Raw genomic sequence first — 54,571 nt, 5'->3', positions numbered from 1 at the left:
TACCGGGTGTTCAGGGTGTTCGCGTTGAGCCGGAACACAGGCCCTCTCCGCCGCCATCGGTCGATCCGGTCGACGGCCAGGGTGACGTCCGCGTCGCAGCCAGCGGTGGAGGCGAGCAGCAGATTGCTGATGCCGCCCTGGTTGGCGGTGAGATCGAGACCTTCGTTGAGCCTGGCGCGGCCAAGCTGAAAGCAGAGGCGGTGCCGGGATTCCAAGGGCAGGCGCAGGTCGTACTTGGCCTCCGCCCGCTCGACCGGTTCCGCCTGTGTGTCGAAAAAGAAATCCTTCTGCCGGAAGCAGTAGCGCAGCGCGGTCTCGCCATGGGTCAGCGGCTTGCGGTTGAGATGGCTCTCACCCAGCCCGAAGCCGCTTTCCAGCACATCGCCTTCGAAATCGCGGCCGGTATAGATGGGCGTGCAGAAGGAAACCCGATCCTCGCCCACGCGGGTGTACGGCAGCCGCCAGTCGTTGAGGGCCTTGTGGTTCAGGCGCATCCGGTTCTGGCGGCCGTGAAAACGGGAAACCTTCACGGCGGCCCGGTCGATCTCCGGGATCATCTCCGTGGTGCTGGTGAGCTGCAGCAACTCCCAGGCCCTCTGCTTGTTGGTCAGGTGACGACAGGAACCGAGCGAGGAACGTCCGAGGACGAAGGTTTCGTCGAGAAATGCCAGCACGATCCGGCGCACGGCGTTGGCATGCCCGAAGTCGAGCATCGCGCCGCCTTCGATCCATTCGAGCAGAAACTGGAGCCAGAAACAGCGCGTGCCCGCCGGGTGGTGAAACACCAGGGCGTCGCGCAGCCCCTCGGTCTGGTTGAGACACAGCACGCGAAACACGCCGAGGCTGAACACCAGCCCGGGCAGCTTGGCGTTGCTGAGTCTGGAACGGGCATTGAGACGAAGAGCCGAGCGGAAGGTCTCCTGCAGTTCCCCCTGCCAACCGAGCGCGTCAAAGTCGCGTTCGATGGCCGGAATGGTGCCCTTGCGTCGATAGATTTCGACCGCCTCCCGCACGCGGCGGCGCTGGCAGTCCGGCGAACAGGTGCCGTCCACTTCGAGGCCGACGAGCCTCGCCAGCAGCGGCAAGAAGCGTTCGTCGCAATGATCGACGTCGAAGATGATCGGGAAGTCGTCGATGGCCTGCTTGAGCTCGTCGAGCGTTCCGGCGGGAAGGCTCAGAAAGGTGCGCAGGTCACCGGCCTCGTCGTTGTGCTCGTAAAGCGGCGGCAGCAGGCCGAGCAGATTGTCCTTGAACCAATCCGACATCAACCGGCCCTCCGCAGATCGAGGTTGACGCTGCCGAGAACCGGGATTTCGCCATGGCGCAGCTCGATATCCTGCTGCGGCGCGTAGAGGTGCATATGGCTGACCCCGCGCACGCCGTCGATCAGGGCCACCAGGTCGGAGAAGTGAATGGTCTGACCGAAGGAGACCTCGTCGAAGGAAAAGAAATCGGAGAGCGCGGCTTCGATGCGGCTGCGCACGTTTTCCAGCGGTTCACCGGGCCAGATGTAGACCTCGGCGTCGATGGAAACGGGGCGGTAGATCGGGTCAAACAGGTTGATCTCGACCGTGATGACCTTGCGGCGTTCGAGAAACTCCGCGAGGTCCCGCTTGAGCAGCGCCGAGGGCATTCCGCCGCCGTTGGGGGCGATGGCCAGTTGGACGTTGTAATAGCGAATGTTCTGGCAGGCATTGGTGTCGAGCACCTTGGCCTTGGCGACGCCGGGGTAACCTTCGGCGAGGGCCTGGTAATCCTCCAGAGTGACGGCCTTCCAGAGACTGCGCAACTCCGCCGGTGCCTGTCTGCGAGCGTGTTCGAGGGCTTCCCGCGAAGCGCCGCCGGTGGCGGGCACCGGGTTGGTGACGGTCAGGGAGACCTGGCCTCCGTCGAGGTAGATCGGGCTCAGCAGTTGGGTGATCCGGTTCGGACCGAGATTTCCCTGATCCCCGATGGTCTGCAGATAGCTGACGGCGATGGCGCTTCCCTGAGCGGGTACAGCGCCGCTTTGCCCGTCGCCGAAAATCAGGGTGGAGATGTCGAGGGCGTCCAGGTCGGCCATGAAATGGCGGCTGTCGGCCAGGCTGTCCTGGAAATGATCGACCTCGCTCCAGGCGTCGTCCCCCACCGTAACGGTGATGGTGCCCTGGGCGATGACGTCGCCGGTCAGGCGGATGCGCTGGAATGGCAGCCCCGTGGAAGTGAAGGTCTCGGTGCGGCGCACGCCTTGACGGGCCGGGATGTCCACCGAGAGCACGCCTCGCGGGATCAGACCGTCCTCGACCGTCTCGAAATCCGCCTCGCCGTCATTCAGCAAGGCGCGGCAGGCCGTCCCCGCCGGAATGGTCAGATCCTTGCCAAGCGGGGCGGAGAGCCGGAAACGCAGCGTGGTGGTGGAGGCCACCGGCGAGTCCAGCCGGTAGCCGATGAGCTTGCAGAGGTTGATGACGTTCTGGCGCTGGCGGGCCGTGGGCAGAAAGGCCTCCGCCGCCTGGGCATCCAGGTAGTAGGCCAGCATGTCGCCCACTCCGCAGAACAGATCGAGCAGGACGACGCCGAGATCGGAGTGATTAAAATCGGTCCAGCGGTCGGTGAGCTGCGGGATCTTCGCCAGCAGCTCCTGACGGATCGATTCGTAATCCTTGTTGATGTATCCGATGCTTGCGCGGCCCATGGTCTCTCCGGTTTTCGGCGGTTATGCGAGAGCGCCTGATGCTCTCGCCACGCCGGTTACTTACCGGAAGGGGCCTGGATGTGTCGGAGGCGGGATGCCTCAGAGCGGGCCGCGCAGTTGCCAGACGGGATTGGGCTGCCCGGAGGTGTTGTTGAGGTAGTGGGATTCCTTCTTGCCCTCGAAATAGAACAGGCCGATGCGACCCGGCTCCGACGTGGTGATCCGGTGAACGGTGCCAGCGGCGTTGTCTTCCGCCTGGCTCTGGGTGTTGAAGCCCAGACCGCTCGCAGCCAGATAGAGGGCATGCTCGGCCTGGGGCGCTTCCGTTTCAGGCGCTCCCTCGAAGACCAGATAATGGCCGTGATTGTCACCCGGATCGCTGACGATCCATTTGCCGTTGCGGTCCTGAAAGGCTCCCTCGATGTAGGCGATCTCGTATTCTCCGGCTGGCCAGATGAAGGAATCGTCCGGATCGGGACTCATTTCGGCCGCGTCGAACCAGAGCAGATTGAACAGTGAGCGCACGTCCGGCGACAGGCGCACGCTGCGCACCGGCGGCGGTTCCGGCTCTGGTTCCGGCTGGGGATAGCTGGGCGCGGGATTGTTCGGGTCTTCTCTGTAGAAGGGATAGACCAGGTTGCCGTCCACCTGGCTCTGGATCACCCGGTAGGCGATATGCACCAGCAGCAGGTTGCCGTCGATGTTCAGCGGCCGGTCGTCGAAGCGCACCTCCGTGATGATCACCCGCTTTTCCCAGCGCTTGATGGCGTCGATCACGTAATGGCGCAGCAGACCCTTGAGCACCTCGTCGTTCTGTTCGAACACCAGATCCTTCAGCCTGGAGCCGAACTCCGGATTCATGAACCGTTCGCCGATCCGGGTGCCGAGGATCTGCAGGATGCTTTCGCGGATATGTTCGTGCTCCCGCGAGGTGGCGGCCGAGATCTGGGTGCCGCCGGATACCGACTGAAACCGGAACGGGTAGCGCAATCCCTTGCCGAGAAAGTCATAGCTCATCAGGTACGCTCCTCGCAGTCGATGCCGCACTGTCCCGAGCAGCCGCTTTCCGAAGTGTCGTCGTCGATAGCTTCTCCCTGGAAACGGATCACCAGATCCAGGCCGCTCTTGAGCCCCAGGTGAATGGTTCCGTCCGCCTCGATCAGCCCGCCGTGGCCGGACTTGCCGCACTGGAATCCCTTGGCTCCCCCGGAAAGCAGACGAACGGTGATGGTCTCGCCGATGCCCTCGATGCGGCCGATGCCGATGATGTCGATTGGTCCGGCCGGGTTGATCAGGGTGATGAACCGCTCCCGGTGATCGACGTCGAGACGGATGCCCTCGGGCAGATCCACCGCGAAGCGTTCCGCGCCCATGGCGGTCGGATCGATCCCGGCGGGCAGTCCGCTGATACCGGCTGCCTCCCGGGTCGCGCTCAGATAGGACTCGACCAGGGTGTAAAGGCGTCCCGGGGCGACCTCGACGGCCGTGCCGGGTCCGGGGGTGACGACCTGCTGCTCCCCGGCGTCGATGACGCAGATTCGCTGGTCGTCAGTGGTCCGCAGGATCATGCCGTCGGGCAAGGTGAAGAGCCGGTTGCCGTCCGGCAGATCCCGGGGTTCGGTGCCCACAGGCAGTTCGACGAAGGGATAGAAATCGGGCTCCGGCTCGATCTGTACCTGGTCCAGGTACTCCTGGGTCCTGGCCTGCTGGGCCTCCAGATAGGCCTGGGCCTGGCCGCGCATCGCCTCCGAAGCGGCGTGACCGGCTTCCAGCAGCGTGCGGATGCCGGAAAGCTCTTCACGGATGCCGGACAGGTGATCGCAGAGCGCCCGTAAAACATACTGCTGTTCGCCGGAATCGGTCTGCTCGATAGTGGCCTGCAATTCGGAGGGTTCTTCGGAAATCATGGACAACCTCCATTACATGCCGACATTGGCGGGTTGGGATTGATAGCTCATGGCGTTGACCGGCGTCACTGTTCCAGTCGCGCCGTCGATTTCGAACACGGTCCAGACCGTACCCGGGGCGTTGGGAACGGTGAAGGTCTGCTCACGGCCATCGCTCAGGAACACTTTCACCGTGGCTCCGGACTGCGCCAGGCCGGTGCTCGGATTGGTGTTGCGGTTGGTGTAGTCGTGGACCGCGTAGCGGTAGACGCCGGGGATGAGCCGATGGATGGTGATGGTCTCCGGCCCGTAGGAGCTGGTGTCGTCCACGTCCAATTCCGCCGCCTCGTTTTCGATGGTGTGGGAATAGAACACATGGAAGCGACCGCCCGATGGCGTCGGTCCGGTGAGATGGGAATCGAGATCCCGGGGGTTGAGCCCCCACTGCAACACGATGCGGGCGACCTGGCCGTCGAGTTCGGGCGAGAGAACGATCTGGATGTCGCCGGAGGTGTTGGTGTCGGCGTTCACCCAGCCATGCCAGGCGATGTATCCCGGCGCGGTGACCTCCACGTAATAGAACCCCTCGGGCACGGTCAGCTCGAACCCGCCATAGGCGTTGGCGAAGGTCTGGAACGCCGCCGGGCCGGTTTCCGAGCGGCGGAATTCGATCAGCGCGTTGCCGACGCCGCTGGTGTTGAGGGCGTTGACCACCATGCCGCTGAGGAAGACCGATGCTCCGCTGGCAAAGTCCGGGTGGTCGGCGAACCAGGACGGATCGCGGACCTCCACCAGAACATGGCGGAGGCTGTCCCGGACCGAGGATCGCCAGACCATGAGCACGGCGTTGCCGATGGTCCAGCCGCAGCGAATGACGCCGTCCGGCCCGATCTCCGCGACCTCCGGATTGCTGGAGGCAAAGACCGGGGCGTCCACGTCGCCGCGCAGGGAGAGCGGAACCCGTTGCTCGAACTCGCCAGCGGAGAGGCGGATGGAGCGAGGCTGTACCTCCCAGTGGCAAAAGGTTGGCGGGGCATCCGTCATGAAGGGACCTCCACCGGTGCGGAGACGCCGCCGCCATAGACCTCGACCTGAACGTGCCGCAGGCTGAGCCGCTCGGGCGAATCCCAGACCAGAATCATGGCCGCTCCGGGAACGAAGCCGCATTCGACATTGCCGTCTTCATCGACACTGGCCACGTCGGGATTGGACGATTCGAACACCGGTGTTTCGGGTAGGCCACGGATCGAGAGCGGAATGCGCTGGACGAATGGGGATCGCGAGACGCGGATCAGCTTCGGGAAGACATCCCAGTAGTGCGGTTCCTGCGGCTGTTCGAGAGTGTTCATGGCGGCCTCCTCAGTTGTCGATGGTGTCGGGACTGCCGGTGACGATGATGGCTCCGCAGGCGGTGATGTCGCCGATGCGGGCGTTGGGCAATCCTTCGGTGATGGTATCGAAGCTGCCGGTCACGATGGGCGTCACGCCATGCCCCGGGATGGGACAGACGTGCAGATCCCCCATGCGGGCCACCGGCATGCCGTTGTCCAGCGTCCGGCTCGCTCCGGTGATGATGACGCCGCCGTGACTGCTGATGTCGCCGAGTCGCGCCTGGGAGCTCATGGGTTTACCTTCAGCAGCAGATGGATCAGAAAGCCGACGAGTCCGCCGATGGTGCTGCCGATGGTCAGCACCAGGCCGACGATCTTCCACATGGTCTCGGTCCCCATCTTGGAGCCGACCCGGGCGTGCAGCCGGTCGATCTCCTCGGCGTGCCGGTGCAGATCGGAATAGATCGAGCGGACCAGTACCTCGACGTTTTCCTTGTCCGATTTCTTCTCGATTTCACGCTCGATCTTCTCGAGTCGGTCCTGGATTTCCCGGCGGTGGTTTTCGAGGATGCTGCGGAATTCCTCCCGCCAATGATCGAAGGTCCGGGCCAGCAATTCCTCGCTGGCCGAGAGTCCGGAGGGCGTTGTTGTTCTTTCTCCCATGCGATGCTTCCTTCAGGTGTTGATCAAGACGGTGTTCGTCGAGCGAATGATGATGTTTCCGGCCACCCCATCCATGAACACGAGGCTGCCGGACTTATCGGTGGCGCTGATGCTCTCCTGGCCGGGCGCGGCGTTCATGCGCACCACCTGACCGGCCTTGTCTGTGAGCCGTATCTGTTCGGCGGCGGCGGTGGAATCGACCAGGATTTCCTGAGTGCCGTTGAGTCCCCAGATGTGAACCTTCTCCCGGCCCTTAGTGGTATCGATGAGGATCTTCTGCCAGCGGGAGCGGCCCTTGTCGCACGAGAGGATGTGGACCTTCTCCTTGTCCTGCCAGGCTTCGAGGATCACCTGCTGGCGACAGAGGTCGGTGAGCTGGATGCGGGCGCGGGAGCCGACGATCTGCGAGGCGATGTCGAGCTGGTCGCCTTTCTCGGCGTCCTTCGTGCCGCGCCGCAGGGCGTTGCCGCTCTGCATTTCCGGCTTCACCTTCCCTTCCATGGTGAGGATCTGTCCGGCGCGGTCGATGATCCGCAGCAGCTCGTCGCCGTCGCGGTCATCGGCCAGGATGGTGTGGCCGGTTTCGGTCTTGAGCAGGACCTTCAGGCGCGGGCAGTAATACGGCGGATGGCCGTGGTACTTCTTGTGTTCGAGATCGTCGTGCCGGTTGGCCTGATGCTCAACCTTGTCCTCACAGTCATGACAGAAGGCATTCGCGCAGGTGCGCTTCGATTCCTCGGGCTGCTCACCGGGATTGCTCTTGGCCAGCCAGACGCCGATCCAGATCGGATACTGAACGACGCCGCCCTCGAACTCGGCCCAGACCGAAGCTCCTTCCTCGGGGATCAGGAACATGCCGGTGTCATCGTTGCCGCCGTAGGGAAAACAGGGCGCGGCCCATTCGGACCAGTTCTCCCGCCCGCTGCCGAGTACGGCGGGGATTTCCAGGCGGATACGGCCGAGGCGTTCGGGGTCGTTGTTGTCGCGCACGAAGGCCCGGTACTTGCCGTACCAGCGGTTGCGGTAGCGCTCTTCGGATTGACGGTCGCGGGTTTCAAGCATGCTCTGCCTCCCGCTTTCGACTGGCGTTCCAGGCCAGCCAGCCGCCCAGGCGAACCGCCCAATACATGATCTGGCGTTTCCATAGAGGCACGCCCAGGGCCGCCATCAGTTCGAGAAAGACGCGGTCGGCCGCAAGCCGCGAGACCTTGCCGGTGTGGTAGAGGTAGTCGTGAACGACAGCAGCCGGGGAATATCTCCCCCAGGGCGGCACCACGCGCCAGAACAGGCGCGGCACCGAGGCGAAGTCGGTCTCGAACCCGGCTGGCACTTCGATGATGCGGCCAGCGCCGGTACGGACACGGAACGGCTGGGTCAGCCTGGCGGTCATTCCATTGGGAAGGATCTCCACCCGAAGCGGCCCCGAGAGACCCAGCGCGGTGCCCGAAAACAGGGTCTTGTTTTCGGCGCTCATGACCGCCACCTCGCCTTGCCCGACTGGCGCACGTCGAGATGGACCCAGGAGGCATAGACGCCGATGCCGCCCTCGCAAAAGAGCGGAATCTCCTCGGCGATGACCGCCAGTTCCTCGGGTGAAACGCCTGCGGGACAGCTCACGTCGGCCGCCATGCCCAACGTGTGGAAACTCTGCTCCGCGCCGCCCACCGCCTTGTTGTGCCTGTTGCAGCGGAAGCCGCTGGTGATGGACAGCGGTTTGCCGATGCGGTCGCGCAGCGTCTGCAGGGCGTCGACCAGGTCGGGATGGACCGCAGCCGAATGGCCGCAGCAGTTCGTGCCCTTGCAGGCGAATTCCGAACGGTTGAAATTCTTGCTGAGATCACCCATTGCCGCCTCCTTGTGTGACCGCGCCGGAATCCGCGTCGATGGTCACCATGGCTGGCGGCTCGTTTTGCGGCGTGGGCGGGGCCTCCTTGTCGTTGGGTTTGCCCTGGGACTCGGCGGACTTGTCGCCCGCGCCCTTGCCGAGGGCGTTCTTCTTGAGTTTGAGTTCGCAGAGATAGCCTGCGCTGCTGATGCTGTGGCGCACCGAGTGGCAGTAGTAGATGCCGGAAAACTTCTGGCCCACGCCCTTGATCTCGACGTTTTTCTTGGCGCGTAGCTGGGGAATGCCAATGGTGGCGGCGTCCGCCTCGACCTGGCGCAGCTCGGCCTCGCGGAACTTGCCTTCGGCGCTGTCCTGGGCGGGCTCCTGGCGCGGCTCTTCGTGAAAGCCTTCGGAACGGTCGAAGCAGGGCACGATCTGCCCCGTCTCCTGTTCCTTGAAGCTGCCTTCGCCGGTGTTGCCGTCGACCAGATAGGTCTGCTTGCCCAGGGCCGTCCGCTCGGGCGTGGTGGCGTTGTTGGCCTTGTGCTCGACTACGTCCTTCTTGCGCGGGTCGACGCCGACCGTCTTGGTCTCGACACCCGCGCCCTTGGCTCCCTGGGATTGGGTGCTGGGGCGGAACGAGCGCAGCAGGCCCTTGGTGTCGGTGAAATATTCGAGGGTCAGCAGCGGCGTTTGGTCGAGTTCGCGGGGATGGAAATGGAGTTCGTCGTCCTGGATGTAGAAGACATAGCCGCTGACGCCGTCGCCATCGCGGTCGCGGGCCTTTTCCGCCAGCTCCTTGAGGAACTGGGCGTCCGAGATGTTGCTCTGGGTGACGCGGAGATGGGTCCCCTTGGTGGCCGTGACCACCGGCGTGAGGCCGTTGGCGGCGGCGACTTGTTCGGCGATTTCCGAATAGAGGATGCCGGGAGCAGGTTTTTGCCAGACCTTCTGGTTTTCCTTGCCCGCGAGTTTGAAGCCCTTGTCGTAGGCCTTGATGCGGATGGTCGGATCGCCGTTTTCCGGGAAGTCGTAATCGATGTCCTTGATGACCGCTTTCTTGCGCGGAGAGAGGTTCCCCACGTAGCCGAAGCGGGCCACGATCTCGTTGCCTTCCTGGAACAGCGGATCGTCGACGAACTGCAGGTTGCGGTCGGTCACCGACAGTTCGAGGACATCCAACTCCTCCTCGTTGTCGGTGAAAACGAACGAGGTGATCTCCTGGGTGATGTCCTTCGAGAGGTCTTGCCCCTCGATCTGAATCAGAAATGTCGGCTTGAAGGTATCCAGATCCATGCGTCTCTCCGGTAGTTCGCAGTTCCCTGCTTACTTACCGGAAGGCATGGCGAGGTGTCGGACGCTTCAGTCGAGCAGGCGCATCTGGACGTGTTCGCGGGAGGGAATGCGCAGCGCCAGACCCGGCTCGAGCGCCAACGGGAAAAAGAGGTCGTTGTAGTCGCAGATGATCCACCAGAGCCGGGCGTCACCCAGATAGCGGTGCGCGAGCAGATCCAGGCGGTCGCCCTCGACCACGGTGTGCAGGCGGTCGTCGTGTCTGGGGGTGGTGTCGATGCGCTGGCGCATGCCGAGGGAGGTGCCGTCGCTGTCCCGGTAGAGAACGCAGCGGGCGTATCGGGAATCGCGGCCGATCATGAGCGCACCTCCGACCAGTTGATGGAACGGTCCACATATTCCTCGAGGACGATGTCCACCTCGGCCCGTTGCGGCAGCAGATTGTCCCGGTCGAACAGGCCGAAGAAACGCGCCTTCACCTGCCGGACGATGCAGGTCACGCCCGGGTAGAGATCGCCGAAAATCAGTAGCACACGATGCGGCGCGTTCTTGAGCATGGTTCCGGCGTGTTCCGGATATTGCAGCGAGCGGAGCCAGTCGACCTTCTGCTTCACCGGCCCCTTGAACAGCTCGACCTTGAAGGCGATCCGGCGCGGTTCCCCGGCGACGTACTGGTAGCGCGGATGGCTCATGCCGGGGATTTTGATCGTCGCGTAGTCGGTCGACTTCTCGTCGCTGATGGAGTTGGGGTTGTACTGGAATTCGAGCCGCTCCCCCGTGTCGGCGTCCACCAGATATCCCTTGATGGGCTGTTGATCCCAGGCCATTCCTTACACCTAGGCGATCTCGATGATCGGCTTGCCCAGTTGTCCGGCCCGGTCGAGTTCCAGCCGCATGCCGCTGGAAATGCCGTTGCCGGTGAACGCCCACACCTCGTCGCAACATTCCATGTAGGCCAGGCCGCAGGCGATGCCAGTCTCCCGCTGCTCGGGAACGCTGTCATCGGTGAAGGTTGGATACAACAGGTGCGGCGCGAACGGCGCGTGACCGTTTCTCATGACCCGTCGGCAAAGCGCCTCGGCGACCTTCACGTTTCGGGCTATGTCACCCGCGAACGGGCTGCAGACAAAGATGCGTTTCATCGGTCCTCTCACAGGGTTTCGTAGTTTCTGATCTTCCGCTCCCGAAGATCCTTGTAGACGGCCTCGGCCACCTTCCGGCCATCGATGTTGGTGGTCACGCTCAGTTCCACCGGGCGGTCGGCCAGGCCATCGAGGCGCGAGAGCAGCGATTCCAGAAGCTCGCGCAGACCCGGACCGGCGTCCTCTGCCCGCAGGGGTGTCGCGGGAGCGGTGCGGGCCGGAGCGATCAAGCGTTCGGAAGGCACCGTCTCGGTCAGTCCGGATTGCAGGGGCTTCGCTATCGGAGTCGGCGCGGCCGTCTTGGGCCGCTCGATCCCGGCCGGAGCGGGAGAGGCACTTCCGATTTCCGGTGCCGGTTCCACCGCAAACGGCTGGATGTAGCTCTTACTTACCGGCTCGACGGCCGCCGCGACGGTCTGCACGGTGCCGCTCATCGGTTGTGGGGGTGGCGCGGCCGTGGCCATGACTGGCTGGAGCATCAGCATGGCGCTCAGGGCCTTGGGCACCAGGCGTTCGTCCAGACGCGGCACGAGACTGAGCACGCTTTCGATGATGCGTTGCCCAATCGATTCGGCGGGCGGCGCAGCTCCGAGCGGTTGTTTCTGCTCGGCCACCTGCGGGACCGGGGTCTGGACTCCCAGCATGGCGCGAGCGGAGGAGAGCAAACCATTGGCGATCCCGGCGCTGCGATCCTTGATCGCCTGAATGCCCGCGCTCGCGCCACTGGAAAGCCTCTGCCAGAGAGATTGACCCTCGGTACCGGCACTGGCAAAGATTCGGCCCACAGCCCCGGGGACGGCAGACAGCGTGGCAACGATCCGGTCGCGAACAGTGACGGCTCCCGTGGCCAGCGCGTCCCAGGCATTGACCTGGGGCGGCGTGATCGCCAGCTCAGGCGTGCCGCCAAACAGGGATTGTTTGAGACCTTCGAAGATGGCACCGGCCTTGGCCGCGACGGTTTGTGCGCCGGAGGTCAGACCGTCCCAGAGTTTTCCGGCCATCCGGAAAGGAGCCGAGGCGGCGTCCATGAGGTTTCCGCCCGCCGTTTTGACCTGCTGCCACGCTCCCGCAGCGGCCGAGAGAATCCCGCGAGCGGCGAAGCCGAACACTTTCGCGGGCAGCGACTGGGTAAGGCTCATGCCGTCGGCGAGGGTCTTGAGCAGCGCGGAACCGGAGGCGGTCAGGCTGGCGAGTGGTCCCTCGCGGGCATCGGAGAACGGCAGCAGATTGCGCAGCTTGCCCAAGGCGTTCTTGAGCATGGTGAAGGGATAGGTCACCGCCGACCAGATCCCTTCGCCAAGGGTGATCAGTAGCTTCTTGCCCGCCTCAAAGAAGGTGGTGTCCCCGGCGAAGAAGGAGCGCACGGTGGCAAACAGATCCCGCAGGGTGCTGATGATCGGCAGATTGAGAATCGCCTGGCCGATCTGTCCGGCGGCGTCGGCCACCAGGCGTCCGATGGAGGTGAAGATCCCGGAAATGAAATTCCAGACACCGACCACCACATCCCGCGCCCACCGGAACGGGGTGGCGAGAAAATCGTAGACCGCGCCGCCGATGACCTTGAGACCGTCCAGCAGGGAAATGTCACCGGTCAGCACCTGCCAGACCGCATAGACAATCTTCCCGGTGGCCATGAAGGCCTCGCCGATCATGCGCACGGGCAACAGGAACTTGTAGATGAACTTGGCCGCTCCGACTAGAGACCCGACGATGATCTTGCCGACCCAGACCACGCTGCGCACCACCACCGCCAAGGCTCGGACGATGAGCGACAGGTTCCAGGCCACGATCTTCAGCGCGAATGCCAACCCCTGCAGAAGCACACCGGCGACGGTGCCGATAACCGTGCCGAAGGTGCGCCAGGACGACCCATCGGTGGCGCTGGCGGCCACGCCGAAGATCTCCACCACCGAAAAGACCGCGCTGGCCAGCGCCGCATAGGCGCTCATCAGGGTGCGGACGGTCGGTTCGAGGATGGCGCGGATGCGGCCAAAGGCATGGGAAAAAGCGCCCCACAATCCGGCCAAGGCTTCGCGAACGCGATAATAGGCTTTGAAGACGGTGACCACGAAGCCCAGCAGTCCGGCGGATTCGAGCTTATGGGCCAGTTCGGCCGACATCTGCCCGACGCCGCCGCTGAGCGAGCCCACCAGCTCCCTGATCCCCCGGAAGACCAGCGAGACCTTGTTCCAGGCCCCGGTGATGACATCCTGGATGCCGCCGAAATTGGTTTCCCAGGCGCGTTTTAGCAAATACACCGAGAGGATCACGCCAGCGATAATCGCGGTGACGGGCAGAAAATAGGTCGCGACCGCCGAACCCACTCCGGCGAGCGCGGCGCTGATGGCCACGAATCCGGCCTTGATGGCGGGCAGCATGAGTCCCACCATGCCTACGGCGGCGGTGACGGCTCCGGCTACGACCAGAATGGTGCCGAGGGCCATGGACAGTCCCAGGACAACCCGGGTCACGCCCGGCATCGATTTGGCCATGCGTTGCAGGAACAGAATGAAGCGGGAGACGCCGTTGATCACCGGCGTCACCACCGGTAGCAGAGTGCGTCCCAGGATTTCGCTGAGGTTGGCCACCTGCTGGCGCAGGAGCAGGAACCGGGCTCCGATGTCCTGGTTCATGGCGTCGGCCATCTGTTCGGTGACCGCCGTGCCGGTCTTCATGGCTCGGCCCACCGACTGGATATTGCCTTCGAGGCTCTCCGTGCCCGCCGACATCTGCAGCAGGAACTTGACCGCCTCGTCGGAGCCGAAGGCCTTCTTCAGCTTCACCTGGGCGGCTGCGTTGGAGAGATCGGGGAACTGGCGCTTGATCTCCTGCAGGATGGGAACCACGCCCTTGAGACGGCCACTGGTGTCGGTGAAGGACAGGCCAAGCTCGTCACCGGCCTCGGCCGCCTTCATGATGAACGCCTTGTACAGCGTGCCCGCCTCGGAGCCGGGCATGGTGGTCTGGAGCTGGCCGAGCACGGCGAGCTGCTCGTTCAGGGGAATGTTGCTCGCGGCCGCCACCGCGCCGATGTTCTTGATGGCGTCGGCCATCTGGGTGCCGTTGGTCTTGAACGAGGCCACTGTCTGCGCCATGGCTCCGGAAAAGGCGGTCGCCCATTCCATGTCGTTCATGTCGGCCATGATGGGCTTGAAGATCCCGTAGGCCGTGGTGAAGGTGCCAACCATCTCCTGGGTGGTGGCCTTGGTCGCCTTGGCGGTCATGGCGGCCATGGAGGTGAAGACGCCCACCGCCTCGTCGCTGAGGTTGGACAGGGCCGATTTCACATCGTAGGTGGCGGTGATGAAGGCGGCCTTGTCGGCACCGGACCATTGGTTAGTGAAGGATTCGGCGGCGTCCTCGATGGCCCGGAGATCCTGCACGCCGAGGGACGCCAGCTCTCCCAGGGCCTTCTGGGTCGCGGCGGTGGAGGCGACCAGGGCGGCGGGCACCGCCATCAGGGCCAGTCCCGCCCCCAGCATCATGGTGCCTTGCTGGATGCGGTCCAGGTTGCGGGTCATCCGCTCACTGGCATCCGCCACGGTGGAATCGAGGTCCATCATGGAGCCACGGATGCGCTGCGCGTTCTGCGAGAACGCATCCTTCATCGATACCACTATGCCCAGTCCGAGATCGCCGTTCATCTATCGCCGTTCCGTTTGCTCACGTTCAAAATCAAGCTGCCGCTCGAGGGCCTCGACGAACTGACGCCGGACCCTGAGCGGCAGCGAGCGGGTTTCCGACCAGCCCCAGTGCAGTCCGCCGTAAGCGAGAAAAAATGCGTCGCTTACAAGCGAACTCCGGGGAACAAAAAAGCCGGTTCTGCCTCCAGACGGGTACGGATTTTGGTGCTGCAGCCATCGCATTCGGTCTCGACCGAGGTGTCGATTCCCGCGTCGACCCGCGACATCTCCTGCCGCAGCGCGTTGCGGTCGCGCATCGACATTTCCGCCAGGCTCTTCTTGGAGGGAGCTTTGCCGTCGATGTCGAGGAGGCGGATGAGCATGGCCGAGGTGATGTTGGGCTCGCGCAGGCTGGCCAAACGCTTTTCCTTGTGGCCGTCGAGATATCCGAAGCGCACGGTTTTTTTCGAGCCGGGCAGCTTGAAGGTGAACTCGCGCTCCTCGCCGTAGGGGGTAACCTTGAGATCCTCGAGATTGACGGTCACGAAATTGGTCATGCGGCAGGCGCTGTTCGGGCAGCTCAGCTCCAGTTCAACCTCGTCACCGAGGGAAATCTGGCGCAGGCGGACCAGGGCGAACAACCGGTCACCCGAGAGCAGATTCATCACCTCGGAAAGATCGGGGTCGGTCTTCTCGCCCAGCCGGACAAAACAGTTGCGGAGCACCTGGTTGATCGCGTCTCCGGAGCGGATCAGGCGCTGGTTGGTGAGCAGTTCTTCCTCGGCCCCGGTCATTTCCCGAAGCTCGAGTTCAGTGCCGCTTGGCAGTTCAAAGCTGTACATGGTCGATCCTCCGGTTTAGGTCCAGTATTGGAAGCAGATGGTGAGCTTCTCGATGGTGTTCTCGGTGTTGCCGCCTTCGAGCTCGTCGTATTCGAGCGCCTTCACCCAGGCCCCGTGCAGGGTCCAGCGGCGGGTCTCGTTGCCGGTGCGGTCGTAGCGGACAACGTCGATGTCGCGCATGTAGTCGGCCGGAAGGCCGCCGGTGACGGCGTTCACGTCCACCTGTTTCTTGATCCATTCGCGTGCCGCCTCGTCGGAGCCGTCCTGCAGGGTGCCTTTCTCGAGGGTGATGTCCTCGAACTTGACCCGCCCCGCCACCTTCTGGTCGAACATCGATCCAGCCGGGGCAAAGGCCACTTCCTCGAATTCTGTTTTTGGCTCCTGTCCCTTGTGGAACAGGGCCACGTCGAAGCCGTTTACCTCGATGGCGAATTGCCAGTTCTGGTAAAGGCTTTTGGGCATGTTTCCGCTTCTCATAGCCGTGTTCTCCCGTTAGATGATTTCTTTGAAGTCCGCGCCGGTGCTGGTCAGGATGAAGTTCAGCTCGATGAACTCCGCCGTCTTGGTCGGCTTGACGAACACGCGGGCCACCATTTCGTTGCGGTCGATGACCGCCGGGGTATTGGTCTCCTCGTCGCACTGAAAGGCGAAGTCGTAGAGGCCACCCTTGTCCTTGATGTCCTGCAGGAAGGGGTTGATCAGGCGGCCGAGGGCACGCCAGGTCTGGGGATGGTTCGGCTCGAACACCACGAAGCGGGAGGATTCCGAGATGGCTTCCTCCATGAACATCATCAGACGGCGCACGTTGATGCGGTCCACGGCCGAGGGCTGGCTTTGCAGCGTCTTCTGGCCCCAGATGTTGATGCCGGTGTCGGGGAACACGGCGATGGCGTTGACCCCTTCCGGATAGAGCACATCGCGCTCGCCACGGCTGGTTTTGTAGGCCAGGGAGAGCGTGTTGAAGATGCGGCCACGGTCGATACCGGCGGGCGCGTTCCAGACGTTGGTCTTCTGGTCGCTGCGGGCGATGCATCCCGCCACCGCGCCGCAGGGCGGCACCAGCTTCTTGCGCGAGTTGACCGGATCGCTGATCTCCAGCCAGGGGTAGTAGAGCGCCGCGTAGGAGGAGTTGAAGGCCGCGTGGCTGTACATCCCTTGTCCCTTGCGGAAGTCGACCGCTTCGAGCGGCTCCAGGTGCATGGGCGTGTCGGCGATGAACAGCAGATCCTTGCGCCCCTCGGCATAGGCGATTCCGGCGTTGATCACCGGCACTGTGGTGACGCCGGGGACCATCAGCAGGTTCAGGGCGTCGATCTCGTCAAAGCCATAGATGCCTGTATGCTGCGAGGGATCGCCGATGAAATCGGCATCGGCCAGGTCGGTCAGCCCGTTGTCACCGCCGGTGAGTGTGAACACGCCCAATGCCGGACGGTCGCCGGGCGCTCCCGTTGCGGAGGCCAGATCCTGGACCAGGATGAAATCCGAACGGTCGTTGATCGCCAGCTCCACATGGTTGGGCAGCGTCTCGTCCATGCTCAGATCCTTGAACACCTCGACCACATCGCCTTTATGCCGGACCACCAGGTTGAAATGGTTGGCCGGGTCGAGCGAGCCATCCTCAATGGAGACGGAGAGCCGGTCCCCCCAGACGCCTTCGTTCACGGCCTCGATCCGCAGGGCGTCGGCGGGCGTCGCCTCCCGGTTCTGCAGCACGATGGAAGATTTGAGCGCCGTCAGGGTGTCCCGGTCGGTGGGATCGGTGAGATGGGCGATGCGGGTGACATAGAGGACCGAGCCGCCGTTGTCGAAAAACGCCCGGGCGGCGTAGGCCAGATAGCTCTCGTTGATATAGGAGCCGAAACGGTTGATGAACTGCTCCCAGCTCGTCACCAGCACGGGCTTGTTGATCGGACCTTTCTCGGCCACCCCGACCATGGCGGCCGACGAGGTTGAGATCTGCTTTACATAGAAACTGAAGTCCGTTTCCCGGGTGTAAATCCCGGGCGATAGATAGGTCGGCATGGTTATTTCCTCCGCTTGCTGGTGGTCTTGGCCTCATCGGTTCCGGCGTCATCGGTCGCCGTGGGCTTTTCCGGCTCCGGTTCCGCGCCGCCGGTCAGGTCGGTGATGCGCACCAGGCCGCGTTTTCCGGCTGTCTTGATCTCGGCGGAGAGGTCCTTGCGGGCGATGCTCTTGCGTTCTCGCGGCCCGAGGTGGAGGGTTCCCTGGCCGGAGAGGTTGAACGTCAGGGGTTGAAACTGCAGGTTTCTGATCTCGATCACGGTTGTTCTCCTTTACGGTTGAATGGTTCGTTGCTCTGTCACGTCGCCGTGAAACTGGAAGGTCCGGTCCCGGATCAGCCGACCGTCGCGCAGGTCGCCGTCGTACACCGGGCAGGATTCGATGCGGATGCGTCCGGAGCTTTGCCGGAGGTTGGAGAGGTTCACCCGGGCCAGGCCGCCCAGAGGAACCAGTTCGGTAAGGTTCAGGCTGCCCTGGTCGGCGATGGCGACCTCCGGGTAAAGCTGGAGGAACCGCGACACCGATTCGTGAAAACCAAGCAGTTCGGCCTCCCGGTCCACGGTCACCACCAGGTCGAAATCGAGGTGATAGAGCCGGGGAAACCGGCACTCCTCGAAACTCAGCTCCGCGACATTCTTCTCGAACAGGCGGCTCTGGCTGCGGCGGAAACGGTCTTCCGCCAGCTTCGGCCCCTGGAGGATGACGCTGGGGGTGCGCTGGACCTCGAACAGGTCATCCGGGAACACCAGCACGGTGTCCGGGTGGATGGCCTGCTTGGCCAGGCGGATCAGGGTTTCTGTGACGGTCTGTATCGTGCTCAAGGGACGCCTCCGTTTTCTGCCTGGTTACTTACCGGAAGCGCTGGCGATGTGTCGGAGGCTCAAAGCGCGGAGCGGATCGCCTCGCGATAGTTCTGGAGGATCTGCTCGCGGTACTTATCCATCACCGGATGCAGAAAGGGTCTGGCGGGGATGATGATGGTCGCGCCGTTCGGATGTTTGATGGTGGCCCCGTACTCCATGACGGCACCGATGTTCACCATGTCTTCCCCGTCCTTGTTGACGGTGCCGCGCAGCAGGCCGACGAACGCCTTGTCGGTCATGATCTTCTGGGTGATGGCGTTGACGAGAAAGCCGGTGTCGATGAGCGCCTTGCTGGAGCCTTTGCGCAGGGTGGTGCTCTCGGCGAGTTTCACGAAGGCCTGTCCGCCCGGGGCCTGGGAGCGAATCCCCCGCTGGATCTCGCGCACCAGAAAAAGGGCGTTGCGGATCGTGGCCTGACGCAGGGCCGTGGCCAGGCGTGGCCCCATGCCGGTGGTCAGCTTGGCGCGTGCCTTGTCCCAGTCACCGGTCCGCCTAACGCCCATTGAGCTTCACCAGTTGCAGGTTCTTGTGAGTGACGGTGCCGAAGAAGTGTTCTTCTTCCACACTCTGTATGCGATAGGTTTCCCTGTCTGAAGCCAGGCGGTCTTCACCCCGGACATCGGCATCCGGAAGGACACAGGCGAGCGCGTCGATCTTGCCGCTCAGCTCCTCCGGCGGGGTTTCGTTCAGTTCGAGGGGGATGACGGAGATTTCCGTGTATTCGGCATCGTCGGTGCCGTAGAGCCGTTCGCCGGGAACCACGCGCAGGACGCGTGCAGTCTGGCCCGAGGAGAGGATCAGCCGGGCGACGTCGGCCACGGCTTCGGCGCGTTCCCGGTCATTCAACAACATCGAGGTCTATCCCTTGTTCGTAGATGACCGGCGTAAGGCCGCTCGGAGTCAGGATGTAGGCTTCCTGATCGAGCTGGGTGGCCGGACGTAGCTCGGTGAGACGTTGTCGGTAGTCGGCGAGCAGATCGGCCTCGAGCTTGGCCCAGTGGCCGGGCTGGCCGGTTTTATCCACCCGCTTGTCGCCGCTGGAAAAGGAGAAGGCGTTGGCGGTGGCCGAACGCATGACCTGGCAGGCGTGGATCTGCGCCATGATCACCAGGAGCTCGCGGACCTCGCCGGTGGGATCGGGGGTGATCTCTCCGGCCGTGATCGTCAGCGATTGGTCGAGGTCACGGCCGACCCGAAAAACGGCCTTCCGGACGCATCTCTCCAGAGTCTGGTCTTCGAAGAGAGATGCGCCCGGATCGGACAAGTCGAGCCGCAGGTCGGCGATCAGGTCACTCAGCAACACCTTGCAGACCCTCCAAACGGCTCTTGAGCGCGTCGATCACCGTGCGGCGTTTTTCGGTTTCCATGTAGCCCTTGAGGGTCTCCGGATTGGCCTCCTCGTTGACCTTGGAAATCGCGTCGGTGGCGGAGAGCTTGCTCAGGTCCACCGGTTCCGCGTCCTGGTCTGGCTCTGGAGGGGCGAGCGGTTCCTGCTTCGGTTTGTCGGCCATGGCCAGGCGGCCGTTCTTGAGCGCCGCCTGGATCTGCTTGGTGAGGCGTTCCACCTCGACCACCTGGCCGGGCTTGAGTTTCAGCCCGGCGTCGGGGATCACCAGAACGCCGGGACGGATGTTCTTGATTCGATTCATCTCACGTCACCTCCCGGATTACGGAACCAGTTTGACCTTGGCCATGATGTCAGGGCGGGTAATGCCCTGGCCGATTTCGGACCACACCAGCCAGCCGGTCTTGAAGCGGGTCTTCTGATCGATGGACTCCGTCTTCAGGTTTTCGCGCACCGGCATCTTTCCGACCTCTTCATCCGGGACGATGATGATCTCGTCCAGCGGCATGGAGGCGGTCAACAGGATGCCGCCGGTGCCGTAGTTCTTGATGACACCCTTCTGGCGCAGCTCGAGCTTGGTCTGGGGATCGAGGTTCCAGCCGCGCATGTCGTTGAATCGGCGGCCGCGCATGACGATGTACTTCACCGACAGCTCCAGATCCTCGATGATCGAGATGGCCTCGTTCAGCGCATCCTCGGTGAGCAGGTCGCCGGTAACCTCGATGGTGTTGGTCGCCGGGATGGCCGAGGAGAGCACCGAGATGGTGCGGCGGTCCATCTCCTTGCGGATGGCGTCGGCGGCGCTGGTCTGGATGTCCATCAGCGTGCCGATGTTGCCGTTCTTGAGGACGGAAACGTCCACCATCGGGTTGGAGTGGATGCGGTTGGTGGGGAACTCGACCTCGTCCTTGCCCACCTCCTGCTCCTGGGCGTCGCCGTCCTTGCTGATCCAGTGGGCCTTGACGGTCGGTTTCTTCTGATAGACCGGACGTTCGCCCTTGGGCAGCGTGTGCTTGGTGAGCAGGAGCGAGGAGATCTCCTTACGCTTGATCTCCTGTTCGATGGGCGCGGCGATGGCGGCGGCAAGTGCCCGCATGCCTTCGGGCGACTCGAGAGCCTCGCTCATGAGCCGCGCCATGGTTTCCATGTACTCCTGGGAATGGATCTTCAACTGATTGGTTTTCATGTGCGTTGGCTCCTTGGGTTAGACGAGCAGGCGGAATTTGAGGACGCCGCTCTGTACGGAAATGGCGTGGGCGACGACGTGCTCTCCGGCCGCGACGCCGTTGGTCAGGCGACCGCCTGCTGAAACTTTCAGGTCGTCTCCGGCGACGACGGTTCCTTCGAAGGCGTCGGTCTCGTAGACGCCGCCGTCACAGTAGATGCCGGGCATTTCGCCACCGGCGTAGTCCTTGATCAGGATGCCGAAGGAGCGCTTCGTGGGATCGGTGTTAACGGCGAACAGGTCGTCGCCGACCACGCGGACCACCTGGCCGAGCTGGCCGTCGCCCTGGATGTGGCCGTCGCCATAGGCGAGACTGCGGTGACACGGATTGATGAATGACATGGTGTTTCCTCCTTATGCGTTGATTTGCGAGTGTTCGGGAGAGTCCTCGCCGACACGGTTGCGGTAAGCGGCCATGAACCCGTCGCGCAGACGGTCTTCGAGCGACACCTTGCGGTCGTCCACATCGTGGGGCCGGACACCGGCGTCGCTGCGTAGCGGGGTTTCCGTCGATGCCTTGGCGGCGGGCTTGCCGCCCTGGTCGCTGTCGGCGGGTTTCTCTTCCTTGTCCGCTTTGGCCGACTTGGGCAGGCGCTCGTAAGCGGCCTCGGTGGCGGCGAAGGCTTCGTCGGACAGTTCGGCCAGGCGTTTCAGCTCGGCTTCCCGGTTCTCATCGGAAGCGAAGGAGAGCCCTTGCTTCTCCAGCCGGGTGAGCAGCTTCTTGGCCCGGGAGCGGCAGGCGGCCGCCTTTTGTTCGGCTTCCAGTTCCTGGACGCGTTTCTGCAGCTCGGCGACCTGGGCCTTGAGCTGCCGGTTTTCCTTTTCCAGGTCGGTAACGCGAGCGGGATCGCCTTCCTGCTGGGCCGGTTTCTTCTTGGCCGCTTCGACGGCCGGTTCATCGGTAGGTTTGGTTTTGTCTTCCATCGTGGAATCTCCTTCGGGTTGGGATTGGTCGGGCTGGCTCTGAAGGGACGCCACCTGCAGAATCCTGGCGTTCTCGTCCGCGCCTTTGCGGTCGAGCAGTCCCAGTCCGGTGAAAGTGACGCCGTGCAGAATCTCGAAAACGGGTTGGCCGCCCACATCACGGCCCTTGAATTTACGCAGGTGGGTGCAGTAGTCGGCCTTGTTCTGGAAGCGCTTGTGGCAAACCGAGCATTCGCCCTCCTGGTAATCGCACTCCATGGAGACCTGGGAGATGATCCCGCGCTTCATCAGCTTGTAGGCCAGCCGGGCGGCCGGGGTGTCGTGGACGTACAGCTCGCCGACGCATTCCACGCGGCCGCCGTTGTCGTCCTCCAGGTAGTCGGCGGCGACGATGCCACCGACGATGTCGTTGAACTCCTGCGAATGCTGCAGATCGACCTTCTTGTTTACGGCCGTCATGTGCCGACCGGACAACTCCTCGGCGGTGAAGTGGTCGCCGTTCTTGTTGGTCCCGGTGCGGCAGAGCACGAAGCTGAACTGGGGGTCGCCCGCCGAGCCGACATCCATGGCCTCGGTCGCGAGACGTTCGCCTTCGCCCAGCCGGATGTCCACGGGGATGCTGGTGTGGAAGTTCGCTGCGGCGGCCATCGGAACGGGTTTCTCCTCCCGCTCGGCGCTGGCCTTGGCTCCGGGAGCGCAGACGAACAGACGCTCCTTGGCGTTGGAAGCCTCGCCGTGCTTGGAGGTTATGGCGTAGTGATGATCCTTGGATTTCATCCGGCTCTGCTTGCCGAAGGAGCCGATGATCCGCTTCATCTGCTGCTCGTTGGGATAGGCGTGATCGCGGTAGGAGATCAGCCAGTGCGGGATGTGCTTGGCGTTGCCGAGAAAGGTCTGGAAGAACTCGCTGGCGTTGGCCTTGGTGACGGTCTTGTGGTCGGTCTCGTAATACTTGACCTTGGTGTCGGCCTTGATTTCGAGCCCTTCCCAATAGGTCATGAGCCCTTCCACGAAGTGGTAGGCCCGCTCGTAGTTGGTAGTCGAAAACTCGGTGGCGTAGGGCGGATCGAAGTAGGCCAGATCCGCCTTGGCTTTCGGCAGCAGGTCGTTGATGTCCTGCCGGTGGGCCTTGTTCTCCTTGTCGTTGTCGAAGACCAGGGCGTTGATGCGCTGCAGGTTCTTGCGCAGACGATCCTTGAATTCGTCTGGGGTGTCCTGGCGGCGGCCATAGTCGGTGGAGGACGAGAAGTGTCCGAAACCGCCCTTGCCGCTCATGCAGGTCTTGCCGAGGCCGAACAGAGCGATGTCTTTCTTGAAGCCGGAGAGCTTGTCGCAGTTGGCGCGGATAGTGTCGATCAGCGCATGGACACCCTTGGCGAAGAAGATGCCCTTGAAGTTGTCCTGAACGAAGCTGCCCGCCTTGGCGTTGTCGGCCAGGAGTGCCTCGATCTCGTCCTCGCTCAGGCGAACCGAGTTGTTCTCGATGATCGCCTTGGCGGCATGGTGGCAGTAGCGGAGCCGGTCGTTGGCGATGACCTGGAGGCCCTTGGTCTTGTACATGTAGGCCACGACCGCAGACCCCGAAAAGGCGTCGAGCACGGTGCCAACGCCTTCCGGGGTATGCTTCCAGATCCAGTCGACGAGCTTCTGCTTACTGCCGATGTAGTTGGTGATGTACTTGGGGCGTTTCTCGGGAGGGAGCTCTTCAGGAGCGGACTGTTCGGCGGCCTCAGACCCGAGCGCATCGGGATCGAGAGTCAGCGCCGCATCGGCCTCCAGTAGAAACGCCAGCCTTTCCAGGTCTGTGGCGAACAGTTCCATCAACGTCTCCGGTCAGTTTGCTGTGCTCTCCGCGACCTGCGGGGAGCGTTCAGCGGTTACTTACCGGAAGCGTCGGCGATGTGTCGGAGGGTGACGGCGAATTTCAGCGGGCGGGGTTCAGCCGGGCCAGAACGGCCTTGCCGCAGGCGTCGATGGAGGGGTATTCGTCGGTCTCGGTGATCTCGGAAAAGACCCCGTCGTAGGGAGAGCGGGACAGCCGGTGGTATTCGAGAAAATCCGCCGGAAGCGAGGTGGCCCCGACCTCGACCAGACGGTTGACCACCCAGGCAGCCTCATCCTTGCGGTCGGCAAGCCCGTTCGGTCCCCGGTCGAGGTAGTACATCTCCACATCCAGACCGGGACCCGGTCCCTGAACCCAGACGCCCACGGGCACGTATTCCGGCACGGTGGCTTGCCGGTCGGCCATTATTGAGTCGATCATATAGCGCAGTTTCATGACCAGTCCTCCGCGATCCGGAGATGCTCGGTCAGAAGCTGGGCGTCGAGCCGGTGGAATCTTTCGGCGTTTTTCTGGCGGTAGGCGATCCAGCATTGCCAGTCCGCCGCGAGTTCGGGCTCCGAGACCGGCTCGATCATTTCGACATGGTGAATGCGGCCCAGGTCGTCGGTCATATCGACAATCAGCCAGCCTTCGACCTCCGTGTCGTCATGTTCGTCCGTCAGGGTATCTTCGACCCGGACATCCACCACCTTGATGGTGTGGGCGTGCTGGAAGCCCTCGTCGTAACCGAGCGCCTTCCACAACAGCCAGAAATCGGTGCGCAGATGGTTGCCAGCAGCGTCGAAATGGGGTGCGATCCGGGTGACGGTGAAGCTGTCCACCAGGGTATCCAGAAAGAGATCCCCGGATTCTCTGACCGTCATGCGGCTGCCCCGACTGTTGAACCAGTGCAGCGATTCCTGCAGCCGCCGTTTCTCCTGTTCGATAAAGTCCTTCATGGTCATTGTTTGCGTTTGCTCCAGCTTTGCGAGGTATGGACGATGTCCTCCACCTTGCGCCCGTCGGGCAGTTTCTTGATGCCACGCCGGGTGAAACTCTGGATGATCTCCCGGCGTTCGTTGTCGCTTCTGGCCACGATGAACTCGATGTTGTCCAGCAGCGTCACCGAGTATTTGAAGATGGTTTCGTTGCCATGGCGTTGCGAGAACCGCTTCCAATCATCGATGCTGGCTCCCCGGTTGCGCTGCACGTAGTCGTCGATCACCTTGCCGTAGGCGTCATGGTCATAGCTGATGGCGTCCATGCGCCGCAGCATCTGTTTCTTGAAGTAGAGGGCCGGTGAGGCGTCGCTGGCCGGTTGCTTCTTGATTCGGGTGAAGAAATAGCTCGCACCACCGGTCTGCATGTCGGCCACCGGGGACATTCCGCCCGGAGCCACGCCCATGCGCATCTTCTCGACCGTGCTGACCATGGCTCCGTTGTTTTCCATGATCGAGTCGATAAAGCCGGACATGCTCTCGCCGTTGGTCAGATCGTGGACCAGCGAGTAGCCCTTCATCTGTTTTTCCAGGTCCTCCTCGGTGATGTCGAACCGGAACTGGTGCCGGTATCCGCCCTTGGCGTCGCGGTCCAGAAAGCCCGCCTGGTATTCGCCCAGCGGGTTGTACCCGGAAAGCTGGGTGATGTCCTGGACACCCAGTTCCTTTTGCCAATAGCCGCGCAGAGCCTGAACCCGCTCGGTGGTGGTGGCGTTGCGGTCGTCGAGGGATTTCTGCAGCCGTTTGAAGTCGGCGCTCTTGTCGGTCTTGCGGATGTAGGCGAGCTTTTCGAGATACATCTGCTCGGCGTTTTCCGCCGTGGCCACCCGGGTATCGATGCCGAGCTGTTCGAGCTTTTCCAGCATCGCCTCGACCCGTCCGGGGGTGGCGTCGCCTTCCAGGATCATTTCCAGCTCGCCGCGCTGGGCATAGAGGTTGGTGTCCGACCAGGGGCGATAGCGGACCCGGGTGCCGTCCTCGAAGGTGACGGTGTACTGGTGTCCGTCCTGCATGCGGGAGTTGTGATTGAACAGCGCCCGATTGTCGATGTCGTCGGCCTCTACAGTGATGGTGCCGGAACCGATCCTGCGCTTGGTGTGGGTCACCTTGCCGCGCTCCACCTTGAACGGCGGTTTCTCCTTGGGTTTCTGCGCGTCGAGCTTGGGCAGATACTGTTCGAAAACGCCATTGGTGGCCCGGTCCCAATCGACGGACTCCTCAATCTCCTTCACCCATTTCAGATAGTGGTCCGCCATCTCCTTGACCTTGGGGTCGGCGCTCTTCTGCAGAGTCTCCAGTTTCTTGCGCAGGCGCAGGGCCTTGTCGATCTTGGTCCGGTTGTACTTGCCGTCGCCCACGTGGAAGTTGACGTTTTTGACGGCGTCCAGAATCGTCGGATAGAAGCTGTCTTCGACCAGCGGTTGTCCCTTTTCCCCGGCCGCCGTCTGCACATACCTGCGCAGCACCTCGTCGATGCGGCGGTCGGTGTCCGGCCGGATCTTCATCTTGACCACGGTACGCTTCTTCCCCTTGAAGCTCTCGGTGAAGATCAGCGCGTTTTGGTCCTCCACGTCGCCGCTGTCGAAGGGCAGCGTCTTGCCCTGCCAGCCGAGTTTGCGGGCCTCCTCGACCAGGGTCTCTTCGGCGGCGGAGAGCAGCTTTTTCTTGCCGGTGGCGGTACTCAGCTTGTCGAAGCGGAAACCCCGATCCCCCAGCACATCGGCGTAATAGCCCTCGAAGTCCCGCCGGAGATTGTGTTTTCGCTCCAGGGCCAGGTCGTAGAAATGCCGCAGCCCGGCCGGGTCCTTGGCGAACCGTCCCTCGGCGTAGGGCCGCAACAGATCGAGGTAATCCTCGTCGGCGATCTTTTCGACTTCCTGGATGTAGCGAAGGGTCGCGTTCGGATCGACCCGTACCTTCCCTTCCTTGGCCGCCCGGAAGACCTTGTTGTAAAACGGCTCTTCCTCGCCGCAGACGCCGTTGGGGTGATAGTCGAGCGAGAGCTTGTCCTGGCCCAGAAACTTGAAGGCCTGGCCTTTGTCGATTCCGTAGACGCGACCGTCCCGGGCACGGATGAACTGCTTGGAATGTCCGTCGTGATTGGCGATCAGCCAGTCGACCACATGCTCGCGCTGGATCTGCTCCAGTTCGATGGTGGTCAGATCCTGGGGCAGGATGTTGCGAAAATCGAAGTCTTCCCGCAGATCGGTGCGCCATTTCTGGATGGAGCCGGTGCGGCCATTCAATTGGATGGTGTGCACCTCGATGGAATGGGGGTCGATCAGGCGGCCGATCTTGTAGGCGGCTTCCTCTCCGAAGGCGATGAACTCATCGTCCTTGCGGCCAATGGGCTTGAACAGCCATTTGTCGCCGTTCTCATCGGTCCAGAATTCCTTTTCGTGTGCGCCGCCGACAGCGGCCTTGCCGGATTTCTTGAATTTCGAAGACAGACCCTTCTGCTGCCACGCGGTATCGACGGTGGCGAACTCCGCGCCTTTCTTGCCGATCTTGGGCTCGGGCGGCTTGACCGGGATCGGCTGCGGAGCCGGTTTCGGTGGCTCTTTCTTCGGCGTGGCGGGCTTGGCCGGAGCGGTTTTCTTTTTGCCGCCATGCTTTTCGGCCCAGGCTGCGTGCTTGGTGTCGATGCTGGCCTGAACCGCTTTGATTTTCGCGGGATCGGTCTCGGTGAAGAGCGTGGTCAGCTCGTCTTTGTTGGCCCACTGCCAATACTGGACCTTGGTCTCCTTGGCGAGCGTCTTGAGCTCCGCCGATTTCAGTTTGCCGACCTGATCCTGGAAGAGCTGTTTTTTGAGGGCGATTTCCTTGCTGTGGGCCGCGAGCAGCTCCTGGGGCAGATCTGTGCCGCCGGAAACCGCCTGTTCCGCCTTGGCAATCGCGTCGAGGAAATCCTTGTAGCTGCTCGGCGTGTCGGGAACGACGACGGCCTTGGCGGCGTCTTCGAGGGCCGTTTTCTGTTTCAGAATCAGCTTCAGCTTGGCCTCGTCGACCGCCTTTTTCTTGACCGACTCGGCCATGTCGGCACCGGCCTTCTTCTGCAGCGCCTCGACGAGCTGCTGCTTGTTCTTGAGGATGCCAATGCCGTGCTTCTGTTTGGCCGCCGCGAGTTCCTTGCCCATCAGGCCGCTGTGGTCCACGCCGGGTTCCAGCTTGTCCAACAGCTCAATGGTCTCCTGTTTGGTCATGTTGAGGGAGATGCCGTTCTCCTTCGCCATCTCCTTGAGCTGCTGGGCGGTCATGCCCTCCAGCCCCTCGGCGGGAGGGATCTTCGCCATCTGGGCGGCGAGCAGCTTGGCCTGTTTGAGTTCCGCCTGTTTCAGTCCGAGCAGCTCGACCAGTTCTTCCTTGGTCCGCAGCAGGCCGATCTTGTGTTCCTTGAGCTTGGCGCTGAGCGCCGCTCCGGCCAGGTCACCGTGATCGATCCCGGGTTCGGCCAGGTCGAGCAGCTTGATGAAATCGGCCTTGGTCCGGGCAATGGCCACGCCGTTCTGCTTCGCCAGGGTCTGGAGCTGTTTAACCGTCAGCGAGCCGAGGTCGGCGATGTCGCCGTTTTCAAAGGCGCTCTTGAGCTTGGCGTTCTCCTTGGCCTGGGCGTCGGCCATGCCTTCCAGCACATGGGGCGGGAGAATGCAGGCGTCCCCCTGCGATGCCTGGGCTGCGGCCTTGGCGACCATCTCGCTGCCGCAGACGGTCATCGGCCACGCCACGATATTGGTGCAGCGGCAGTGCGGATGCGCGGGTTGCTGGGGGAACTTGTCGATGGGAAAGGTCTTGCCGTCCAGGCCGCCGCAGACCGGGCACATGCGCTCGTCCTCCATGGCCAGCCATTCCAGTTTCTGGATGCCGACACGCTCGTGGAACTTGAGCCTGCCCATGTTGTGGGCGCGGAGGACCTCAGTGCGGGCGATCATCTCCATGCGGTACTGCGCCTTGCTGAACACCCGGCTTCCGGCCTGGCGAAAGGAGTCCTTGTCGATGATCACCTTGCCCATGTCCCGGACGATGTCGTCGGCTCCCTTGCCCGTGGCGACGCCGTTCAGGATGGTGCGCTTGATGCCGTCTGCGAGTTCGCGGTGGACGTCACCGGCGAGTGTGAGGTTGTACTGCGCCATGAAGTCGAGGGCGTTGGTGTCGACGATGGTGAACACCTTGGTGGCCAACTTGTCGATGCCCTCGGGCTTCAGGTCAGCGTAGAACGGCAGCGCCGCGTCGGCGAGCTCTCCAATTCCCTGTTGGATGCCGAGTTTGAAGGAGTCCTTGGTCGTCTTGCGAAAGACCAGGGTCTGCTCCCGTTTGAGCCGCTTCATGGTGTCGTCGAGTTCGAGCTGGAGCTTTTCCAGCCCCTTGAGAGCGGCGAGCTTGTTGTCCGGCAGGGAGCCGAGAGAGCGGTACTGGAGGATGGCGCGGGCGACCTCGTCTTCGGCCTGTTTCAGCGCCTGGGTGAGCTGGGCCGTGACCTGGTCGTTGTAGCGGTTGCGGGCCGTCAGACTCTTCAGTGTGGCCGCCTGGATGCGTTGCTTGAGGTCCGACGGCATCAGCGGGGCTCCCGGCGGTCGATGAAACGACAGGCCGGGGCGTCGAAGGTGCGCTCGCTGTTGTGGACCCGGCAGTGGTTGGTGTCAGCAATGAAGTGGCTGCACTCGTCGCATACGGCAGCAATGCCGGTGGACTCCAGGTCGCCCGACCAGACCAATGCCGCCTCCGCCGTGGGTTCATTATCCTCGGCCGGAATCCCGAGCATCTTCCGGGCGCGAGGCACGCTGAGAATGCCGGAGACGACCATATCCACCACCGGCTTCACCTGTTTCTCGTCCATCAGGTCGATCTGTTTGCGTTCGGTCTCGCGGTTGGCGGCCTCGATGTCCGGGTCCAGGTCCATCTTGAGCTGGAGGCTGGAGCGGCTGATGAGTTTGCGGTCGTAGAGTTCGATGAGGAGCTTCTTGAAATCGACCGCGTCGCTGGGGTCGAGGTCGTTGAAGATAAACTGGATGCTCTTGTCGCCGTGGCCGTTCAGTTCCATCCAGTCGTCGAACACCCAGTCGAGGAGCTTTCGAGCGGCCTGTTTGATCTCGCGGATCATGACCATCATCTTCTGCATGCTCACCGAGGCGGTGGCGAAGTTCGGACCGTCGCCGGTCACCAGCGAGCGTGACAGCCCCAAGGCCACCACGATGTCTTCCTTCACCTCCTTGACCTTGTCCTCGACGTTGAGGACCTGGCCGTCGGTGCCGTGGGTTTCGACGTTGACGTAGAACGGGACCACCAGGCCGCTTTTCATGTCCATCTTGTTGACCATGTCGCGGACCTGTTCGAGCATCCGCTGGTCCGGCATCACCATCTTCTGGCCGAACGCGCCACCCACCTTGAGCAGGCGGAACGGCGTGGCCCAGCGCTTGGCGATGGCCTGTTCGGCCCGGCGGTAGTCGCGCAGCAGTTCGATGGCTTGAAAGGCGGGAAGCACGAGGGAGTTGCCTCGGGGCGAGAAGGCCGGTGCGTCCCATTTGAGGTGGACCACCTGCTCGACGGGCAGCGGAATGGATTCGCCGCCGCCGGGTGTGTCCTCGGGAAATTGCCGGGCCTCGATCAGCTCGCCCTGGGCGTATTTGACCTTGACCGAAACCGGGTTGACGCAGACCAGCTCCTCGATGTCCTGGCCGGACTTGGTGAAGCGTTTGAAGCCGATGGCGTCGCCTTTCACCAGGAGCTGAAGAACCATGTCTTTGATGAACTGCGAGACGTTCAGCCGCCAGGCGGCCTCCAGGGCCTGCTCCTTGAGGGTCTCGTCATCGCTGGTGATTTTGATCTCGTCGCCCACGGCGAAGGTGCGCCAGGAGTTGACGCAGTTCTTCACCAGCGGCTCCTCGACGTAGTATTCCCAGGCCTTACGGGCGCGTTCTTCCCAGGTGGCCGGAATCGCTTCGGCGGCGTTCACCTTGGCGAAGGCGGCCGAGTCGAGCGCGGCCGCTGCTGCCATCGGCGCGATGACAAAGCCGGTGGTGTCCAGGCTTTCGGGTTGTTCGTCCTGATGGGCGGTGCTTTCCACGTGATCCTCTCGGTAGTTTCGGCCATGACAGCCGCACATCCGGCCCGTGTGGGCCGAATCCGGCTCGATGCCGGTTACTTACCGGAGCGGGGTGGAAAGCGTCGGAGGATGCGATCAGATGAAGACCGGATTGGTGAGCACCGGCTTGAGCGAGACCACCTCTTCACCGACCGGGTCGAGGTTGCCTTCCTCCCGGATCAGCATGGCGCAGCGCACCGCGTCGATGATGTGGTCGTTGCCCTTGGAATAGATGATCTTGCCGTCCCGCAGGGTGTAGGTGTGGGTGGTGAACTGGTCTTCCACCTCCAGGTCGTCCGAGGGGAAAATGACCTGCTTACGCTGCAGGGCTCCGTTGATGAGGCTGGTCATCAGCTCCTTGGTCCGTTTCTTGATTTCCTTGCCGTCTCGCACCGCCAGCCGGGTCATGCCGCCGAAGTCGTATCCCTTGAGCCTGCCTTCCAGCTCCAGCCCTTTGTACTTGTCCAGCGTGAGCAATTCCTGAACCACCGCCAGACCGTTCCCGCCGTTGTCCACGCCGATGCCAGCCGGGGTGTAGTAACGCTCCAGCAGCGCGATGATCTGGGCGATGTGCGGATAGGAAACGTGTTCAAGATGCACGCGCAGGATCATCTTCAGCAGCGTCCGCTCGCCGATCTCCATCTCCTGAAATACGACGATCTCGGTGGGGTCGTTGGTGTAGCCCAGGTCGCCGCCGACCCAGAACTGCCCGCTGCGGGGAGTGAGGTTGAGCAGCATCTCCAGCCGGTCGTGGGCCGCTTCCTCGGTGTCGCAATCGCGTAGCTCGGAATCGGTGATGACGATCTTCTGATACTCCAGCAGATCCTGCCGACAGAGGTTGAACTGCTCGACATTGAAGGCCCCGTAGGAGGGCTTGCCGTGTTCACCGGCCACCTCGTGCTGCCAGCCGGAGCTGTCGCGGCCGCCGTAGAACTCCAGCAGTTCGGCTTCGCGGTCTTCGGTCCACAGGGGATTGAGCCAGGACGGCCAGCGGAACACATGGAACTGATCCGACGAGGTGAGCCGGTAATAGGTGGTGTCGCGCAGGCCGTTGGGCGTGGAGTAGATGCGCAGGGTTCCCCCGGCCTTGAGGCACTGGCGCAGCGCCTTCCAGGCCCGTTCGGTCAGCCAGGCTCCTTCATCGACCCAGACGCGGCCGACATGCAAGGACCGGAAGGCGTCGCCATAGGCCCCGGCCGGGCGGAAATAGAGAACCGAACCGTTGGTGAACTCCAGCCTGAAGTAGGGTTTGCGGTGGATCTTGGGCTTGCCGTACTTGGTCAGGGCAATGCTGTTCATCAGATCCGGGTTGGTGTCGAGCTGGAACTCGATCTCCTCGATGATGGTATCGAGGTGCCCCTGGTGCGGAGCCGCGACGAGGCCCTGGCCGCCTCGGGTGGTGAAGGCGTAATGGAGCGCGTCGGTCGAGAGAACGATGGACTTGCCCACGTCCCGGCCGTCGAGGTGGATGATGTTCTTGGCCGGGCAGCGCAGGTCCTCCACCTGATGCGGCCAATAGTCGCGGCCTGAGCCATCCCGGTTGTAGAGGTAGGCTTGCCCCCACAACACGGGATCGCTCAGGGTCGCCGCAAGTTTGCGCTCCTTGTCGGTTACCGCCATCAGTGCATTCCCGTCCTCAAGGCGCTGCCGAGGATGGTGCCCACCAGTTCCGTCAGGATCTGCTGCACAGCCAGAGTGTTCTTCCTGTCGTGGACAGCCTCCTGAATGTCGATGATGGCCTGGTCCAACTCCGCCCAGGCCCGGTACTGCTGCTGGGCCGCTTCCAGACGGCCGAGGGCGTTCTCGATCCGTCCCGCCGCCAGTTCGGTGCCGATTTCGACCAGGGCCTCACCGGCCTGGCGAACGGCATCGCTGTTTTCCTGAAGGATCTCTTTCATTGGCCTGCCTCCCGGTTCGAGCCGTTGGCCCACTGGTCAAGGGCGTCCACGGCGGTCTGCAGGCGCAGACCGACTCCGGTCAGGCGCTCGGCGTCCGGGTGGCCGACCTCGCGCAGCGCCTTGTTGGCCTCGGTCACGTACTCGGGCGTGTGGCGGTTGACGGTGGCCACCGCCGACTGGATCTGGGCCGGAGGCCGGTAGGTGGCGCAGCCGGTCATGATCCCGGCCAGCGCCAGTGGGATGGTCCATTCGAGGGTCTTCTTCAACATGTTGATCTCCTTTGGGTTATGGGTTTGGGGCACATGCAGAAAGATCTCTGCAAACACTTGATTTCCAACGAAATAGAAGCGTCATTGGATGTGACGCGGGATGGTCCCGCATCCACGAAAACGGAACCGGAGGCAGGCCATGACCTACGACAGAAACCGCCAGCAGGCACTCAAGGCGTACCGAGAAAAGCAGGAGAATATCGCCCGGCTGATCGAGGGCATTCGCGGCAAGCTCGAAGCAGACGCGAAGCAGCCGGACATCACCTGGGCGAGCGTCGGCTCCCTCGGTCACGTCGAGGAACTGCTGCGGGAGCTGGACGAGTTCCTGTCCTGAACACACCGGGCCACCGACAAAGGAGACATCGACATGACCGAATGCACCGTGCATCAAGCCGCCGAGGCTTTCATCGGCCACCTGCGGGAATCCGGAAAGAAAGAGCGGACCCTTTACACCTACCGGAAGGACCTCGATGTAGTGGAGGTCTTCTTTGGGGCGGATCGCCAGCTCACCGAGATCCGGCTTCCCCAGGTCGGCAAGTTCTACAAGTCGGATCTGCTGCTCAAACTCCCCGACGGCAAGGAGCGGGCTGAACGCACCGTCGCCAAGACCGTCCGGGTGTTCCGCATGATGATGGTATGGGCCAGGGAATCGGGGCGCATCGAGGAGCTGCCGCTGCCCAAGAGCACACCCATGGGTCACAGCAGGGTGAAGGAGTCCAGCGATGAGCAACCGAACGGCTGACCTCGACCTGACGGGCGCGACAGAGGCGTTCTGTGCCCGCCTGTCGGCCGAAGGACGCTCCCCGGCGACCATAGCCGCATACCGCCGGGACCTTGCCCTGGTGGCCCGCGTTGCCGATGAGCTGGCCCCGGGCATCATCTGCCGGGCGATCACGGCCGGGCTCCTCGACCGGGCGTTCTCCGCCGGGGCGGTCACCGAGAGCGGGCGCGGCCCACGCTCGGCGGCCTCGCTCCATCGGATGAAGGCGGCGGTGCGGGCCTTTTTCGCCTGGGCCTCCGAGGCTGGCGTGGTCGATGACAATCCGGCCCGGTCCATCCGCATGCATCGGCTGCCGAGAAAGCTGCCGGTGTTCCTGACCACCGCCGAAAAGAAACGACTGCTCAAGGAACTCAAGGGACGGACCGACTTCTCCGCTCTGCGCGACCGCGCCATGATCGAGGTGCTGCTGGGCACCGGGATCAGGCTTGGCGAGCTGGCCGCGCTCGACATGGATGACATCGACCTCGACGCCAAACATCTGCGGGTGCGGGCCAAGGGGAATGTACCGCAGGTCAAGTTCATCAAGACCGACCTCCGCACATTGCTGCGCCGTTACCTGGCCGAGCGCCGCCGACATGGCCGTCCGGAAATGGAAGCCCTGTTCCTGTCGAACCGGGACGGCAGACTCTGCCAGCGGCAGATTGCCAACCGGCTCGCCCACTGGCTGCAAAAAGCCGGGATCGAAAAGGAACTGACGCCGCACGGGCTACGGCATACCTTCGCCACCCACCTCTACAGCGCGACCAATGACCTGCTCGTGGTGCAACGGGCCTTGGGGCACCGGGACGTGTCCACCACCCAGATCTATACCCACCTCGTGGACGGTCAGCTCGAGGAAGCCCTCGAACGCCTCTGATCCTTCCGGACCCGACGATGGGAGCGGCCTCGGCTGCTCCTGTTTTCGTTGGCCGAGACAGTGTCGAAGACAGTGAATGACAGTGCCCGCAGAAGAACACATCCGCCGATGATGAATGATCATGACGGAGGGTCTCTTCCTCCCGGGCGGAGCGGGACAAAACGGCAGGACAGCCGTTTTGCACGGCCGCAGGCCGCCCCGGAGGGGTGGAGCACAGGGATGTGCGACATGAAATATCGATTGACCGTAATTTCTCCTTCGCTGTCTGTCGGCCGCACATGGCTATAACTGCTTGGCTTGTGCGCTCCAGGCGCGGAACACACATGGCAATATCTGCTTGGCTTATGTGAGGGCCGCTGCCGAAGGAATGGCTGTTTGCGGGGCCTGGCCGGTTCTGCCTGGGGCTCGACATGCCAATATTTACTTGGGTTGTGTGAGAGAACTCCGGCGCGAACATGCCAATATCTACTTGGGTTATGCGGCTCGGCTTATGCGCACACATGCCAAGCGGATATCGAGAGCTGCAGGAAGAAATCGAGGAGTGGAAATGATGATCGGCAGCCGGAGAATGCCGATTCCGAAAGTGCAAGGAACACGTCTTATCCGCAATTCCACGTGAAGTTGTCTGCTGCAAGTCGCCGTGTGCCGGGGTCATCGGAAAAGCCCTCCATGGTGTTATCCGCAATTCTTTCCGCGTTTCTTGCGGCCGGAGGGTTTCGCGCCCGGGGCGTTGGCAGCCTCGGCCACTTTCTCGAGCAGCGCCGCCGCCCATTCCGCCGGAGAGGTCTGGGGACCTTGCGGCTCCTCACCCTCGCGGGCGATCTTGGTGGTCTTGAGATCCTTCATGTGGCAGCGGATCATGCGGTCGAGGCTCTCGGCCGCTTGGGTGTTCCCTTCGATCTGGGCGCGGACCAGCTTGACGGAGTAGACGCCCACCAGTTCGACCTGAAGGAAGTCACTGGACTTGTTGAACACGAAGTCCTGGTTGAGACGCTCGATGATCACGTCGAACATGACCTTCTCTTCCGGGGTCAGACAGCGGTCGGCAAAGATGCCGTGACGCAGGCGGTTCTGATTGCCTTCAGGCGCACCAGGGCCGCGCCGGGGCGGTTCTGTCTTGCCCTCGTTGCGGTGCCAGCGGTCCATTGTCTCTTTGTCAGGTTTGCTCAAAGTCACATCGATTTCCTGCCAATGTTTGTTCTTTTATGCCGGGATGCGGGGCGGGAGACCAATTTAGCCTCCAAACGCGCTCCCGCCGGTTCAGGGGTTACTTACCGGAAGCGGCGGCCAACTGTCGGTCCCGATCCTGTTTTGTTCACCCCATCCCTGGGGCTCACCCCTCCGGGGCTTGCGCGAAAAACTGCTCCTGGCAGTTTTTTCGTTCGGCGGCGATGATCTGGTTGACCCGGCGGGTGGTCACACCGGCGAGGTTGGAGATCTCCTGGCTGCTGATCCCCTGTATATGAAGGGCAAGCACAAGGTCACGGCGTTCCTGGTAAAACCGGCTCGGTGCTGAAACCCAGAGAATTCCGGTGTAGTGCTTCTGGATCTGCTCGAAGAGTTCCTCGGGCAGGACATCCTTGGCGTTGGCGTAACGTTTCTTTTTCTTCACGGCTCAATCCTCCACTTTCTTCATCCACGGCTGCGGCACGTCCGGGTTGTAGAACCGCAGCGTGCTGGGACGCCCGGACTTCGGCCCATGGATAATTTCGATAGAACGCTCGGTGACCTCGCCAATCTCCTGATCGCCATCGACGAAGCAGACCAGGCCGTAGTCCTCGCCGCAGGGAAACCGAAACCGGCCCTGGTTCTGATAGAGGCGTGCCTCGGACCAGCCCTTGGCCATGGCCTCCTCACGGATGGCGTCGACCTTGGCGACAGCCTGGGAAGTCACCGGCTGCTTACATTTCCAAGCTTGGTTCCCGGGATAAATCCAGTCCTTTCTGGGAGCTTCGACGGGTTTCTCCTGGGACTCGGGACGAAGCGCGGGTGGCCGGTAGTTCTTCGGGGAAAAGGACTGCAGGACCTCCTGCAAGTGTTCCTTGCCGAACTCCCGGATGGACAGTTCCTGCATGGCGTTGAATCGCTGCCGCAGCGTATTCCAGGCATCCTCGGGGAGCTTTCCGGCCTTGTGCGCGGTTTGGGCGGTGACCATGCGGGAACGTAGCCAGGCAAAGTATTCAGGCGACAGACGGCGACACAGCGTGCCGTCGATCTCCATGTCTTCAGGCCAGTCGCGGGCGTCTTCGATCTCGTGGATGTCGAGCCCGGTGGAGACATAGATGGCGGGCTGCGGTGGTTGCGGTGGTAATAATGGGGTTTCACATCCGGCCGAGGCTTCCTGCCCTCCGGCGGTGTGCTTGATCATGGTTTTCAGAAGGCTCATGGCTTCGGGCTCCAGAAATACGGGTTAATCGCTTTTCCCGTTACTTACCGGAGCTGCCCTGAAACCGTCGGTGACCACCCGCTGCGGTGGATATGTGCGGTGGTTGCGGTGGTCGTGCGGTGGAAGGTTTTCTTGTCCCACCGCAGGGGGTAGTTCTTTGTTTGTTATTTGTTTTTAGATAGTTATGAAGAAAGAGAAGAGAGAGTGCGGTGGTTGCGGTGGTATTTGGGGAATGTCTCTCACGCTGGGCCGGAATTTGCCTGGCGTGGGATGTCGGGTTGGTAGGTAGAAAAAATATTTCAACCCATAGGGGGTGAGACCTCTGGATTTACCACCGCAACCACCGCAAAAGGCATGAAAGCCTTATCTGGCAAGGGTTTGGCGTGCGGTGGCCATCCACCGCAAGAGAGAGCGGTGATCACCGCACCACCGCAAAAGAAAAGGACGCCCGAGAGCGTCCTGGATGATTTTCCAAGCCACCACGGTGGCGACTCGGAGCGTTTCAGATTGACAGTTGACCTGTTTTCGGACTATATTTGGTCATACAAAGGAGGATGGATATGAAGCTATCGAGCCAAATCAAACCGATCAGTTACCTGAAAGCCCATGCCGCAGAAATCGTGCGCAACATGTCCGGGCAAGGTGAACCCCTGGTCATCACTCAGAATGGCGAAGCCAAGGTCGTGATGCAGGACATCGAAAGCTATGAGCAGACCCAGGAGACCATGGCCCTTCTGAAGATCCTCGCGCTCGGCTCGCGTCAGATCGAGGAAGGCAAAGTCCAGCCCGCCGGTGATGTCATCCAGCGGCTTCGCGACCGGAGCAAGAGTCGCTGATGACCTTCCAGATATTTCTGACCGACGATGCGTCACGGGATTTGGAGGAGTTGTACGACTACATTGCATCCCACGACGCGCCGGGAAAAGCGGATTACGTTCTCGATCAAATAGAGAAGGCCTTTTCGAGCCTCTCCGAGAACCCGGAGCGAGGAGCCTATCCAAAAGAACTGCTGGCCATAGGGCTTCGCGAGTACCGTGAGATATTTTTCAAACCCTACCGCATCATCTATCGAGTCATGGCCGAAAATGTTTATGTCATGGTGATTGCCGACGGCCGCCGTGATATGCAGACCTTGCTGCAACGTCGTCTATTACAGGCATAACTCACCAGTTCTCCTTCATTTCCCCCTGTTCGCGCTGATCCAATACTCGAAGTTCTTAGTGTGGGCGTTGCGCTGCCGGTCGATGTCGAACCCGGCGTCCCGGATGACGTCCAGGTCGTTGCTGATGCGCCGACCGAGCTGGGCGGGCTTCTTGTATTCGAACTCGAGGTTGAATTCCCGGCCGACCCTGCGCAGAGCCGCGAGCAGCCTTCCCGCAGACACCGGTTCCATGGTGTTCTCGTTCTCGAACCTCACCTGGTAGCGTTCGATGAACCCCACCACATGGTTTGCCCGGTCGTCCTCGCCGTAGCGGGCCTTCTCGTCCAGCTCCACCGCGTTCCGATAAGCGTGGAAGAGCGACGCCAGCGCCGTGGCGATGGGGTTCGACTCCCGGGCCATCTCCTGGCTGGTGTCGTTGATGGAATGTATCTGCTCGATGAACAGCGGGCTCAGATCCTCAAGTCCGGTAGTCACCTCGTGATCCTCGGACCCGGCCAGCATCATCAGGTACATCAGGCTCAGATAGTCGTTGCAACGGCGCTTGCCATGGGTCGGCATGGTTCGGTGCAGCAGGCGCATGACCTGTTTCTGGGCTCCGTCCCGGATCATCGCCAGCACATGGCTGGTCCGCTTCATGATGGCCGAGATGATCAGATCCCGGTTCTGCTGGATGGCCGAGATGACCTCCGATTCCAGAAAGCAGTCGCTGGCCTGGTTGGCGAGGTCGAAGTTGATGACGAAGGACCTCGACAGGATCTCCGAAAGTTCCCCGCACAGCGGCTCGATGCCGGTGGTGTTCAGCAGGCATTTGGTCCGCTCGGTGATGGTCTCGCTGTCGGTGCCGCTCTTGCGTTTCTCCTTGGCGATGCCGGTGATGCTGGTCAGCATGAAGGTGGTCAGATCCTCGGTCATCTGCTTGACCTCGATGTTGTCGAGGACGATGAGTGGGTTCTGCGAGCCATCGGTGTAGTTCGCCGCGTCGGTGGCCTTCTTGTGCTGGGGCTCGCCGTAAAGCAATGTCGACGTGATCTTGCTGGCGGTAGTCTTGCCCGATCCGGCCGAGCCCTCGAAGCGGGTCATGGGCCGCGTCCCGGCGAAATCGATCAGCAGGAAGCAGGAGAGCCAGGAAAGGATGAGAAAGCGATCCCCCTGCGGACAGGTCATGTTGCCCACCAGCAGATCGACCAGGAGCCGGTCCGCCTCTTCGAGGTCGGCGTCGGGCAGGAATTTCAGCGGCTTCATCTTCCGCGAGCCGTCCAGGATGATGCCGTCCTCGTTGCCGCCGTTCTTCATGATCCGGATCTCGTCCGGGGTGATCTTGGCGATCTCGTGCTCCGGGTTGTTCAGATTGAAATAGACGGTGTAGGAGGCCACATCGGTGTGCAGCCAGGAGAAATGGTCGCGCACCTGGCCACGGATCATGGCCAGGCTGGGCAGCACCTCGAAAAATGTCCGTCCGCCGCCCGTGGTCGGCACCATACCCGTGTGCTTGTAGAGCATGGCCGCGTAATGGCGCTTGCGGCCCCGGTCCGGTGAATCCATCCAGTAGATGGCGTTGTCGAAATACATGAACGGCTCGCCCTGCAGGGTGTGAAAGAACTGGGCACCGTTGGCGTTGAACCAGTCGTAGGCAGCCTCGGCGGCCAGGGTGTAGTCGGGAGCGCCGTTCTCCAGTTCCGTGTCGATCAGCACCTCGTCGACCCGGGCGCGGCATGATCCGGGCATCGCGCCGGACATCCGCTTGGCCTTCTTCTTTTCATTACGGAACTCGACCTTGCGGTCCTTCTGGATGGCGCGGATCTGCTCTTTCAGGGTGGCCATCGAAACGCCACCGCCGATGCGCTCCTGCACCAGCTTCAGCAGGCGGGCCTGTTCCAGCGGCGACTGCTCGGAAATCTCCCTCAGGATCGGTTCGAGCAGGCGGTTGCGTTCCTCCTCATCAGCGCCCTCGGGTAGCGAGCGCACGCCGAACTCGATGGGCGTGCTGGCTTCTGCGAGCAGGCGTTCGAAATCCTCCCGGGTATGCCCGGCGGCAATGTAATCGTTGACGTCTATCTTGGCGGTGGCGAGAAGCGCCTCGGCCGCCTGAATCTCTTCGGCGGGACGTCCCGCCAGCAGCTTGGCCAGCTCCTTCGGCCCCACGCTCGCCGTCAGGCCGAAGCGTTTGGTCAGCTCCTGCCGGGCCGAGATCTGTGTCTCCGACAAGGGCAGCGTCACCAGGCGGGTGTCGATCTTGTGTTCGGCCAGGGTGCGAGCGGTTTGCAGCGCCCCCTTGAGACCGGCCTGGGAGAGTTCGTTGTCCTGACAGATGTAGACGGTTTCGACGCCGCGCAGCTTGGGGATCAGGCGCTCCCAATCGGCGGCCCGGATGCGAACGGTGACCGGCGACACGGTGGGCAGGCCCAGTTGCATCAGCGCCAGGCAATCGGTCACCCCCTCGGTGATGATCACCTTGCCGGGCCTGGCCAGCAGGCAGTCCTCGTTGAACAGCAGCGCGTTGTTGATGAAGTCGGCGACGTAGGGCCGCTGGTGCTCGTCGTGAACCGGCAGTTTCTTGTATTTCCCTTGCTCCCAGCCCACGTCCGGGGTCCACGGCGTCTTGCGGCCGATCATGAACACCACCCGGCCACGGCTCCAGTAGGGAAAGACGATGCGGCGCTCGAAAAATGGCGTCAGGCCATCCTGGCTCGTGGGCCGGAAAGCGCCGGTGGCGGCAAGCTCCCGCTTGGAGAAGCCGTCTTCGCCCCGGGTCAGTTGGGCGACCGCGCCGGACGCGTTGTCCGCGTAGCCGATCAGGAGATCGTCGATGGTCTCCTCGCTCAGGGCGTATTTGGATTTCAGCCAGTCGAGGACCTCCGGCGACTCCTTGAGCCTGGCGTGGTAAAGCCTGGCCAGCGCGGTCAGCGCGTCCTTGACCCGCAGTTCGAAGGCGCGGTCGGCCTCTGTCTGGGCCAGACGCTCCTGGCTGAGGCCATAGCGCGACAGCGGCGGCAAGCCCGCCTTCTTGGCGAGATAGTCCCGGGCCTGACGGTGGCTGTCCGGCATCGGACCGGATTGCCCGGCGGTGACCGAGCCCGTCTGAATGAACTCAACGAGCTGCAGCACATCACCGCCGACTCCGCAGCCGAAGCAGTACCAGCCCTGCTTGTCGAGCATCACGTGCAGCGACAGACGCGACTGGCTCTGATGGTTGGGGCAGTCGCACATCAAGCGCTGGCCGGTCTCTTGGGTGATCCGTCCCGGCAGGAGTGCCCGGGCCACGTCACCGATGTCCATCTCGGTGACGAGCCGGTAATACTCCCTGACGTTATCCGTTCCGCCCATACTCATTCGACCTCCGCGACACGGGCGAAATCGGCCTCCGCGTGCTGGGCGGCGTCCAGAAACAGGGGCAGAAAGGTCCGACGGTCATCCACCTGGCAACGCTTGGCGCAATTCTGGATGCCCCAATGGTCGCCCAGGACAATGGCGGTGCGCCGGGCGCGGGTCACTCCTGTGTAGAGCAGATTGCGGTGGTGCATGAAGGAATGTGCCTTGTGGACCACCACCACGGCGCAGAGGAACTCGGAACCCTGGGTTTTGTGGATGGTGAGCGCATAGGCGAGCTGCAGGTCCTGAAGGTCGGGCGACCCTTTCTCCAGCTCCACCGGCATGCCATCGAAGTCGATGACCAGGGTGCCGTTCGCGAGGACATCGACCACATAGCCGATGGCACCATTCATCACGTTCAGGTCGTAGTTGTTCCGGGTCTGGATGACCTTGTCGTGCTTGAGAAACGGGGCGCGGCGGCCTATGGCGACCGGCGGTACTTCGGTGTTCCAGAGTTTGCGCTGGATGAGCCGCTGCAGTTCCTCGTTCAGTTCTTTGGTGCCGAGCGGCCCCTTGTGGGTCGGCGTCAGCACCTGCACGTCCTTGATGATGTCGAAACCCAGGGCATCGAGCCGCTCCTGAAACAACTCCAGCAGGAACGAGCGTGCCGCCATCGGGTCGGTGAACTGATCCACCAGATACCAATCCCGGCATCCGGATACCGACGCCTCGCTGGTCTTGCGCACCTCGCCCTTAAGAACGGCGGTGCAGTTCTCCTTGAGGACGCCAGCCTGGCGCACGACCTTGTCGAGGATGACCGTGGGGATGGCGCGTGTCTGGATCAGATCGCGCAGTATGTTTCCGGGTCCCACCGGCGGAAGCTGGTTGTGGTCCCCGACCAGCAGCACCGTGGTCCGCGACAAATCGACCGCCTCGAACAGGTGCCAGGCCAGCGGCACGTCGACCATCGAAAACTCGTCGACCACCAAGACGTCGGCATCGATGGGATTCTCCTTGCTGCGCGAGAAACCCTTGCCGTCATAGCCGAGCAGACGGTGAATGGTGGTGCCGCTGCGACCGCTGACTTCCTCCAGGCGCTTGGCTGCCTTGCCGGTCGGCGCGGCGAGCACGACCTCCAGATCGCTCTCCTCGCAGATGGTGTTGATGACTGAAATGGTGTAGCTCTTGCCCGAACCGGCTCCACCCGAGATCAGGCTGATGCTGTGTTGGAGGGCCGAGCGCACTGCGTCGAGCTGCTTCTCGTTCAGCGTCGCCGCGCAGCGCCGAATCAGAGCATCGAATTTCTTGACGGACTGAAAATGAGGGTTGGGTGTTTCGGCCTGGCCGAACAGCGCGGCCAGCTCCCGCTCCATGCGGACGATCTCCGGCAGAGCGACCACGAAACGCCCGCCGTGGGAATCGCAGGAAAGCGCCTGTTCTTCGATGAGCGCGTCGAGGGCGCTCTCGATACGAACCCGGCTGTCCAGGGCATCCATGACCAGCAGTAGATTGGCCTGGTCGACCAGATCCTCGTATTCGATCCAGCAGTGGCCATTGTCCAGGGCTTCACGGACGCAGAAATTCAACCCGGCCCGGATACGAGGGGTATGGTCCTTGGGGGTTCCCAGCTTGCGGGCAATCTTGTCGACCTTCTTGAAGCCGAATCCCCGGATCTCCCGAATGAGAATGTACGGGTCTTCCTTCAGGATATCGAGGCAGTTGCCGCCGAGTCTTTCGACCAGGGTGGTGACCTGATGATGGGTCAGGCCGAATGCCGACAACCAGGCCATGACGGCGTTGACGCTGCGGTTCTTCAACCATTCGTCGCGCAGCCGCCGGGCCGCGTCCATGGGTAGCCGGGCTTTCAGCGCGATGCGTTCGGGGTCACTCAGAAGGGTTTCTTCAAAGGCGTCGCCGAAACTCTCGACGATCAATCTGGCCTTGGCCGGACCAATGCCCTTGATCTCCGGATGGTTGGCCAGATAGTGGATCAGCCCCTCCGGATCGAGTTCGAGATCGTGCTCCATCCCGTCGACCTTGAACTGACGGCCGTATTTGGGATGGGTGGACCACGACCCGAGCAGGACCACAGGCTGATTTTCACGGGCGAACAAATTGCCCGCGAACTGGACTTCCTCACCGGTCGGGGTGAGCAGTCGGCCTGCGGAGAACTTGGGTCCGGCATAGTAAACGCGCTCTATTCTTCCCCGGAGTCGCGCCGGGTTACTCTCATTTCTTTTTGGCATCTCGCGATCCTCCGGTGAAAACGTGTCAGGTACTCCTCGACAAAACGGCAGGCGGCCTGCCGGTCCGAGCAGAAGTAGACGGGGACACCGAAGTCGACGACGATGGAGGCGACCGTTCCGATCAGCGCGTGCGGGTGGGCATCGCTGCGGTAGCGGCCATCGACCAGATCGCGAAAGTTGCACTCGACAACCACGCAGGCGGATTCGTAGGCGGAGAGCTTTTCCAGTTCGCGATGGAACCGCTTTCGCCCTCGGATGACGGTGGAGACGAAATCCGTCAGGGATTTACGCTCCACCGCCACCCGTTCCTCGAGGCCGACCAGCGAGTAATCACCGGCGGGCAGCGCCTTGCGAACCGCCGAAACCTTGTCTGTATCGAAGCTGTAGGGCTCCTGTTCGCGGGTGTCGACGACAACGGTGATCCGGTCCATCATCAGAACGGGATCATGTCGTCCATCGCCGCGCCGGGAGCCCCGGCATCGTCGGCCATGACAATGCGACGGTTGAAGTAGATGTTCTCGTTTTCACCACGAGTGCGTTTGGTCACCTCCAGCTTGATGTTGAGAAGCTGCTCGAGGTGGCCCGGCAGGTCGGAGAGTTTCTGAAGCTGCAGCCCGCAGGTGTAGAGGTCCTGCTTGAGCCACTTGATGTTCTCGTTGCTGGCCATGACGTTGTTACGCCAGAGCAGACGGCCCTTGTGGGTCGGCGCGAGAATGCGCAGGGTCCACTTGAGCATGGGATTGCCCGAGGTCTGGGCGCGGGTCAGTTCGACCCGGTCGACGTTGACCTGGTACTTGCCGTCGGGAACGGCCTCGAACTCACGTTCCTCGACTTCGGCGGTTTCGAAGGCGTCGTCGAACTGCGCCAGGTCGAGGTTGCTGTTGGATTGGTTTTCGTAGTGTTCCATGGTCGGATCTCCTTACTGTTGGGGTTTCGCCGCCGCACTCGCGGTCGGCTCCGGCTTCGGCCGGGCGGCACTCGCCGCAGCTCCGGCTGCCGTGTTGTTGAAGGCTTTCATGAAGCTCGAAAAATCGAGGGGGATGACTTCGGGGAGGCGACCGGTGCGGTCACCGGCGTCGTAGTTGGGACTGGGCTTGGTGCGCATCACGCGCTGCCATACAGGCTTGCCGTCCTCGCCGGTTTTCATGTCCAGGTCGCAGAACAGGATCAGGTCCACCAGACCGGTGACCAGCTTCCGCGCCTTTTCCGGCAGCGTCGGCACGATGCGGGTGTGTTTGCCGGTCCGGGTCTCGATGTCCCGCTCCTGGGAGTGGGAAATCAGGATTAGCCCGTAGGGCAGGAAGGCGAGCTTGTTGATGACGCGCTGGAACTCGTTGTTGATCAGCGCGTAGCCCTTGCCGTAGCCCAGGTCGGATTCGTGCTCGATCTTGAATTTCTTGCAGACGTAGTCCGAGCACATCTTGTAGGCGTTATCCACCGTGTCGACGACGATGGTCTTGAACTCGTGCTTGCCCTCGGCGATCTCGGCGCAGGCCTGCAAGAGGTCGTCCCAGCAGGTGATCGGGGTCTGGAACACCTCCAGGGCGTTCAGGCCCGGCTCGGTCGCCAGGAACAGTGCGTCATCGGCCTTCGAGCACCAGGTGCTCTTGCCGATCTTGCTCGGGCCGTACACCAGGGCGGTGAGATCCGAGAGCGTGTGTTTGGGTTTGCTTTTGGTCTTGGGAAGCATGGCTTCGTCTCCTTATGGTTGGGATTTCAGAACACCGGAGCGGCGTCTTCACCGGCTCCGTCCCGCAGCTCTTCGTGCGGGGCGATCCGTTGGAAATGGTTTTCGATGACGTTGGGGTTGCCGCCCGAGCGGCAGAGCTGGAAGTAGGCGCAGGGCCTTCCGTACTGGAAGCAGTAGCTGGTGTTGCGGTAGAAGATGTCGCGCCGACGGGCGTCGAGCATGGCCTTGGAGAGTTCCCACAGCTCCGCCCGCAGTTCCTCGAACTGGTCGCGGGAGATGTAGAGCACCTCGCGATGAAACATGCCCGGCTCGAGGTACTTCTCCTGGAGCCGTTGCTGGAAGGTTTCGTCGTCCTCCGGCAGCTTGCGCTTGGCGCTGCTCTTGCCGGTTTTCGACTTGGCGATCAGCTCCGCCCGCCGGGCCTCGAATTCGGCTTCGGTCTCACCCTTGCCCTGACGCAACTTGGCCTTGACCAGGACGTTGTAGATGATGCCGCTGACCGTGATGCCGAGGGTCTGCTCCAGGTACCAGGCGTAGAGGATGATCTGGAAATCGGTCCACAGCCGCTCCAGGTAGCTGGCGTCGATCTGCGAGGCGGTTTTGTGTTCCAGTAGGAAATACTGGCCATCCTGACGGACGATGCCGTCCACCTTCCCGGCGAGAATGAAACTGCGCGAGGTCGCCCCGGTCGCCGGGTTGACGATGGGACCTTCGAAGGTTTTCTCGAGCGCGACGACCTCGAACTCTTCGGCCGGGTAGTGTTCCGCATAGGCGCTCATCATGGCCCGGGCGAGATGCCAGTCGGCCTGTTGATGGTCGTCCTGCGCCCGGTTCGGATAGGTCCGGTCGATATGGTCGAGGACCTTGGACAGATTCCGCTCGCCGTGCCAGCACTCCAGGCAGTCGTGGATGACCGAGCCGAAGGCCAGATTGGGGTCGCGCTCGAGCGGCACCAGCTCGTCGATGTAGCGCCACTTGCAGGCCATGCGGCAGTTGCGGAACAGCCGCCACATGGAATAGGTGGTGGTCATCAGCTCGCTCATACCGCCACCCCCGCTTCGGCGGCGGGCGCTGCGCGATGCTTGGAGGCACAGGCGCAACCCGACGGCTGGGTACGTTCGATCAGGACCGAGCGTTCGCCGTATTCCTTGGTGGCGAAGCCGGTGAAAATGCGGGCGAGGTCGCTGCCGACATCGGTGGAGGCGTCTATCACGCAGGTGCGTCGGGCCTTGTCCAGATTGAACCGGCTCTCCATCCGCACACGGGAACGGCCATGCAGGCTTTCGACGGCCAGCATCGCCAGCATGAAAGTGTCTTCCAGTTCCTGGGCCGGGACCGACTCGTCAAAACGGTACTTGTAGGTGTCGTGAGTCATGGTTGAACTCCTCTTTCGTTCAGGTTCAGATTTCCGAGGCCCCGGATAGCCGCACCATGCGGCACGGTGCTTACTTACCGGAGCCGGAGCCGATGCGTCGGAGATCACAGGTAGTCCTCAAGCCCGGCCTCGCGGAACGCGTCCCGCAGCTTGCTCAGCCGGTCGTAGAGGGTGGTTCTGGGGATGCCCATCTCCCGGGCGATTTCGGCCATGGTGCTGTCGTGCAGGCGCACGCACAGATTCCGGAGCTCTTCCGGCAACGAGGCGATGGCCAGGTCGAGATCCATGCGGATCTCATGGGCGAGACGCTCCCTTGTCTCGCGGGTGCCGCTTCCCAGAGAGCCTTCGCTGTCCAGGAAGTCGATCCGCTCGGTGGTGTCGCCTTCGCCGTTGTCGAGGGGTTCGTTGAGTGAGGTTTGGCAGAGCCGCCAGTCCCGGCATTGGGCGAACCGGGCCTCCAAAATGGTGGAGATGTGACGTTCGACGATCCGGGCCATGAAGGTGGTCTTCTTGGCCTTGGCGGGATTGAAATGCCGCATCCGCTGCAGCAGATCGATCATCAGTTCCTGTTCGAGGTCGTGTCTGTCGTCCTCGGTGAATCCGGCCTTGCCTACGAGTTGACGTGCTTTGTGCCGAATGAGGTTGGCGGCATACTTGTCGATGCCGTCGTAAGAATTCTGTGAAACCATCGGGGCCTCCTCGGAGCGAGGAGGAGGTCCGCGTGGGTGTCGGCACGGGCCAGATCACAGGACAAAGCTGTCGCGTGGGCGAAGGGGTCGCAGGTACGCCGCCAATTGCCGTATTCGGCTCGGCGACACCCACAACAGCCTCCGCCATGCGTCCAGCTTGTTGTCCAGTGTCTAAGGGTTCAGGTCGTTACGTGTTCAGGCTGCCCGTTCCTCGATGCGCATCAGGAACGGGAGACCGTGCTTGATTTCGAGCAGGCAGACTTTTCCGCTGCCCATCTGCGCGAGATGCTCCAGCAGCGCCACGACCTCTTGCTTGAGGATGAAGTCATCCTGGTCGCGCTCGGGCCGGGGACCGCTCTGTCCGCCCAGCTTGATCTCGCGCTCGATGACCGTATCAGGGGTGAGTTCCGGCTCGCCGTCGCGGACCGGAATGTTGGTGATGCGGCCGAAGTTGATGTCCTGCATCAACTCGATGAGTCGCCGCTTCGGTGGGGTGAGGTGTGCTTTGCTTGTCTGGTTCATGCCGAACCTCCTTCATTTCTGGACCGACCGGGAGACAGGTCCGGCATGAATTTCCCGGGTGGCGGTCGTGAACTTTTTGTGTTCACCAGACCTGTCACCCTGCTTTGGCGAATTTTCGTTGCGACCCCCAAAAACGCCCTGGCTCAAGAAGGAGGAAAGCCCGTAAGGCTCTGATTGGTGGTGGATTTACAGAGGAAAACTTTTTTAACTTTTTTTGCCCGGCCCCAGTGAAATTTCACCGAGCGGGCCTCCAAGACGCAAAAAGCCCCGATCCAGAATCCTGAATCGGGGCTATAGATTTGTCGGGCGCTAAAAAGGGTGGTCAGTAAACCTCGGCACCTTCCGGGAGGATGCGGAACTTACACCGGTAGGTCTTGGTGTCCTTGATCCATTCGATGGGATCGTCATCGAGCCGGAAGAATTCCCGCAGGTGCTTCGACAGCTCTTGCTTCTGTTTCTTCAGTTTGTCCGACGCGTATCGGCTGTGCCAGTCGATCTCGCCACGGGAGTTGGCAAACCCCTCAAGCAATTTCCATTGTTCGGTAGGATTGCCATTCTTCCTGCTCGCCATTCCCATTTGCGTATAGGTGTATCGACCGCTCTGATCTCCCGCCCATATTGTGACGGTATGGCCATCACGGAATTGAATCTTGATTTGCGCCCATGTGGTGCCCGGCGGTGTTGAAAAAAATACCGTGCCGCCAGAATCCGGCTCAGGCACCTGGCCGATAAGGGGTGCGAATATTGCGGCCTTGTCCCGACGGGTCATAAACCGTGGTACATCTCCCAAGTGCAGTTCTTCGTTCAGCGCAATGAAGGGGCTGCTTCTCTGCGCCAGCAGTGTTTCAACTGCAGGACTAAGATGAAGGCGCGTGGGCGCGATCAGGACAAAGGGCTTGGGGATCGAGAGACATAATGATCGAACGACCTCTGCCAGCGCATCCATGCTGTCCTGCATCGTCAGAACAACCGGGAAGTCCATCCCCGCCGTGGGTATGAAATCGCCCAGTCTCCATGTATGGGGCAGTCCATCGAGTTTCGACTCTCGGTGTTCTATTCCCAAGGCCGTGCAGATAGCGCCATTGATGGCTGACTGCTTGAGCCGGTAGATCAGGGTCTGCCTTGTGGTGAGTTGGACGGCTGGATATTCCTTTTCATTGCAGATGGCCCGGATGTTGGTCTTCACATGGGTGACAACACTCCGTGGGCATCCGAGGCCACATTCCGTTGGGCAATCCACGGCGGTCGCGTGATTCTTGGTCAGTTGAAGGAAGTGATCCCGAAACAACGGGTATCGGTCCCAACCGGAGAGCGCCTTATCCCAATCGAACAGCGCCGCCGACTTTCCAGGCAATCTCTCCAGATATGCCCAGAAGGGATCACTCATCCGATGTCCCTCCGGCTCCGACAATAAAGCCCCTGAGTCCGAGCCAGCGCTCGATAACCTCGGCATCACCATCCCGCTTGAATTGCGCCCGGTTGCCTGAACTCAAGGTGACCGACCTGGGCGTCTTCGAACCGTCGAATTTAATCTGGAAGCTTGCCTTCACGATCTTTCCGCCTGCGGGAAGGGATTTTTCCCGATCACGAAGGGAGGCAAACAGATCCTCGGACCGACGAATCTCGACGTCCTTATGAGCGCCGCCCCAAAAGACCTGAACTTCCTTGAGCCTGACATACTCGATGCCATCGACGTCGTCACATAGGAGCGCGTCCTCACCAATTTGCCGCAAAGGTTCCAGGTCAAATCGGCTGCGTTCGTTGAAGAACTCTTCGTCTCCGAACAGGTGAAATCCAAATTTCTTGCGGTAGAGCTCCTTCTCACCTTTGGTTTCTGCGTTCATACGGATCTCCCCGATGACGGGGTTGTATGCAAGCACGTCGAATTTTTCAGGACGAAAATACTGGCTGGTGGACTCACCGGCCTCAATGACCGCCTCACGGGCATAGGGCTTGCCATGGCGCACGAGGTACCATGTGTGACCCTCTTTGGGATAGACGAATACCTTGGAATACTTACCTCGACGTTTCTTGGAAAACCATTCGTCGAGATCGGACTCAAGGGCCGCGAGGGTTTCCTCGGATGGCAGCACGAAATCCGGCAGCGGGTTTTTCTTGGTCTTAAAATACTCGAAGGACCTGACGTTCATGAAGAACTGCTCGGCGTGTACCTTCTCGATGATTTCCCGGTCAGCCATCCAAACCTGGATCGCCAAGTCTGCAGGGGCGGCGTTCTCGCCAATTTCCACGTCGATGTCCGTTCCGGCGATCTCATCCTGAATGGAGTCAAAACCCTCGGGGGTCGAAACCTCATTCACATAAAACAGCGCCTCGGCCAGATCATCCGGGGTCGTACTGTCCGGCGTCAGCAAAAGGTGGCTGAGGGCGTTGTAGTCCAGGCCATCTTCCTGCTGGACTGGTGGCAACTCTACGCCGCGAGCTGAAAAATAAGCGGCATGAGGTTCCAGAAAGGCAATGAGATGCTTCCTGTCGATTCGCCGGAGCATCTCCGGCTTCGAAAAGCGGCGTAGGTTAAAAGTTGCCATCAATTACTCCTGTCGTTTTGTCGTTACTCTTCCATGTCTGTCTCGATCAATTCCGTTTCCATCCAACGACCTTGCCTAAAACTCGAAGGTCATCCTCCGGCCTGATCCGGATCTTTCGTACCTCCGGGTTCTCGGGCACCAATTCGATGAGCTCGTCTTTGATTTTCAGCCGCTTGACGGTTGCCTCGTTGTTGAGAAGCGCGACAACGATGTCTCCGTCCTCGGCGATGGGCTGCTGCCGCACGATGATCAAATCACCATCGTTGATACCGGCACCGACCATGCTGTCACCCACCGCACGGAGTGCGAAGTGCTTTCCGGAACGAACCACGGCTGACTCGACCAGCACCTGGCCGGTGATGTTCTCTTCGGCCAGGATGGGGCTGCCAGCGGGCACCACGCCCACAATCGGTACAGCTACCAGGGCGGCGGCCATCTCTCTGGGACGGCGGGCGACGGCAATGCCGCGAGACTTCCCGTCCTCTCTCTTCAGGTATCCCTTGCGCACCAGTTGGTTGATCCGGTCGTGGGCACTCGCCGGGCTGATTTCAAAGATCTCGCTCAGTTCCTTCACCGTTGGAGGGAAGCCCTTGGCATTGACAAAACGACATATCGCTTCGAGCGTTTTCCGCTGCAACGGCGTTATCTCATCCGTCTTCGCTTTGCCCATGGCGTCTCCATTTCTGTTGAAAGACAAAAAGGCGCAATGCGCCAGCAAACCCTAATAATATAAACCTGATGCATATCAGGTCAAGAAATAATCTCACACCTGATTTCCGACACTTCCACGAGCCCCTCGGTAGGTAAGGCATTGAAGAATGCCGGTTTGAAACCGGACGAGTAGTTAGAAACCAGATAACCGACCAGAGGCGGAGCTGAGGCGGTTGTGGGTGCCATCGAACGCGCATCCCGACCGCCGCCGTTTTCTGGCATCCACACCATCCAGCCCCCCGGTCCCACCGGAGGTGTTCGATGTTGGATGTACAGGAAATGAATGATGGGCCGGGGCTTGATGACCTTGGCGAAAACGGCAAACCCGGCCGCCTGTCGAGTGAGGCGAGGCTCCAGTCAGCCGCCTCGATTCTGGCCACGGCGGTCCTGCGCCGAAAGGCAAAAAAAGCATGTGTAGGCAATGAGTTAGAGATTTTCGAAGATTCTTCCCCCGTGCTCGGAGAAGGACTTGATTCATTGCCGGAACAGAGCATTCATTCATGACAACTCGTCCGGAAACCAAAATAAGGAGTTGAAAATGAATGAGTTACAGAACGCCGCCACCGGCGGCAAGAATCAGGACCGAACCCGAAACTCAGTCCTTCGGCAGATGGCCCTGCTGCAATCCATGTCCCTGGAACAGCTCCGGGAAAAATGGCTCGACCTCTACGGAGAAGAGCCACCCCAGTACAAGAAACAATTCCTCATCAAGCGGCTGGCCTATCGCATCCAGGAGCTTTTCTACGGCGGGCTGTCCGAACAGGCCAAGGTCCATCTCCAGCAGGCCGCCAAGGAGGACCCGGTCGCCACTGTCAATCGACGCATCCCAGAAGAGCGGAAATCGAACGAAGCGATCCTGCCCGGGACCAGACTGGTGCGGGTCTGGAACGACCGGCGCTATGAGGTGATCGTCCTTGCCGATGGCTACGAGTTCGAAGGCCGCACCTTCCGGTCGCTCAGCGCGGTGGCCAGGGAGATCACCGGGACCAGGTGGAACGGCAAGGTCTTTTTCGGACTGAAGAAGGTTTACGGCAGAAAAGCCGAGGGAGGTTCGGATGCTTGATAACAGCAATGTCGCGCCGGGCAAAAACAAGACCCTGCGCTGTGCCATCTACACCCGCAAGAGCCACGAGGAAGGTCTCGAACAGGAGTTCAACTCGTTGGATGCGCAACGGGAATCGGCGGAACACTATATCGAAGCCCAGAGGATGCGTGGCTGGACGGCTCTGCCGGATCGCTACGACGATGGTGGATTCTCGGGTGGAAACATGGAGCGCCCGGGGCTGCGTCGCCTGCTGGCGGACATCGATGCCGGGAAGATTGACGTGATCGTGGTCTACAAGGTCGACCGGCTGTCCCGCTCGCTGCTGGACTTCATGAAGATGATCGACCTCTTCAACGAGAAGGGTGTCAGCTTCGTCTCGGTCACCCAGCACTTCAGCACCACCGACCCCACCGGCCGAATGTTTCTCGGCATCCTGATCACCTTCGCCCAGTACGAGCGGGAGGTCATCGCCGAGCGCATCCGGGACAAGGTGGCGGCCGCCAAGCGCCGGGGGAAATACTGCGGCGGCGTACCCATTCTTGGATACGACGTCGACCGAGACAACAAGAAGCTGCTGGTCAACCCGGATGAAGCCAGGACGGTGCAGTACATCTTCCGCCGATTCATCCAGATCGGCTCGGCCAAGAAGCTGGGCCAGGAATTGAACGAACAGGGATACCGCACAAAAGCCTGGACCACCAAGAAAGGCAAGGTTCGCGAGGGCTCAGAATGGAATACAGGCCACATCTACCGGCTGCTGAACAACCGGGTCTATATCGGCGAGATTGCCCACAAGGATCGCAGCTACCCCGGTGAGCACGAAGGAATCATCGACCGGACGACCTGGGACAAGGTGCAGGCCATCCTGGAGGACAACAAACCGGTCAAGGTTTCCATGGCAAGAACCAAAATGGTCGCCCCGCTGAAAGGCGTCATCCGCTGCGGCCACTGCGGATGCGCGATGGGACCGACCTACGCCCGCAAGAACGGCCGCCACTACACCTATTACATCTGCCAGAAGGACAGCAAGCGGACCGTGAGCCGGTGCCCCCTCAAACGGATTCCCGCCGGGGACATCGAGCAGGCCGTGGTCGAGCAGTTGAGCGCGGTGTTCCGCACGCCGACGCTGGTGGCCAAAACCTACTTCGCGGCCCGGGACATCGAGCAGGTGGAGCGGGAGCGGCTGTTCAAGCAGAAAGCCCAACTCGAAATGGAGCTGTCGCAGGCGCGGAAGCAAGCCATCGAACTGATGAAACCCGGCAGCGATCAGTCGGGCAAGACCGAAATGCTGACGACGGTCAATCGCCAGGCGGTCGAGCTCTCGAAACAACTGACCCATGTGAGCGAGCGATGCAGAGCCTACCAGGGGAGCAGCATCACGGAACAGGATGTGTCGGAGGCCTTCCAGAATGTCGAGGGCTTCTGGGAAGACCTTTTCCCGGTGGAGCGAAACCGGCTCATCCGCCTCCTGGTGGATAAGGTCGAGATCCGCGAGACCGGAATCGATATGGAGCTGCGCACCAACGGGCTGACAACACTCATCGCCGAGCTGGCTGGTCTGGCATGCGAAGTCACCGAACGGAGGGTAAGCCGATGAAAATGAAGCCGACCATTACCGTAGCCGACAACGGCAACCTGCAGATCCACATCCCGATGCTGATCCGGCGCATGCGCGGCCGCAAGACGGTCATCGCGCCCAAGGCCCTGGATGGAGATATCCCCGGGGCGCAGGAGCCGGTACAGTCCGCCGTCCTCCAGGCTCTGGCAAGGGCCTTTTCCTGGGCCGACATCCTCGAATCCGGCCAGATCAAGTCCATCAGCGAGCTTGCCCGTACCCTCGACGTCGATGGCTCGTATGTGGCCCGCATCCTCAAGCTGACGACCCTGGCCCCCGACATCGTCGAAGCCCTGATCAACGGCGAGGAACCCAACGGGCTCTCGCTGGCCAAGCTGACCCAGACCTTCCCCGAGGACTGGGCCGAGCAGCGCCGCCAGTTCGGCTTCGCCACCGACTGACGACCGGACCGGAGACCACCCCAGAGAGCCGACCATCAGCGTCGGCTTTTCTTCTTCGGGGGCAGGAAACCGGAGTTGACCACGCTTCTTTTCATGGCCGAGGCGGGTGATTTCGAAAAAAACGTCCGGTTGCGGCATCGAGCGATGACCTAAGACAACCGCCCAAAACGGCAACCAGCCGCAAACCCATATCAATCAAGGATGTAGCTTTCCGGACGAGCTTCGGACTTGGTCCGGAGAAAACAGAGAATCAGGGGCCAAACAGAGAAAAAAAGGCGGGAGGATGGGGAGAATCGATGGTGCGAAGAGGTGCTTTGGAAAGATGTGAAACGGGCGCAAACCCTTTGGAAACAAGGGAAAAAAGAAAACCCGTCACCCCGGAGAATGACCCCAGAGAGACGGGTTTGTCTTTTGTTAATGGTGGAGGGAACGACGACCTACCGCAAAACAGTCTCAAAGCCCGCGCTCCTCGTAACTCCTTGATAATAAACGCCGAAGTCATCTCACACAACC

The 54,571-nt window shown here is 61.8% G+C and carries 59 protein-coding genes and 1 pseudogene (1 of these 60 cut by a window edge); 9 read left to right on the top strand and 51 right to left on the bottom strand.

Annotated features, from left to right (window positions below):
• The 35 genes and pseudogenes from G452_RS0107985 to G452_RS0107815 form a co-directional block, all read right to left on the bottom strand.
• Nucleotides 1-1,265 carry the 5' portion of a phage tail protein gene (locus G452_RS0107985; protein WP_022661724.1) on the bottom strand. Its footprint begins 310 nt before the window's first position, so 1,265 of the gene's 1,575 nt are visible here — the first part of the coding sequence; it begins with the start codon at nt 1,263-1,265; the stop codon falls past the left edge of the window.
• Nucleotides 1,265-2,674, bottom strand: coding sequence for a baseplate J/gp47 family protein (locus G452_RS0107980; protein ID WP_022661723.1), 1,410 nt, complete (start codon nt 2,672-2,674; stop codon nt 1,265-1,267). Before G452_RS0107980 ends, G452_RS0107985 begins: the two co-directional genes overlap by 1 nt.
• A 99-nt stretch (nt 2,675-2,773) precedes the next feature.
• Complete coding sequence (locus tag G452_RS0107975; protein ID WP_022661722.1) at nt 2,774-3,691, bottom strand: GPW/gp25 family protein; 918 nt, start codon at nt 3,689-3,691, stop codon at nt 2,774-2,776.
• Nucleotides 3,691-4,581 carry a hypothetical protein gene (locus G452_RS0107970; protein WP_022661721.1) on the bottom strand — a complete coding sequence of 297 codons (891 nt, stop codon included), beginning with the start codon at nt 4,579-4,581 and terminating at the stop codon, nt 3,691-3,693. Before G452_RS0107970 ends, G452_RS0107975 begins: the two co-directional genes overlap by 1 nt.
• Nucleotides 4,582-4,593: 12 nt before the next feature.
• On the bottom strand, nt 4,594-5,604 hold the full coding sequence (locus G452_RS0107965; protein WP_022661720.1) for a YfaP family protein: 1,011 nt from the start codon (nt 5,602-5,604) through the stop codon (nt 4,594-4,596).
• Nucleotides 5,601-5,909: a hypothetical protein gene (locus G452_RS0107960; RefSeq protein WP_022661719.1), complete on the bottom strand. Its 309-nt coding sequence runs from the start codon at nt 5,907-5,909 to the stop codon at nt 5,601-5,603. Before G452_RS0107960 ends, G452_RS0107965 begins: the two co-directional genes overlap by 4 nt.
• 10 nt (nt 5,910-5,919) lie before the next feature.
• The gene (locus G452_RS0107955; protein WP_011366988.1) at nt 5,920-6,183 is read right to left on the bottom strand and encodes a PAAR domain-containing protein; all 264 of its coding nucleotides are present in this window, start codon (nt 6,181-6,183) and stop codon (nt 5,920-5,922) included.
• A complete protein-coding gene (locus G452_RS0107950; protein ID WP_011700612.1) occupies nt 6,180-6,554 on the bottom strand; it encodes a hypothetical protein in 375 nt (124 codons plus the stop codon). The genes G452_RS0107955 and G452_RS0107950 overlap by 4 nt, the downstream gene beginning before the upstream one ends.
• Nucleotides 6,555-6,566: 12 nt before the next feature.
• The gene (locus G452_RS0107945) at nt 6,567-7,616 is read right to left on the bottom strand and encodes a phage baseplate assembly protein V (protein ID WP_022661718.1); all 1,050 of its coding nucleotides are present in this window, start codon (nt 7,614-7,616) and stop codon (nt 6,567-6,569) included.
• Nucleotides 7,609-8,028, bottom strand: a complete 420-nt coding sequence (locus G452_RS0107940) for a DUF1353 domain-containing protein (protein ID WP_022661717.1) — start codon at nt 8,026-8,028, stop codon at nt 7,609-7,611. Before G452_RS0107940 ends, G452_RS0107945 begins: the two co-directional genes overlap by 8 nt.
• The gene (locus G452_RS0107935) at nt 8,025-8,399 is read right to left on the bottom strand and encodes a YcbK family protein (RefSeq protein WP_022661716.1); all 375 of its coding nucleotides are present in this window, start codon (nt 8,397-8,399) and stop codon (nt 8,025-8,027) included. The genes G452_RS0107940 and G452_RS0107935 overlap by 4 nt, the downstream gene beginning before the upstream one ends.
• Nucleotides 8,392-9,675, bottom strand: coding sequence for a phage late control D family protein (locus tag G452_RS0107930; RefSeq protein WP_022661715.1), 1,284 nt, complete (start codon nt 9,673-9,675; stop codon nt 8,392-8,394). Before G452_RS0107930 ends, G452_RS0107935 begins: the two co-directional genes overlap by 8 nt.
• 66 nt (nt 9,676-9,741) lie before the next feature.
• Nucleotides 9,742-10,032 (bottom strand): LysM peptidoglycan-binding domain-containing protein, encoded by a 291-nt coding sequence (locus tag G452_RS0107925; protein WP_022661714.1) that lies wholly within the window; start codon nt 10,030-10,032, stop codon nt 9,742-9,744.
• Nucleotides 10,029-10,499 (bottom strand): CIS tube protein, encoded by a 471-nt coding sequence (locus tag G452_RS0107920; protein ID WP_011366981.1) that lies wholly within the window; start codon nt 10,497-10,499, stop codon nt 10,029-10,031. The genes G452_RS0107925 and G452_RS0107920 overlap by 4 nt, the downstream gene beginning before the upstream one ends.
• 9 nt (nt 10,500-10,508) lie before the next feature.
• The gene (locus G452_RS0107915; RefSeq protein ID WP_022661713.1) at nt 10,509-10,814 is read right to left on the bottom strand and encodes a DUF7768 domain-containing protein; all 306 of its coding nucleotides are present in this window, start codon (nt 10,812-10,814) and stop codon (nt 10,509-10,511) included.
• A gap of 2,444 nt (nt 10,815-13,258) precedes the next feature.
• Nucleotides 13,259-14,272, bottom strand: a pseudogene (locus G452_RS21950) (phage tail tape measure protein); the annotation flags it as partial.
• A 329-nt stretch (nt 14,273-14,601) separates the two neighbouring features.
• Nucleotides 14,602-15,279, bottom strand: a complete 678-nt coding sequence (locus tag G452_RS0107905) for a T4 family baseplate hub assembly chaperone (protein ID WP_022661711.1) — start codon at nt 15,277-15,279, stop codon at nt 14,602-14,604.
• A gap of 15 nt (nt 15,280-15,294) precedes the next feature.
• Nucleotides 15,295-15,741, bottom strand: a complete 447-nt coding sequence (locus tag G452_RS0107900) for a phage tail protein (protein WP_227501130.1) — start codon at nt 15,739-15,741, stop codon at nt 15,295-15,297.
• A 30-nt stretch (nt 15,742-15,771) separates the two neighbouring features.
• Nucleotides 15,772-17,301: a phage tail sheath C-terminal domain-containing protein gene (locus tag G452_RS0107895; protein WP_022661710.1), complete on the bottom strand. Its 1,530-nt coding sequence runs from the start codon at nt 17,299-17,301 to the stop codon at nt 15,772-15,774.
• Nucleotides 17,302-17,303: 2 nt separating this feature from the next.
• Nucleotides 17,304-17,561 carry a hypothetical protein gene (locus G452_RS0107890; protein ID WP_022661709.1) on the bottom strand — a complete coding sequence of 86 codons (258 nt, stop codon included), beginning with the start codon at nt 17,559-17,561 and terminating at the stop codon, nt 17,304-17,306.
• 12 nt (nt 17,562-17,573) lie between these two features.
• On the bottom strand, nt 17,574-18,122 hold the full coding sequence (locus G452_RS0107885; RefSeq protein WP_022661708.1) for a hypothetical protein: 549 nt from the start codon (nt 18,120-18,122) through the stop codon (nt 17,574-17,576).
• A gap of 59 nt (nt 18,123-18,181) precedes the next feature.
• Nucleotides 18,182-18,667: a phage virion morphogenesis protein gene (locus G452_RS0107880; protein WP_022661707.1), complete on the bottom strand. Its 486-nt coding sequence runs from the start codon at nt 18,665-18,667 to the stop codon at nt 18,182-18,184.
• Nucleotides 18,657-19,016 carry a hypothetical protein gene (locus tag G452_RS0107875; RefSeq protein WP_011366972.1) on the bottom strand — a complete coding sequence of 120 codons (360 nt, stop codon included), beginning with the start codon at nt 19,014-19,016 and terminating at the stop codon, nt 18,657-18,659. The genes G452_RS0107880 and G452_RS0107875 overlap by 11 nt, the downstream gene beginning before the upstream one ends.
• A complete protein-coding gene (locus G452_RS0107870; RefSeq protein ID WP_015721246.1) occupies nt 19,003-19,467 on the bottom strand; it encodes a hypothetical protein in 465 nt (154 codons plus the stop codon). Before G452_RS0107870 ends, G452_RS0107875 begins: the two co-directional genes overlap by 14 nt.
• A complete protein-coding gene (locus tag G452_RS0107865; protein ID WP_022661706.1) occupies nt 19,454-19,813 on the bottom strand; it encodes a hypothetical protein in 360 nt (119 codons plus the stop codon). Before G452_RS0107865 ends, G452_RS0107870 begins: the two co-directional genes overlap by 14 nt.
• A gap of 18 nt (nt 19,814-19,831) precedes the next feature.
• On the bottom strand, nt 19,832-20,695 hold the full coding sequence (locus G452_RS0107860) for an HK97-fold major capsid protein (protein WP_011700596.1): 864 nt from the start codon (nt 20,693-20,695) through the stop codon (nt 19,832-19,834).
• 18 nt (nt 20,696-20,713) lie between these two features.
• The gene (locus tag G452_RS0107855; protein ID WP_013219066.1) at nt 20,714-21,076 is read right to left on the bottom strand and encodes a hypothetical protein; all 363 of its coding nucleotides are present in this window, start codon (nt 21,074-21,076) and stop codon (nt 20,714-20,716) included.
• A 12-nt stretch (nt 21,077-21,088) separates the two neighbouring features.
• Nucleotides 21,089-23,479 (bottom strand): DNA adenine methylase, encoded by a 2,391-nt coding sequence (locus G452_RS0107850; RefSeq protein WP_022661705.1) that lies wholly within the window; start codon nt 23,477-23,479, stop codon nt 21,089-21,091.
• Between the two features lie 103 nt (nt 23,480-23,582).
• Nucleotides 23,583-23,936, bottom strand: a complete 354-nt coding sequence (locus G452_RS0107845; RefSeq protein ID WP_022661704.1) for a hypothetical protein — start codon at nt 23,934-23,936, stop codon at nt 23,583-23,585.
• The gene (locus G452_RS0107840) at nt 23,933-24,445 is read right to left on the bottom strand and encodes a hypothetical protein (protein ID WP_022661703.1); all 513 of its coding nucleotides are present in this window, start codon (nt 24,443-24,445) and stop codon (nt 23,933-23,935) included. Before G452_RS0107840 ends, G452_RS0107845 begins: the two co-directional genes overlap by 4 nt.
• Nucleotides 24,442-29,031, bottom strand: a complete 4,590-nt coding sequence (locus G452_RS0107835; protein ID WP_022661702.1) for a minor capsid protein — start codon at nt 29,029-29,031, stop codon at nt 24,442-24,444. The genes G452_RS0107840 and G452_RS0107835 overlap by 4 nt, the downstream gene beginning before the upstream one ends.
• Nucleotides 29,031-30,539: a phage portal protein family protein gene (locus G452_RS0107830; protein WP_027189108.1), complete on the bottom strand. Its 1,509-nt coding sequence runs from the start codon at nt 30,537-30,539 to the stop codon at nt 29,031-29,033. The genes G452_RS0107835 and G452_RS0107830 overlap by 1 nt, the downstream gene beginning before the upstream one ends.
• 114 nt (nt 30,540-30,653) lie before the next feature.
• The gene (locus G452_RS0107825; protein ID WP_022661700.1) at nt 30,654-32,177 is read right to left on the bottom strand and encodes a terminase large subunit domain-containing protein; all 1,524 of its coding nucleotides are present in this window, start codon (nt 32,175-32,177) and stop codon (nt 30,654-30,656) included.
• Nucleotides 32,177-32,455: a hypothetical protein gene (locus G452_RS0107820; protein WP_011366961.1), complete on the bottom strand. Its 279-nt coding sequence runs from the start codon at nt 32,453-32,455 to the stop codon at nt 32,177-32,179. Before G452_RS0107820 ends, G452_RS0107825 begins: the two co-directional genes overlap by 1 nt.
• Nucleotides 32,452-32,724 carry a hypothetical protein gene (locus G452_RS0107815; protein WP_011366960.1) on the bottom strand — a complete coding sequence of 91 codons (273 nt, stop codon included), beginning with the start codon at nt 32,722-32,724 and terminating at the stop codon, nt 32,452-32,454. Before G452_RS0107815 ends, G452_RS0107820 begins: the two co-directional genes overlap by 4 nt.
• Before the next feature lie 139 nt (nt 32,725-32,863).
• Between G452_RS0107815 and G452_RS0107810 the strand changes: the two genes are divergently transcribed.
• The 3 genes from G452_RS0107810 to G452_RS0107800 are packed head-to-tail and all read left to right on the top strand — an operon-like array spanning nt 32,864 to nt 34,361.
• Entirely contained in the window at nt 32,864-33,058 is a 195-nt protein-coding gene (locus G452_RS0107810; protein WP_011366959.1) for a hypothetical protein, read from the top strand.
• Nucleotides 33,059-33,091: 33 nt separating this feature from the next.
• The gene (locus G452_RS0107805; protein WP_011366958.1) at nt 33,092-33,466 is read left to right on the top strand and encodes a hypothetical protein; all 375 of its coding nucleotides are present in this window, start codon (nt 33,092-33,094) and stop codon (nt 33,464-33,466) included.
• Nucleotides 33,447-34,361 carry a tyrosine-type recombinase/integrase gene (locus G452_RS0107800; protein WP_022661699.1) on the top strand — a complete coding sequence of 305 codons (915 nt, stop codon included), beginning with the start codon at nt 33,447-33,449 and terminating at the stop codon, nt 34,359-34,361. Before G452_RS0107805 ends, G452_RS0107800 begins: the two co-directional genes overlap by 20 nt.
• Before the next feature lie 675 nt (nt 34,362-35,036).
• Here the strand turns inward: G452_RS0107800 and G452_RS0107795 are convergent.
• The 3 genes from G452_RS0107795 to G452_RS0107785 form a co-directional block, all read right to left on the bottom strand.
• On the bottom strand, nt 35,037-35,537 hold the full coding sequence (locus tag G452_RS0107795; protein WP_022661698.1) for a hypothetical protein: 501 nt from the start codon (nt 35,535-35,537) through the stop codon (nt 35,037-35,039).
• A 157-nt stretch (nt 35,538-35,694) separates the two neighbouring features.
• Complete coding sequence (locus tag G452_RS0107790) at nt 35,695-35,973, bottom strand: hypothetical protein (RefSeq protein ID WP_022661697.1); 279 nt, start codon at nt 35,971-35,973, stop codon at nt 35,695-35,697.
• Nucleotides 35,974-35,976: 3 nt separating this feature from the next.
• Nucleotides 35,977-36,747: a hypothetical protein gene (locus G452_RS0107785; RefSeq protein WP_022661696.1), complete on the bottom strand. Its 771-nt coding sequence runs from the start codon at nt 36,745-36,747 to the stop codon at nt 35,977-35,979.
• A gap of 560 nt (nt 36,748-37,307) precedes the next feature.
• Here G452_RS0107785 and G452_RS0107780 point away from each other — a divergent pair.
• Nucleotides 37,308-37,583 carry a type II toxin-antitoxin system Phd/YefM family antitoxin gene (locus tag G452_RS0107780; RefSeq protein ID WP_020886703.1) on the top strand — a complete coding sequence of 92 codons (276 nt, stop codon included), beginning with the start codon at nt 37,308-37,310 and terminating at the stop codon, nt 37,581-37,583.
• Nucleotides 37,583-37,909 (top strand): type II toxin-antitoxin system RelE/ParE family toxin, encoded by a 327-nt coding sequence (locus G452_RS0107775; protein WP_022661695.1) that lies wholly within the window; start codon nt 37,583-37,585, stop codon nt 37,907-37,909. The genes G452_RS0107780 and G452_RS0107775 overlap by 1 nt, the downstream gene beginning before the upstream one ends.
• A 15-nt stretch (nt 37,910-37,924) precedes the next feature.
• Here the strand turns inward: G452_RS0107775 and G452_RS0107770 are convergent, their stop codons facing one another.
• From G452_RS0107770 to lexA, 12 genes are all read right to left on the bottom strand, one after another.
• A complete protein-coding gene (locus G452_RS0107770) occupies nt 37,925-41,239 on the bottom strand; it encodes a CHC2 zinc finger domain-containing protein (protein ID WP_022661694.1) in 3,315 nt (1,104 codons plus the stop codon).
• A complete protein-coding gene (recD2, locus tag G452_RS0107765) occupies nt 41,236-43,464 on the bottom strand; it encodes an SF1B family DNA helicase RecD2 (RefSeq protein WP_027189107.1) in 2,229 nt (742 codons plus the stop codon). Before recD2 ends, G452_RS0107770 begins: the two co-directional genes overlap by 4 nt.
• The gene (locus tag G452_RS0107760) at nt 43,416-43,898 is read right to left on the bottom strand and encodes an ERCC4 domain-containing protein (RefSeq protein ID WP_011367843.1); all 483 of its coding nucleotides are present in this window, start codon (nt 43,896-43,898) and stop codon (nt 43,416-43,418) included. The genes recD2 and G452_RS0107760 overlap by 49 nt, the downstream gene beginning before the upstream one ends.
• Nucleotides 43,898-44,371 carry a DUF669 domain-containing protein gene (locus tag G452_RS0107755; RefSeq protein WP_011367844.1) on the bottom strand — a complete coding sequence of 158 codons (474 nt, stop codon included), beginning with the start codon at nt 44,369-44,371 and terminating at the stop codon, nt 43,898-43,900. Before G452_RS0107755 ends, G452_RS0107760 begins: the two co-directional genes overlap by 1 nt.
• Before the next feature lie 12 nt (nt 44,372-44,383).
• Complete coding sequence (locus G452_RS0107750; protein ID WP_022661692.1) at nt 44,384-45,154, bottom strand: ATP-binding protein; 771 nt, start codon at nt 45,152-45,154, stop codon at nt 44,384-44,386.
• 26 nt (nt 45,155-45,180) lie between these two features.
• Nucleotides 45,181-46,197: a PD-(D/E)XK nuclease family protein gene (locus tag G452_RS0107745; protein ID WP_022661691.1), complete on the bottom strand. Its 1,017-nt coding sequence runs from the start codon at nt 46,195-46,197 to the stop codon at nt 45,181-45,183.
• Complete coding sequence (locus G452_RS0107740) at nt 46,194-46,529, bottom strand: hypothetical protein (RefSeq protein ID WP_011367847.1); 336 nt, start codon at nt 46,527-46,529, stop codon at nt 46,194-46,196. Before G452_RS0107740 ends, G452_RS0107745 begins: the two co-directional genes overlap by 4 nt.
• A 104-nt stretch (nt 46,530-46,633) precedes the next feature.
• The gene (locus G452_RS0107735; RefSeq protein WP_022661690.1) at nt 46,634-47,218 is read right to left on the bottom strand and encodes a sigma-70 family RNA polymerase sigma factor; all 585 of its coding nucleotides are present in this window, start codon (nt 47,216-47,218) and stop codon (nt 46,634-46,636) included.
• Between the two features lie 195 nt (nt 47,219-47,413).
• Nucleotides 47,414-47,740: a hypothetical protein gene (locus G452_RS0107730; RefSeq protein ID WP_011367849.1), complete on the bottom strand. Its 327-nt coding sequence runs from the start codon at nt 47,738-47,740 to the stop codon at nt 47,414-47,416.
• Between the two features lie 322 nt (nt 47,741-48,062).
• Nucleotides 48,063-49,127 (bottom strand): hypothetical protein, encoded by a 1,065-nt coding sequence (locus tag G452_RS0107725; protein WP_022661689.1) that lies wholly within the window; start codon nt 49,125-49,127, stop codon nt 48,063-48,065.
• The gene (locus G452_RS0107720) at nt 49,120-50,286 is read right to left on the bottom strand and encodes a hypothetical protein (protein ID WP_022661688.1); all 1,167 of its coding nucleotides are present in this window, start codon (nt 50,284-50,286) and stop codon (nt 49,120-49,122) included. The genes G452_RS0107725 and G452_RS0107720 overlap by 8 nt, the downstream gene beginning before the upstream one ends.
• Nucleotides 50,287-50,332: 46 nt before the next feature.
• Entirely contained in the window at nt 50,333-50,956 is a 624-nt protein-coding gene (lexA, locus tag G452_RS0107715; protein WP_022661687.1) for a transcriptional repressor LexA, read from the bottom strand.
• Nucleotides 50,957-51,258: 302 nt separating this feature from the next.
• On the opposite strand from lexA, the gene G452_RS0107710 reads away from it, so the two are divergent.
• From G452_RS0107710 to G452_RS0107695, 4 genes are read left to right on the top strand one after another with little or no spacing between them, the layout of a single operon-like run.
• The gene (locus G452_RS0107710) at nt 51,259-51,501 is read left to right on the top strand and encodes a hypothetical protein (RefSeq protein ID WP_027189106.1); all 243 of its coding nucleotides are present in this window, start codon (nt 51,259-51,261) and stop codon (nt 51,499-51,501) included.
• A gap of 34 nt (nt 51,502-51,535) precedes the next feature.
• The gene (locus G452_RS0107705; RefSeq protein WP_013219093.1) at nt 51,536-52,060 is read left to right on the top strand and encodes a DUF2924 domain-containing protein; all 525 of its coding nucleotides are present in this window, start codon (nt 51,536-51,538) and stop codon (nt 52,058-52,060) included.
• The gene (locus tag G452_RS0107700; protein ID WP_022661686.1) at nt 52,053-53,639 is read left to right on the top strand and encodes a recombinase family protein; all 1,587 of its coding nucleotides are present in this window, start codon (nt 52,053-52,055) and stop codon (nt 53,637-53,639) included. The genes G452_RS0107705 and G452_RS0107700 overlap by 8 nt, the downstream gene beginning before the upstream one ends.
• Entirely contained in the window at nt 53,636-54,058 is a 423-nt protein-coding gene (locus tag G452_RS0107695) for a hypothetical protein (protein WP_022661685.1), read from the top strand. Before G452_RS0107700 ends, G452_RS0107695 begins: the two co-directional genes overlap by 4 nt.
• 250 nt (nt 54,059-54,308) lie before the next feature.
• Here the strand turns inward: G452_RS0107695 and G452_RS21980 are convergent.
• Nucleotides 54,309-54,571, bottom strand: a 263-nt coding sequence (locus tag G452_RS21980; RefSeq protein ID WP_211213493.1) for a hypothetical protein, incomplete at its 5' end; no start/stop codon positions are given.

The organism is Paucidesulfovibrio longus DSM 6739 (assembly GCF_000420485.1).
In the GTDB taxonomy this organism is placed as follows: Bacteria; Desulfobacterota; Desulfovibrionia; order Desulfovibrionales; family Desulfovibrionaceae; genus Paucidesulfovibrio; species Paucidesulfovibrio longus.
Note: the sequence above shows the minus strand (reverse complement) of the source record. Positions and strands in the feature narration are given on the sequence as shown.

What these genes read in the sequence shown, in the direction of transcription:
- G452_RS0107980 (WP_022661723.1), bottom strand. Translation starts at nt 2,674, where the DNA reads ATGGGCCGCGCAAGCATCGGATACATCAACAAGGATTACGAATCGATC.
- G452_RS0107975 (WP_022661722.1), bottom strand. Translation starts at nt 3,691, where the DNA reads ATGAGCTATGACTTTCTCGGCAAGGGATTGCGCTACCCGTTCCGGTTT.
- G452_RS0107970 (WP_022661721.1), bottom strand. Translation starts at nt 4,581, where the DNA reads ATGATTTCCGAAGAACCCTCCGAATTGCAGGCCACTATCGAGCAGACC.
- G452_RS0107965 (WP_022661720.1), bottom strand. Translation starts at nt 5,604, where the DNA reads ATGACGGATGCCCCGCCAACCTTTTGCCACTGGGAGGTACAGCCTCGC.
- G452_RS0107960 (WP_022661719.1), bottom strand. Translation starts at nt 5,909, where the DNA reads ATGAACACTCTCGAACAGCCGCAGGAACCGCACTACTGGGATGTCTTC.
- G452_RS0107955 (WP_011366988.1), bottom strand. Translation starts at nt 6,183, where the DNA reads ATGAGCTCCCAGGCGCGACTCGGCGACATCAGCAGTCACGGCGGCGTC.
- G452_RS0107950 (WP_011700612.1), bottom strand. Translation starts at nt 6,554, where the DNA reads ATGGGAGAAAGAACAACAACGCCCTCCGGACTCTCGGCCAGCGAGGAA.
- G452_RS0107945 (WP_022661718.1), bottom strand. Translation starts at nt 7,616, where the DNA reads ATGCTTGAAACCCGCGACCGTCAATCCGAAGAGCGCTACCGCAACCGC.
- G452_RS0107940 (WP_022661717.1), bottom strand. Translation starts at nt 8,028, where the DNA reads ATGAGCGCCGAAAACAAGACCCTGTTTTCGGGCACCGCGCTGGGTCTC.
- G452_RS0107935 (WP_022661716.1), bottom strand. Translation starts at nt 8,399, where the DNA reads ATGGGTGATCTCAGCAAGAATTTCAACCGTTCGGAATTCGCCTGCAAG.
- G452_RS0107930 (WP_022661715.1), bottom strand. Translation starts at nt 9,675, where the DNA reads ATGGATCTGGATACCTTCAAGCCGACATTTCTGATTCAGATCGAGGGG.
- G452_RS0107925 (WP_022661714.1), bottom strand. Translation starts at nt 10,032, where the DNA reads ATGATCGGCCGCGATTCCCGATACGCCCGCTGCGTTCTCTACCGGGAC.
- G452_RS0107920 (WP_011366981.1), bottom strand. Translation starts at nt 10,499, where the DNA reads ATGGCCTGGGATCAACAGCCCATCAAGGGATATCTGGTGGACGCCGAC.
- G452_RS0107915 (WP_022661713.1), bottom strand. Translation starts at nt 10,814, where the DNA reads ATGAAACGCATCTTTGTCTGCAGCCCGTTCGCGGGTGACATAGCCCGA.
- G452_RS0107905 (WP_022661711.1), bottom strand. Translation starts at nt 15,279, where the DNA reads ATGTACAGCTTTGAACTGCCAAGCGGCACTGAACTCGAGCTTCGGGAA.
- G452_RS0107900 (WP_227501130.1), bottom strand. Translation starts at nt 15,741, where the DNA reads ATGCCCAAAAGCCTTTACCAGAACTGGCAATTCGCCATCGAGGTAAAC.
- G452_RS0107895 (WP_022661710.1), bottom strand. Translation starts at nt 17,301, where the DNA reads ATGCCGACCTATCTATCGCCCGGGATTTACACCCGGGAAACGGACTTC.
- G452_RS0107880 (WP_022661707.1), bottom strand. Translation starts at nt 18,667, where the DNA reads ATGGGCGTTAGGCGGACCGGTGACTGGGACAAGGCACGCGCCAAGCTG.
- G452_RS0107875 (WP_011366972.1), bottom strand. Translation starts at nt 19,016, where the DNA reads ATGTTGTTGAATGACCGGGAACGCGCCGAAGCCGTGGCCGACGTCGCC.
- G452_RS0107865 (WP_022661706.1), bottom strand. Translation starts at nt 19,813, where the DNA reads ATGAATCGAATCAAGAACATCCGTCCCGGCGTTCTGGTGATCCCCGAC.
- G452_RS0107860 (WP_011700596.1), bottom strand. Translation starts at nt 20,695, where the DNA reads ATGAAAACCAATCAGTTGAAGATCCATTCCCAGGAGTACATGGAAACC.
- G452_RS0107855 (WP_013219066.1), bottom strand. Translation starts at nt 21,076, where the DNA reads ATGTCATTCATCAATCCGTGTCACCGCAGTCTCGCCTATGGCGACGGC.
- G452_RS0107850 (WP_022661705.1), bottom strand. Translation starts at nt 23,479, where the DNA reads ATGGAACTGTTCGCCACAGACCTGGAAAGGCTGGCGTTTCTACTGGAG.
- G452_RS0107845 (WP_022661704.1), bottom strand. Translation starts at nt 23,936, where the DNA reads ATGAAACTGCGCTATATGATCGACTCAATAATGGCCGACCGGCAAGCC.
- G452_RS0107840 (WP_022661703.1), bottom strand. Translation starts at nt 24,445, where the DNA reads ATGACCATGAAGGACTTTATCGAACAGGAGAAACGGCGGCTGCAGGAA.
- G452_RS0107835 (WP_022661702.1), bottom strand. Translation starts at nt 29,031, where the DNA reads ATGCCGTCGGACCTCAAGCAACGCATCCAGGCGGCCACACTGAAGAGT.
- G452_RS0107825 (WP_022661700.1), bottom strand. Translation starts at nt 32,177, where the DNA reads ATGGCGGTAACCGACAAGGAGCGCAAACTTGCGGCGACCCTGAGCGAT.
- G452_RS0107820 (WP_011366961.1), bottom strand. Translation starts at nt 32,455, where the DNA reads ATGAAAGAGATCCTTCAGGAAAACAGCGATGCCGTTCGCCAGGCCGGT.
- G452_RS0107815 (WP_011366960.1), bottom strand. Translation starts at nt 32,724, where the DNA reads ATGTTGAAGAAGACCCTCGAATGGACCATCCCACTGGCGCTGGCCGGG.
- G452_RS0107810 (WP_011366959.1), top strand. Translation starts at nt 32,864, where the DNA reads ATGACCTACGACAGAAACCGCCAGCAGGCACTCAAGGCGTACCGAGAA.
- G452_RS0107805 (WP_011366958.1), top strand. Translation starts at nt 33,092, where the DNA reads ATGACCGAATGCACCGTGCATCAAGCCGCCGAGGCTTTCATCGGCCAC.
- G452_RS0107800 (WP_022661699.1), top strand. Translation starts at nt 33,447, where the DNA reads ATGAGCAACCGAACGGCTGACCTCGACCTGACGGGCGCGACAGAGGCG.
- G452_RS0107785 (WP_022661696.1), bottom strand. Translation starts at nt 36,747, where the DNA reads ATGAGCCTTCTGAAAACCATGATCAAGCACACCGCCGGAGGGCAGGAA.
- G452_RS0107780 (WP_020886703.1), top strand. Translation starts at nt 37,308, where the DNA reads ATGAAGCTATCGAGCCAAATCAAACCGATCAGTTACCTGAAAGCCCAT.
- G452_RS0107775 (WP_022661695.1), top strand. Translation starts at nt 37,583, where the DNA reads ATGACCTTCCAGATATTTCTGACCGACGATGCGTCACGGGATTTGGAG.
- G452_RS0107770 (WP_022661694.1), bottom strand. Translation starts at nt 41,239, where the DNA reads ATGAGTATGGGCGGAACGGATAACGTCAGGGAGTATTACCGGCTCGTC.
- recD2 (WP_027189107.1), bottom strand. Translation starts at nt 43,464, where the DNA reads ATGCCAAAAAGAAATGAGAGTAACCCGGCGCGACTCCGGGGAAGAATA.
- G452_RS0107760 (WP_011367843.1), bottom strand. Translation starts at nt 43,898, where the DNA reads ATGATGGACCGGATCACCGTTGTCGTCGACACCCGCGAACAGGAGCCC.
- G452_RS0107755 (WP_011367844.1), bottom strand. Translation starts at nt 44,371, where the DNA reads ATGGAACACTACGAAAACCAATCCAACAGCAACCTCGACCTGGCGCAG.
- G452_RS0107750 (WP_022661692.1), bottom strand. Translation starts at nt 45,154, where the DNA reads ATGCTTCCCAAGACCAAAAGCAAACCCAAACACACGCTCTCGGATCTC.
- G452_RS0107745 (WP_022661691.1), bottom strand. Translation starts at nt 46,197, where the DNA reads ATGAGCGAGCTGATGACCACCACCTATTCCATGTGGCGGCTGTTCCGC.
- G452_RS0107740 (WP_011367847.1), bottom strand. Translation starts at nt 46,529, where the DNA reads ATGACTCACGACACCTACAAGTACCGTTTTGACGAGTCGGTCCCGGCC.
- G452_RS0107735 (WP_022661690.1), bottom strand. Translation starts at nt 47,218, where the DNA reads ATGGTTTCACAGAATTCTTACGACGGCATCGACAAGTATGCCGCCAAC.
- G452_RS0107730 (WP_011367849.1), bottom strand. Translation starts at nt 47,740, where the DNA reads ATGAACCAGACAAGCAAAGCACACCTCACCCCACCGAAGCGGCGACTC.
- G452_RS0107725 (WP_022661689.1), bottom strand. Translation starts at nt 49,127, where the DNA reads ATGAGTGATCCCTTCTGGGCATATCTGGAGAGATTGCCTGGAAAGTCG.
- G452_RS0107720 (WP_022661688.1), bottom strand. Translation starts at nt 50,286, where the DNA reads ATGGCAACTTTTAACCTACGCCGCTTTTCGAAGCCGGAGATGCTCCGG.
- lexA (WP_022661687.1), bottom strand. Translation starts at nt 50,956, where the DNA reads ATGGGCAAAGCGAAGACGGATGAGATAACGCCGTTGCAGCGGAAAACG.
- G452_RS0107710 (WP_027189106.1), top strand. Translation starts at nt 51,259, where the DNA reads ATGTTGGATGTACAGGAAATGAATGATGGGCCGGGGCTTGATGACCTT.
- G452_RS0107705 (WP_013219093.1), top strand. Translation starts at nt 51,536, where the DNA reads ATGAATGAGTTACAGAACGCCGCCACCGGCGGCAAGAATCAGGACCGA.
- G452_RS0107700 (WP_022661686.1), top strand. Translation starts at nt 52,053, where the DNA reads ATGCTTGATAACAGCAATGTCGCGCCGGGCAAAAACAAGACCCTGCGC.
- G452_RS0107695 (WP_022661685.1), top strand. Translation starts at nt 53,636, where the DNA reads ATGAAAATGAAGCCGACCATTACCGTAGCCGACAACGGCAACCTGCAG.